The sequence below is a fragment of the Acidovorax sp. Root267 genome, from assembly GCF_001429215.1.
Taxonomy (GTDB): domain Bacteria; phylum Pseudomonadota; class Gammaproteobacteria; order Burkholderiales; family Burkholderiaceae_C; genus Acidovorax; species Acidovorax radicis.
Window position 1 is genome coordinate 236,193 of sequence record NZ_LMJC01000001.1, and the last position, 56,595, is coordinate 292,787.

Annotated in this window: 55 protein-coding genes and 1 tRNA gene (2 of these 56 running past the window's edge); 20 read left to right on the plus strand and 36 right to left on the minus strand. The window is 62.8% G+C overall.

Annotated features, from left to right (window positions below):
- From nuoL to rpsO, 18 genes are all read right to left on the minus strand, one after another.
- A protein-coding gene (gene nuoL, locus ASE39_RS00975) for an NADH-quinone oxidoreductase subunit L (RefSeq protein ID WP_158004230.1) crosses the window boundary here: on the minus strand, positions 1–938 show its 5' end (the start). The gene continues 1,111 nt to the left of window position 1, outside the view; 938 of the gene's 2,049 nt are visible here — the first part of the coding sequence; it begins with the start codon at positions 936–938; its stop codon lies off the left edge, out of view.
- 31 nt (positions 939–969) lie between these two features.
- A complete protein-coding gene (gene nuoK / locus ASE39_RS00980) occupies positions 970–1,278 on the minus strand; it encodes an NADH-quinone oxidoreductase subunit NuoK (RefSeq protein ID WP_005793248.1) in 309 nt (102 codons plus the stop codon).
- The gene (locus tag ASE39_RS00985; protein ID WP_057269917.1) at positions 1,275–1,943 is read right to left on the minus strand and encodes an NADH-quinone oxidoreductase subunit J; all 669 of its coding nucleotides are present in this window, start codon (positions 1,941–1,943) and stop codon (positions 1,275–1,277) included. Before ASE39_RS00985 ends, nuoK begins: the two co-directional genes overlap by 4 nt.
- A gap of 50 nt (positions 1,944–1,993) precedes the next feature.
- Positions 1,994–2,506, minus strand: a complete 513-nt coding sequence (nuoI, locus tag ASE39_RS00990) for an NADH-quinone oxidoreductase subunit NuoI (protein WP_010463942.1) — start codon at positions 2,504–2,506, stop codon at positions 1,994–1,996.
- 12 nt (positions 2,507–2,518) lie between these two features.
- Positions 2,519–3,601, minus strand: coding sequence for an NADH-quinone oxidoreductase subunit NuoH (nuoH, locus tag ASE39_RS00995; RefSeq protein WP_057269918.1), 1,083 nt, complete (start codon positions 3,599–3,601; stop codon positions 2,519–2,521).
- The gene (nuoG, locus tag ASE39_RS01000; protein ID WP_057269919.1) at positions 3,598–5,742 is read right to left on the minus strand and encodes an NADH-quinone oxidoreductase subunit NuoG; all 2,145 of its coding nucleotides are present in this window, start codon (positions 5,740–5,742) and stop codon (positions 3,598–3,600) included. Before nuoG ends, nuoH begins: the two co-directional genes overlap by 4 nt.
- Positions 5,743–5,756: 14 nt before the next feature.
- Entirely contained in the window at positions 5,757–7,112 is a 1,356-nt protein-coding gene (nuoF, locus tag ASE39_RS01005; protein WP_010463939.1) for an NADH-quinone oxidoreductase subunit NuoF, read from the minus strand.
- Entirely contained in the window at positions 7,109–7,618 is a 510-nt protein-coding gene (nuoE, locus tag ASE39_RS01010; RefSeq protein ID WP_010463938.1) for an NADH-quinone oxidoreductase subunit NuoE, read from the minus strand. Before nuoE ends, nuoF begins: the two co-directional genes overlap by 4 nt.
- Positions 7,615–8,868, minus strand: coding sequence for an NADH-quinone oxidoreductase subunit D (locus tag ASE39_RS01015; protein WP_057269920.1), 1,254 nt, complete (start codon positions 8,866–8,868; stop codon positions 7,615–7,617). The genes nuoE and ASE39_RS01015 overlap by 4 nt, the downstream gene beginning before the upstream one ends.
- A 27-nt stretch (positions 8,869–8,895) precedes the next feature.
- A complete protein-coding gene (locus ASE39_RS01020; RefSeq protein ID WP_057270288.1) occupies positions 8,896–9,504 on the minus strand; it encodes an NADH-quinone oxidoreductase subunit C in 609 nt (202 codons plus the stop codon).
- Between the two features lie 10 nt (positions 9,505–9,514).
- A complete protein-coding gene (locus ASE39_RS01025; protein ID WP_007849129.1) occupies positions 9,515–9,994 on the minus strand; it encodes an NADH-quinone oxidoreductase subunit B in 480 nt (159 codons plus the stop codon).
- Between the two features lie 24 nt (positions 9,995–10,018).
- Positions 10,019–10,378 carry an NADH-quinone oxidoreductase subunit A gene (locus ASE39_RS01030; protein ID WP_010463935.1) on the minus strand — a complete coding sequence of 120 codons (360 nt, stop codon included), beginning with the start codon at positions 10,376–10,378 and terminating at the stop codon, positions 10,019–10,021.
- A gap of 73 nt (positions 10,379–10,451) precedes the next feature.
- Positions 10,452–10,536: transfer RNA gene (locus ASE39_RS01035), tRNA-Leu, on the minus strand.
- Between the two features lie 114 nt (positions 10,537–10,650).
- Positions 10,651–11,013 (minus strand): preprotein translocase subunit SecG, encoded by a 363-nt coding sequence (gene secG / locus ASE39_RS01040; RefSeq protein ID WP_010463934.1) that lies wholly within the window; start codon positions 11,011–11,013, stop codon positions 10,651–10,653.
- A gap of 39 nt (positions 11,014–11,052) precedes the next feature.
- Complete coding sequence (tpiA, locus tag ASE39_RS01045; RefSeq protein ID WP_057269921.1) at positions 11,053–11,802, minus strand: triose-phosphate isomerase; 750 nt, start codon at positions 11,800–11,802, stop codon at positions 11,053–11,055.
- Positions 11,803–11,804: 2 nt separating this feature from the next.
- On the minus strand, positions 11,805–12,791 hold the full coding sequence (locus ASE39_RS01050; protein WP_057269922.1) for an NAD(P)H-quinone oxidoreductase: 987 nt from the start codon (positions 12,789–12,791) through the stop codon (positions 11,805–11,807).
- Positions 12,792–12,890: 99 nt separating this feature from the next.
- The gene (gene pnp, locus ASE39_RS01055) at positions 12,891–15,137 is read right to left on the minus strand and encodes a polyribonucleotide nucleotidyltransferase (protein ID WP_057269923.1); all 2,247 of its coding nucleotides are present in this window, start codon (positions 15,135–15,137) and stop codon (positions 12,891–12,893) included.
- Positions 15,138–15,344: 207 nt separating this feature from the next.
- Positions 15,345–15,611 (minus strand): 30S ribosomal protein S15, encoded by a 267-nt coding sequence (gene rpsO, locus ASE39_RS01060; protein WP_005793232.1) that lies wholly within the window; start codon positions 15,609–15,611, stop codon positions 15,345–15,347.
- A gap of 264 nt (positions 15,612–15,875) precedes the next feature.
- Between rpsO and ASE39_RS27000 the strand changes: the two genes are divergently transcribed.
- The 11 genes from ASE39_RS27000 (at position 15,876) to ASE39_RS01105 (ending at position 28,818) form a co-directional block, all read left to right on the plus strand.
- Positions 15,876–16,070, plus strand: a complete 195-nt coding sequence (locus tag ASE39_RS27000; protein ID WP_242421337.1) for a hypothetical protein — start codon at positions 15,876–15,878, stop codon at positions 16,068–16,070.
- 85 nt (positions 16,071–16,155) lie between these two features.
- Positions 16,156–16,692, plus strand: coding sequence for a GspH/FimT family pseudopilin (locus ASE39_RS01065; protein ID WP_082615284.1), 537 nt, complete (start codon positions 16,156–16,158; stop codon positions 16,690–16,692).
- A 6-nt stretch (positions 16,693–16,698) separates the two neighbouring features.
- Positions 16,699–17,274, plus strand: coding sequence for a GspH/FimT family pseudopilin (locus ASE39_RS01070; protein WP_082615285.1), 576 nt, complete (start codon positions 16,699–16,701; stop codon positions 17,272–17,274).
- Positions 17,271–17,900: a type IV pilus modification protein PilV gene (gene pilV, locus ASE39_RS01075; protein ID WP_140426654.1), complete on the plus strand. Its 630-nt coding sequence runs from the start codon at positions 17,271–17,273 to the stop codon at positions 17,898–17,900. Before ASE39_RS01070 ends, pilV begins: the two co-directional genes overlap by 4 nt.
- An 11-nt stretch (positions 17,901–17,911) precedes the next feature.
- Positions 17,912–18,832, plus strand: coding sequence for a prepilin-type N-terminal cleavage/methylation domain-containing protein (locus tag ASE39_RS01080; protein WP_242421338.1), 921 nt, complete (start codon positions 17,912–17,914; stop codon positions 18,830–18,832).
- Between the two features lie 25 nt (positions 18,833–18,857).
- The gene (locus tag ASE39_RS01085) at positions 18,858–19,661 is read left to right on the plus strand and encodes a PilX N-terminal domain-containing pilus assembly protein (RefSeq protein ID WP_242421339.1); all 804 of its coding nucleotides are present in this window, start codon (positions 18,858–18,860) and stop codon (positions 19,659–19,661) included.
- Between the two features lie 72 nt (positions 19,662–19,733).
- Positions 19,734–23,417, plus strand: coding sequence for a PilC/PilY family type IV pilus protein (locus ASE39_RS01090; RefSeq protein WP_057269927.1), 3,684 nt, complete (start codon positions 19,734–19,736; stop codon positions 23,415–23,417).
- Between the two features lie 13 nt (positions 23,418–23,430).
- Positions 23,431–23,865, plus strand: coding sequence for a type IV pilin protein (locus ASE39_RS25575; RefSeq protein ID WP_082615286.1), 435 nt, complete (start codon positions 23,431–23,433; stop codon positions 23,863–23,865).
- A 25-nt stretch (positions 23,866–23,890) separates the two neighbouring features.
- Entirely contained in the window at positions 23,891–25,000 is a 1,110-nt protein-coding gene (ribD, locus tag ASE39_RS01095; RefSeq protein ID WP_057269928.1) for a bifunctional diaminohydroxyphosphoribosylaminopyrimidine deaminase/5-amino-6-(5-phosphoribosylamino)uracil reductase RibD, read from the plus strand.
- 571 nt (positions 25,001–25,571) lie between these two features.
- Positions 25,572–26,774 carry an ammonium transporter gene (locus ASE39_RS01100; protein ID WP_010463902.1) on the plus strand — a complete coding sequence of 401 codons (1,203 nt, stop codon included), beginning with the start codon at positions 25,572–25,574 and terminating at the stop codon, positions 26,772–26,774.
- A gap of 121 nt (positions 26,775–26,895) precedes the next feature.
- Complete coding sequence (locus tag ASE39_RS01105) at positions 26,896–28,818, plus strand: phospholipase D family protein (RefSeq protein ID WP_082615287.1); 1,923 nt, start codon at positions 26,896–26,898, stop codon at positions 28,816–28,818.
- Here ASE39_RS01105 and ASE39_RS01110 read toward each other — a convergent pair.
- A complete protein-coding gene (locus ASE39_RS01110) occupies positions 28,815–29,786 on the minus strand; it encodes a tRNA-dihydrouridine synthase (protein WP_140426655.1) in 972 nt (323 codons plus the stop codon). The two genes, ASE39_RS01105 and ASE39_RS01110, sit on opposite strands and share 4 nt — an antisense overlap.
- 244 nt (positions 29,787–30,030) lie before the next feature.
- On the opposite strand from ASE39_RS01110, the gene ASE39_RS01115 reads away from it, so the two are divergent.
- Entirely contained in the window at positions 30,031–30,567 is a 537-nt protein-coding gene (locus ASE39_RS01115; RefSeq protein ID WP_057270292.1) for a hypothetical protein, read from the plus strand.
- Positions 30,568–30,608: 41 nt separating this feature from the next.
- On the opposite strand, the gene ASE39_RS01120 is transcribed toward ASE39_RS01115, so the two are convergent.
- From ASE39_RS01120 to ASE39_RS01130, 3 genes are all read right to left on the minus strand, one after another.
- On the minus strand, positions 30,609–31,784 hold the full coding sequence (locus ASE39_RS01120) for a class I SAM-dependent methyltransferase (RefSeq protein ID WP_057269929.1): 1,176 nt from the start codon (positions 31,782–31,784) through the stop codon (positions 30,609–30,611).
- An 18-nt stretch (positions 31,785–31,802) separates the two neighbouring features.
- Positions 31,803–32,324 carry a GNAT family N-acetyltransferase gene (locus tag ASE39_RS01125; protein ID WP_029414078.1) on the minus strand — a complete coding sequence of 174 codons (522 nt, stop codon included), beginning with the start codon at positions 32,322–32,324 and terminating at the stop codon, positions 31,803–31,805.
- 210 nt (positions 32,325–32,534) lie between these two features.
- Positions 32,535–33,137: a hypothetical protein gene (locus tag ASE39_RS01130; protein WP_057269930.1), complete on the minus strand. Its 603-nt coding sequence runs from the start codon at positions 33,135–33,137 to the stop codon at positions 32,535–32,537.
- A 164-nt stretch (positions 33,138–33,301) separates the two neighbouring features.
- Between ASE39_RS01130 and ASE39_RS01135 the strand changes: the two genes are divergently transcribed.
- Positions 33,302–33,937: a response regulator transcription factor gene (locus ASE39_RS01135; protein WP_057269931.1), complete on the plus strand. Its 636-nt coding sequence runs from the start codon at positions 33,302–33,304 to the stop codon at positions 33,935–33,937.
- Entirely contained in the window at positions 33,924–35,798 is a 1,875-nt protein-coding gene (locus ASE39_RS01140) for a hybrid sensor histidine kinase/response regulator (protein WP_057269932.1), read from the plus strand. Before ASE39_RS01135 ends, ASE39_RS01140 begins: the two co-directional genes overlap by 14 nt.
- Here the strand turns inward: ASE39_RS01140 and ASE39_RS01145 are convergent.
- The 7 genes from ASE39_RS01145 to ASE39_RS01170 form a co-directional block, all read right to left on the minus strand.
- Positions 35,770–37,209 (minus strand): coniferyl aldehyde dehydrogenase, encoded by a 1,440-nt coding sequence (locus ASE39_RS01145; protein ID WP_057269933.1) that lies wholly within the window; start codon positions 37,207–37,209, stop codon positions 35,770–35,772. The genes ASE39_RS01140 and ASE39_RS01145 overlap by 29 nt on opposite strands.
- Positions 37,210–37,341: 132 nt before the next feature.
- A complete protein-coding gene (locus tag ASE39_RS01150; protein WP_057226882.1) occupies positions 37,342–37,698 on the minus strand; it encodes a hypothetical protein in 357 nt (118 codons plus the stop codon).
- Between the two features lie 75 nt (positions 37,699–37,773).
- Positions 37,774–40,380, minus strand: coding sequence for an ATP-dependent chaperone ClpB (gene clpB / locus ASE39_RS01155; protein ID WP_057270293.1), 2,607 nt, complete (start codon positions 40,378–40,380; stop codon positions 37,774–37,776).
- A 221-nt stretch (positions 40,381–40,601) separates the two neighbouring features.
- On the minus strand, positions 40,602–40,934 hold the full coding sequence (locus ASE39_RS26185; protein WP_121420727.1) for a collagen-like protein: 333 nt from the start codon (positions 40,932–40,934) through the stop codon (positions 40,602–40,604).
- A 300-nt stretch (positions 40,935–41,234) separates the two neighbouring features.
- Positions 41,235–44,501, minus strand: coding sequence for an IPTL-CTERM sorting domain-containing protein (locus ASE39_RS01160; protein WP_158004231.1), 3,267 nt, complete (start codon positions 44,499–44,501; stop codon positions 41,235–41,237).
- Between the two features lie 150 nt (positions 44,502–44,651).
- Positions 44,652–45,128: a molybdenum cofactor biosynthesis protein MoaE gene (locus tag ASE39_RS01165; protein WP_057226876.1), complete on the minus strand. Its 477-nt coding sequence runs from the start codon at positions 45,126–45,128 to the stop codon at positions 44,652–44,654.
- A 47-nt stretch (positions 45,129–45,175) separates the two neighbouring features.
- Positions 45,176–45,406, minus strand: a complete 231-nt coding sequence (locus ASE39_RS01170) for a hypothetical protein (protein WP_055393176.1) — start codon at positions 45,404–45,406, stop codon at positions 45,176–45,178.
- Between the two features lie 76 nt (positions 45,407–45,482).
- Between ASE39_RS01170 and ASE39_RS01175 the strand changes: the two genes are divergently transcribed.
- The 4 genes from ASE39_RS01175 to dapA all read left to right on the plus strand — a co-directional run bounded on the left by ASE39_RS01175 (position 45,483) and on the right by dapA (position 48,304).
- Positions 45,483–45,737 carry a hypothetical protein gene (locus ASE39_RS01175; protein ID WP_057226873.1) on the plus strand — a complete coding sequence of 85 codons (255 nt, stop codon included), beginning with the start codon at positions 45,483–45,485 and terminating at the stop codon, positions 45,735–45,737.
- 31 nt (positions 45,738–45,768) lie between these two features.
- Positions 45,769–46,683, plus strand: a complete 915-nt coding sequence (locus tag ASE39_RS01180; protein WP_057269935.1) for a hypothetical protein — start codon at positions 45,769–45,771, stop codon at positions 46,681–46,683.
- A 58-nt stretch (positions 46,684–46,741) separates the two neighbouring features.
- Complete coding sequence (locus tag ASE39_RS01185) at positions 46,742–47,104, plus strand: hypothetical protein (RefSeq protein ID WP_057270294.1); 363 nt, start codon at positions 46,742–46,744, stop codon at positions 47,102–47,104.
- A 273-nt stretch (positions 47,105–47,377) separates the two neighbouring features.
- Positions 47,378–48,304, plus strand: a complete 927-nt coding sequence (gene dapA, locus ASE39_RS01190) for a 4-hydroxy-tetrahydrodipicolinate synthase (protein ID WP_057269936.1) — start codon at positions 47,378–47,380, stop codon at positions 48,302–48,304.
- Here dapA and moaD read toward each other — a convergent pair.
- The 7 genes from moaD to ASE39_RS01225 all read right to left on the minus strand — a co-directional run bounded on the left by moaD (position 48,291) and on the right by ASE39_RS01225 (position 55,644).
- A complete protein-coding gene (moaD, locus tag ASE39_RS01195) occupies positions 48,291–48,542 on the minus strand; it encodes a molybdopterin converting factor subunit 1 (protein ID WP_057269937.1) in 252 nt (83 codons plus the stop codon). The two genes, dapA and moaD, sit on opposite strands and share 14 nt — an antisense overlap.
- Positions 48,539–49,801 carry a gephyrin-like molybdotransferase Glp gene (glp, locus tag ASE39_RS01200; RefSeq protein ID WP_057269938.1) on the minus strand — a complete coding sequence of 421 codons (1,263 nt, stop codon included), beginning with the start codon at positions 49,799–49,801 and terminating at the stop codon, positions 48,539–48,541. The genes moaD and glp overlap by 4 nt, the downstream gene beginning before the upstream one ends.
- A complete protein-coding gene (gene mobB / locus ASE39_RS01205; protein WP_057269939.1) occupies positions 49,798–50,355 on the minus strand; it encodes a molybdopterin-guanine dinucleotide biosynthesis protein B in 558 nt (185 codons plus the stop codon). The genes glp and mobB overlap by 4 nt, the downstream gene beginning before the upstream one ends.
- Before the next feature lie 148 nt (positions 50,356–50,503).
- On the minus strand, positions 50,504–51,943 hold the full coding sequence (gene thrC / locus ASE39_RS01210; RefSeq protein ID WP_057269940.1) for a threonine synthase: 1,440 nt from the start codon (positions 51,941–51,943) through the stop codon (positions 50,504–50,506).
- Positions 51,943–53,277 (minus strand): homoserine dehydrogenase, encoded by a 1,335-nt coding sequence (locus tag ASE39_RS01215; protein WP_057269941.1) that lies wholly within the window; start codon positions 53,275–53,277, stop codon positions 51,943–51,945. Before ASE39_RS01215 ends, thrC begins: the two co-directional genes overlap by 1 nt.
- A 65-nt stretch (positions 53,278–53,342) precedes the next feature.
- Entirely contained in the window at positions 53,343–54,368 is a 1,026-nt protein-coding gene (locus tag ASE39_RS01220; protein WP_242421340.1) for a DUF1176 domain-containing protein, read from the minus strand.
- A 31-nt stretch (positions 54,369–54,399) separates the two neighbouring features.
- Positions 54,400–55,644, minus strand: coding sequence for a pyridoxal phosphate-dependent aminotransferase (locus tag ASE39_RS01225; RefSeq protein ID WP_010463850.1), 1,245 nt, complete (start codon positions 55,642–55,644; stop codon positions 54,400–54,402).
- A 150-nt stretch (positions 55,645–55,794) separates the two neighbouring features.
- Between ASE39_RS01225 and ASE39_RS01230 the strand changes: the two genes are divergently transcribed.
- Both ASE39_RS01230 and ASE39_RS01235 read left to right on the plus strand, forming a co-directional pair.
- The gene (locus ASE39_RS01230; protein ID WP_057269942.1) at positions 55,795–56,166 is read left to right on the plus strand and encodes an Mth938-like domain-containing protein; all 372 of its coding nucleotides are present in this window, start codon (positions 55,795–55,797) and stop codon (positions 56,164–56,166) included.
- A 225-nt stretch (positions 56,167–56,391) separates the two neighbouring features.
- A protein-coding gene (locus tag ASE39_RS01235) for a peroxiredoxin (RefSeq protein WP_010463846.1) crosses the window boundary here: on the plus strand, positions 56,392–56,595 show its 5' end (the start). It continues 282 nt past the right edge of the window; 204 of the gene's 486 nt are visible here — the first part of the coding sequence; it begins with the start codon at positions 56,392–56,394; the stop codon falls past the right edge of the window.

The window sequence follows — 56,595 nt, forward strand, 5'->3', positions numbered from 1 at the left end:
CCCAGGAAGCCCATGAACAGCGCCGTGATGGAACCGATGATCAGGATGAAATTGAGCGCGGTGTCCGACAGCTCAAACAGCGGCGACATGCGCGACACCATGAAGATGCCGGCAGTCACCATGGTGGCCGCGTGGATCAGTGCCGAGATGGGGGTTGGGCCTTCCATCGAATCGGGCAGCCACACGTGCAACGGGAACTGGGCGGACTTGCCCATCGCGCCGATGAACAGGCAGATGCAGATGACGGTGATCAGCATCCAGTCGGTGCCCGGGAACGGCAGACCGCCCAGTTCGCCAGCCTTGGCGAAGATCTCGCTGTAGTTGAGCGTGCCGGTGTAGGCCGCGATCAGACCGATGCCCAGGATAAAGCCGAAGTCGCCCACGCGGTTGACCAGGAAGGCCTTCATGTTGGCGAAGATCGCCGTGGGCTTGTTGAACCAGAAGCCGATCAGCAGGTAGGAAACCAGGCCCACGGCTTCCCAGCCGAAGAACAGCTGCAGCAGGTTGTTGCTCATGACGAGCATGAGCATGGAGAACGTGAACAGGGAGATGTAGGCAAAGAAACGGTTGTAGCCGTCGTCTTCCTCCATGTAGCCGATGGTGTAGATGTGCACCATCAGCGACACGAAGGTCACGACCACCATCATCATGGCGGTGAGGCTGTCGATCAGGAAACCGACCTCCATATTGAGGCCGCCCACCACCATCCAGGTGTAGAGCGTCTCGTTGAAGCGGGCACCGTCCAGCGCCACGCTCTTGAGCGTCATCGCAGACAGCACGAACGCGACCAGCACGCCCAGGATGGTGAGGGTGTGGGAAAGTCGGCGACCGATCCAGTTACCACCGAAGGTCGTGCCGAAAATACCGGCCAGCAATGCGCCCGCCAGCGGTGCCAGCGGCACGGCCAGGAGCGTTGAAGCAGAGAGGGTTTGACTCATTCTTGAGAACCTTGGGAATGCTGGCGACCCATCAACCCTTGAGGGTGTTGAGGTCTTCCGCGTTGATGCTGGACTTGTTGCGGAACAGGAGCACCAGGATGGCCAGACCGATGGCCGACTCGGCAGCTGCCACTGTCAGGATGAAGAACACGAACACCTGGCCATGCATGTCGCCCAGGTAGTGCGAGAACGCCACGAAGTTCATGTTGACCGCCAGCAGCATCAACTCGATCGCCATCAGCAGCACAATCAGATTCTTGCGGTTCAGAAAGATGCCGATCACGGCCAGCGCGAACAGCATCGCGCCCAGCGAGAGGAAATGGCCCAAAGTCAGCGTCATGCTTTTTTCTCCTCGGCAGCGGTCTCAGCCGGTGTTTCGTCCACCGCCTTCTGGGTCGCGGCAACTTTCACCACTTCCAGACGGTCCGCAGCGCGCACGCGGATCTGCAAGGAAGGATTGATGGCCTTGCTATCCTTGCGCTGGCGCAGAGTCAGAGCGATGGCAGCGATCATGGCCACCAGCAGGATCACGGCTGCGATTTCCACCGGATAGAGGTATTCGGTGTAAAGCAGCTTGCCCAGTGCCTTGGTGTTTGAGTACTGCACCACGTGACCTGCAGCATCCACTGCCGTAGCGACGGCCTTTGGCTCGTCCATGCCACGGAAACCGCCCATCAGCACAGCGGCCATTTCCAGCGCAATCAAGGCACCCACGGTAGCAGCGAGGGGAAAGTGCTTCCAGAAACCCTTGCGCACCGTATCGATGTGGATGTCCAACATCATCACGACGAACAGGAAGAGCACCATCACTGCGCCCAAGTACACCAATACAAGGGCAATGGCCAGAAACTCGGCTTTGAGCAACAACCAAACTGCGGCCGCCTGTGAGAACGCGAGGATGAGATAGAGCACGGCATGCACAGGATTGCGCGCGGTGATGACCCGGAAGGCTGCAAACAGCAGCACCACCGAGAAGAGATAGAAGAAACCAGTCTTGGCGTCCATGAATCGGGTCTTTATAGAAAGTCTGGCAAAGAGGCTGAACCAGGCACCGCTCAGCGGTACTTGGCATCTGCAGCCTTGGCTGCCGCGATTTCACCTTCGTACCGGTCACCCACGGCCAGGAGCATGTCCTTCGTGAAATACAGATCGCCACGCTTCTCGCCGTGGTACTCAAAGATGTGCGTCTCCACGATGGAATCCACCGGGCAGCTTTCCTCGCAGAAACCGCAAAAGATGCACTTGGTCAGATCAATGTCATAGCGCGTGGTGCGGCGGGAGCCATCGGCACGCACGTCCGATTCAATCGTGATCGCCATGGCGGGGCAAACCGCCTCGCACAGCTTGCAGGCGATGCAGCGCTCTTCACCATTGTCGTAACGGCGCAGGGCATGCAGGCCGCGAAAGCGCGGCGACAAGGGTGTCTTCTCTTCGGGGAACTGCACGGTCACCTTGCGGCGAAAGGCGTAGCGGCCCGTCAGGGCCATGCCCTTGAGCAGCTCCACGAGCATGAAGCTCTTGAAGAAATCCTTGAACGAGAAAGGTGCAGCAGCAGCAACAGCAGTCATGTGTGTCCCCGCTTATTTCCAGATGTTCCACGGCGAGAGCAACCACCCGCCGACGATGAGCAGCCACACCAGGGTGACCGGAATGAAGATCTTCCAGCCCAGACGCATGATCTGGTCATAGCGAAAGCGCGGGAAGGTGGCGCGGATCCAGATGAACATGGACACCACGACGAAGGTCTTGATGCCGAGCCAGATCCAGCCTGGAATCCAGTTGAACAGCACGCTGTCGATGGGCGACAGCCAGCCGCCCAGGAACATCAGCGCCGCCAGGATGGACACCAGCCACATGCTGGCGTATTCGGCCAGGAAAAACACGGCGAAACCCATGCCCGAGTACTCGACCATGTGGCCGGCCACGATTTCGGCTTCACCCTCAACCACGTCGAAGGGGTGGCGGTTGGTTTCAGCCACGCCGGAGATCAGGTACACCAGAAAGATGGGCAGCAGCGGCAGCCAGTTCCAGGACAGGAATACCAGGCCCTTGTCTGCGGCCATGCCACGGGACTGGGACATCACGATTTCGGTCAGGTTCATGCTGCCCGAGACCATGATCACCACCAGGAAGCAGAAGCCCATGGCGATTTCGTAGCTCACCATCTGCGCCGAGGCGCGCAGTGCGCCCAAGAAGGCGTACTTGGAGTTCGATGCCCAGCCGGCGATGATCACGCCATAGACTTCGATGGAGGTAATCGCCATCACCAAGAGCAAACCGGCATTGACGTTGGCCAGCGCGACATCGGGACCGAAGGGGATCGCGACCCATGCGGCAAGCGCCGGCATGATCGCCATGATGGGACCCAATACAAACAGACCCTTGCTGGCCGCCGTAGGCTGGATGATTTCCTTGGTCAGCAGCTTCAGAGCGTCTGCAATCGGTTGCAGCAAGCCGAGTGGACCAACCCGGTTGGGACCATGGCGCACCTGCATGAAGCCGAGCAGCTTGCGCTCCCACAGCGTGAGGTAGGCCACTGCGCCCATCAGAGGAGCCAAAATGCAGACGATCTTGATCAAAATCCAGAGCACGGGCCAGACAACGCCGGTCCACCAGCCAAAGGAAAGCAGGTTCAGGCCCGCGTTGTAGATCGCGTCGATCATGCGGCGACTCCTTCACGTGCCGTGCGCGCATCGGCGGTGAGCTGCAGCGACGTGGAACGGCGCACGAGGCCGTCGAGTTGATAGATGGAAGCGACCACAGGCTCGCAGGCGGTTGCCGTGGCTGCTGCGGCCGCAGCAGGCACCGCAGTCACCAGGTTCGACAGCTGTTCAGCAGGCACTTGCGTGACGGTACCGGCCGCGGCGTTGGTGGCGCGTGCCAGCACGTCTTGCGAGGTCTCGAAGTCGAAACCGGACACACCCAGCAGGTTGGCCAGCACGCGCAGGACCTTCCACGCAGGGCGGGTATCGCCCAGGGGGCGCACCACCGCATGGAAGCTCTGCAGGCGGCCTTCGGCGTTGATGAAGCTGCCGGAGGTTTCGGTGAAGGGAGCAATTGGCAACAGAACGTCACTGAACTCCAGGTTGGCCTTGAAGGGGCTCAAGGTCACCACCATCTCTGCACCAGACAGCGCAGCAGCAGCGTTGGCACCTGCCGCCGAGTCATGGACCGGCTCGGTGTTGAGCAGCACAGCCGCCTTCAGTCCACCCGAGAGCATCTGACCCGCATTCAATCCACCGTTCACAGGATGAGCACCCGCAAACTGCGCGCCCACCGTGTTGGCGGCTTCCGTAAGGTAGCCCACCGAGGCACCCGTGTGCTCGCCGATCCAGTTGGCCAACGACAGCAATTGCGTGGCCTGCGCATGGTGCGCTGCGGCGTTGCCCAGCAGCACGGCTTTGCGCTCACCGCCGAGCAGCGCGCGGGCGATGGCCTGGGTGGCGTCGTCGTAGGCTGCAGCGCCCTGAGGAGCGGTCACGCCCTTTTCCTGTGCCACTGCAGAGGCGATGCCGCCGAGTGTCTGCACCCATTCGCTGGCGCTTTGCGCAACGAACGACGACACAGGCATGGCCCAGTCGTGGGCCACAGAGCCCACAGCCGTGACCTGGCAGCCATGGCGGGCAGCCTGTCGGATGCGCTGCGCGAACAGCGGATGGTCCTTGCGCAGGTTGGAGCCCACCACCAGCACGCGTTGCAGCGTGGACAGGGAAGCGATGGACGTACCCAGCCAACGGATGCCTTCGGGTGCAGCGAACTCGGCATTGCGCAGGCGGTAGTCGATGTTGTCGCTGCCAATGCCGCGCACCAGCGCACTGGCCAGGTACAGCTCTTCGACCGTGCTGTGCGGGCTCACCAGAGCGCCGATGCTCTTGGCACCGTGGTCGTTCTTGATGTTCTTGAGGCCATTGGCCACGTACTCGAGCGCAGTCTGCCAGTCGACTTCCTTCCACACCCCGCCCTGCTTGAGCATGGGCTGGGTCAGGCGTTCGTCGCTGTTGAGCGATTCGTAGGAGAAACGGTCACGGTCGGCGATCCAGCATTCGTTGACGGCTTCGTTCTCCAGCGGCACGACACGCATGACCTTGTGGTTCTTGACCTGAACGATCAGGTTGGCGCCGGTGGAGTCGTGCGGGCTGACCGAGCGGCGGCGCGACAGCTCCCAGGTACGGGCGCTGTAGCGGAACGGCTTGCTGGTCAAGGCACCCACGGGGCAGATGTCGATCATGTTGCCCGAAAGCTCTGAATCTACCGTGTCACCAGTCACCGTGGTGATTTCGGAATGCTCGCCGCGATGGATCATGCCCAACTCCATCACCCCAGCCACCTCCTGGCCAAAGCGCACGCAGCGGGTGCAGTGAATGCAGCGACTCATTTCCTGCATGGAAATCAGCGGCCCCACATCCTTGACGGGCACCACGCGCTTTTCTTCCTCATAGCGCGAGGAAGATCCGCCATAGCCGACGGCCAGATCCTGCAGCTGGCACTCGCCACCCTGGTCACAGATGGGGCAGTCCAACGGATGATTGATCAGCAAAAATTCCATGACCGACTGCTGGGCCTTGATGGCCTTGTCGCTCTTGGTGCGCACGATCATGCCCTGCGTCACCGGCGTGGCGCAGGCAGGCATGGGCTTGGGTGCCTTTTCCACATCCACCAGGCACATGCGGCAGTTGGCGGCAATCGAAAGCTTCTTGTGGTAGCAGAAATGTGGAATGTAGGTGCCCGCCTTCTCGGCTGCATGCATCACCATGCAGCCTTCGGCGACTTCCACTTTCTGACCGTCCAGTTCAATTTCAACCATATGTCTTCTCGCGATCAGGCGGAGGTCGCAGCCTGGGAGGCGTTGTTCCGGATCAGTGCTTCAAACTCGGGACGGAAATGCTTGATCATGGCGCGCACCGGCATCGCGGCAGCGTCGCCCAGCGCGCAGATCGTCCGGCCCTGGATGTTGTCTGCCACCGAATTAAGCAGGTCCAGGTCACCCGTGCGGCCCTGGTTGTGCTGGATGCGGTCGATCACGCGCCACATCCAGCCGGTGCCTTCCCGGCAGGGCGTGCACTGGCCACAGGATTCGTGCGAATAGAAGTACGACAGGCGCAGCAGGCTTTCGACCATGCTGCGGGAGTCGTCCATCACGATCACGGCGCCCGAGCCCAGCATGGAGCCGGCCTTGGCGATGGAGTCGTAGTCCAGCGTGCATTCCATGATGATGGAAGCTGGCAGCACCGGAGAGGACGAGCCACCAGGGATCACCGCCTTGAGCTGGCGCCCCTTGCGCACGCCACCGGCCAGTTCGAGCAGCTTGGCGAAGGGCGTGCCCATCGGTACTTCATAGTTGCCAGGCTTTTCCACGTCGCCCGAGACCGAGAAGATCTTGGTGCCGCCGTTGTTGGGCTTGCCACACTCCAGGTACGCCGCACCGCCATTGCGGATGATCCACGGCACGGCCGCGAAGGTCTCGGTGTTGTTGATGGTGGTGGGCTTGCCGTACAAACCGAAGCTTGCGGGGAACGGTGGCTTGAAGCGCGGCTGGCCCTTCTTGCCTTCCAGCGACTCAAGCAGCGCGGTCTCTTCGCCACAGATGTAGGCGCCGAAACCGTGCGCTGCGTGCAGCTGGAAGCTGAAGTTGCTGCCCAGGATCTTGTCGCCCAGGTAGCCCGCTGCGCGTGCTTCTTCGAGCGCTTCTTCGAAGCGGTCGTAGGTCTGGAAGATTTCGCCGTGGATGTAGTTGTAGCCCACGGAGATGCCCATCGCGTAGGCCGCAATGATCATGCCTTCGATGACGATGTGCGGGTTGAACTGCAGGATGTCGCGGTCCTTGCAGGTGCCAGGCTCGCCTTCATCGGAGTTGCACACCAGGTACTTCTGGCCAGGGAACGAGCGGGGCATGAAGCTCCACTTGAGGCCCGTCGGAAAGCCCGCGCCGCCGCGGCCGCGCAGACCCGATTCCTTGACGGTGGCAATGACCTGGTCCTGCGTCAGCGGCTCGCTGCCGTCGGTACCCAGGATCTTGCGCAGCGCGGCGTAGCCGCCGCGCGCTTCGTAGTCCTTGATGCTCCAGTTCGTGCCGTCCAGGCCCGCATAGATCTGCGGGTTGATGTGGCGGTCGTGGAAGCAGGTCTGGACGCCGGTGGCCTGGAACTGCGAGAGGATCTGTGCTGCGGTGGTCATGCTTGCCCTTCCGCAGCCTTGAGGCCATCGACCAGCTGGTCGAGCTTGTCGTTGTCCATGAAGCTGCACATGGTGCGGTCGTTGACCAGCATCACGGGCGCGTCGGCGCAGGCACCCAGGCACTCGCACTGCTGCAGCGTGAACAGGCCGTCCGGCGTGGTCCCGCCCATAGTCACGCCGAGCTTCTTCTCGAGGTGGTGCAACGCCTTCTGGCCGTCGCGCAGCTGGCAAGGCAGGTTCGTACACACGTTGAGCTTGTACTTGCCGGTAGGCTGCTGGTTGTACATGTTGTAGAAAGTGGTGACTTCGTGCACCGCGATCTGGGCCATGCCCAGGTATTCGGCGATCACGGCCTCGCTCTCGACGCTGACCCAGCCCTGCTCCTGCTGCACGATAGACAGGCAGGCCATCACGGCAGACTGCGCTTGCTCGGGCGGGTACTTGGCCACTTCGCGCGCAAAGCGCGCCAGCGTGGCTTCGGTGATCTTGGTATTGCTGCTGCTCATCGGTCGATCTCCCCGAACACGATATCCATGGTGCCGATGATGGCCACGGCGTCGGCGATCATGTGGCCGCGCGCCATTTCATCGAGAGTGGCCAGGTGCGCAAAGCCGGGCGCACGGATCTTCAGGCGGTAGGGCTTGTTGGCGCCGTCGCTGACCAGGTAGATGCCGAACTCGCCCTTGGGATGCTCGACGGCAGCGTAGGCCTCGCCTTCTGGCACGTGGAAACCTTCGGTGAAGAGCTTGAAATGGTGGATAAGCTCCTCCATGTTCGCCTTCATGGATTCACGATCGGGCGCAGCCACCTTGTGGTTGTCGGTAATGACAGGACCCGGATTGGCGCGCAGCCAGTTCACGCACTGCTTGATGATGCGGTTGGACTCGCGCATCTCCTGCACGCGCACGAGGTAGCGGTCATAGCAATCACCCGTCTTGCCGACTGGCACGTCGAAGTCCATGCGATCGTAGACGTCGTAGGGCTGCGTCTTGCGCAGGTCCCATGCAATGCCGGAGCCCCGCAGCATGGGGCCGGTCATGCCCAGATTCAGTGCACGCTCGGGGGGCACCACGCCGATGCCCACGGTGCGCTGCTTCCAGATACGGTTGTCAGTGAGCAGGGTTTCGTACTCGTCCACACAGGCCGGGAAGCGCTGCGTAAAGTCGTCGATAAAGTCGAGCATGGAACCTTGGCGGTTCTGGTTCATGGCCTCGAGGGCCTTGGCGTTCTTGATCTTGCTGACCTTGTACTGCGGCATGGAATCCGGCAGGTCACGGTAGACGCCACCCGGACGGAAGTACGCCGCGTGCATGCGCGCGCCGGAGACGGCTTCGTACATGTCGAACAGGTCTTCACGCTCGCGGAAGGTGTAGATCAGGATGGTGGAGCTACCGCAATCGTTGCCGTGCGAACCAAGCCACATCAGGTGGTTCAGCAGGCGCGTGATTTCGGAGAACATCACACGGATGTACTGGGCGCGGATAGGCACTTCCAGGCCCAGCAGCTTTTCGATGGCCAGGCAGTAGGCGTGCTCGTTGCACATCATGGACACGTAGTCCAGACGGTCCATGTAGGGCAGCGACTGGATGTAGGTCTTGTGCTCGGCCAGCTTCTCCGTGGCACGGTGCAGGAGGCCGATGTGCGGGTCAGCGCGTTGGACGACTTCGCCATCGAGCTCGAGCACCAGACGCAACACGCCGTGCGCGGCAGGGTGCTGCGGCCCGAAGTTGAGGGAATAGTTTTTGATTTCAGCCATGGTGGATCACGTGGGACGCAGGGCGCCTTAGTGCAGGCCTCCGTACTTGTCTTCGCGGATGATGCGCGGCGTGATCTCGCGCGGCTCGATCGACACCGGCTCGTAGACCACCCGGCGCTGCTCTGCGTCGTAGCGCATCTCGACATGGCCGGACAGCGGGAAGTCCTTGCGGAAGGGATGGCCGATGAAGCCGTAGTCGGTCAGGATGCGGCGCAGGTCGTTGTGACCGTCGAACACGATGCCAAACAAGTCAAACGCCTCACGCTCGTACCAGTTGGCCGAGTTCCACAGATCAGCAACCGAAGCCACCACCGGGAAGTCGTCGTCGGCACAGAACACCTTGACGCGCACACGCTGATTCAGACTCACGGACAACAGGTGCGACACCACGCAATAGCGCGCCCCCTCGTTCACCGCATCGGCATATGCAGAATAGTCCACTCCGCACAAATCAATCAGTTGTTCGAAACGACAACCCTCTGCATCGCGCAGCAAGCGCATGGCCTCCAGGTAGTCGGCCGCAGAAACCACCAAGGTGACCTCATCCAAAGCCACCGTGATCTGGCGCACCTTTGCACCCAGCGCCGCAGCAATGTTGTCTTTGAGTTTTTCGGGGCGAATGGCAACAGCAGTCATCATCAACCCTTCAGACGCGCGCAATGGTATTGGTACGACGAATCTTCTGCTGCAGCTGAATGATCCCGTAGATCAGCGCCTCCGCCGTGGGAGGGCAGCCTGGGACATACACATCCACAGGCACGATACGGTCACAGCCGCGCACCACAGAGTAGCTGTAATGGTAATAACCACCACCATTGGCACACGAGCCCATAGACAGAACCCAACGTGGTTCGGACATCTGGTCGTACACCTTGCGCAGCGCGGGTGCCATCTTGTTGCACAGCGTGCCAGCAACAATCATCAGATCCGACTGACGAGGACTGGCACGAAACACCTCCGCACCAAAGCGCCCGATGTCATAGCGCGCTGCAGCAGCATGCATCATTTCAACGGCACAGCACGCTAGGCCAAATGTCATCGGCCACAGGGAACCGGTCTTGGCCCAATTCACCACGGAGTCATAGCTCGTGGTGATGAAGCCTTCCTTCATCACGCCTTCAATCATTGCATCATCCTTGTTGAGGCTCGCTCACTCCCAATCCAGGGCACCCTTTTTCCACTCGTAGGCAAAACCCACAACCAGGATGGCCAGGAAAATCACGACCGCCACAAAACCAGCGATCCCAACCTCATGCAGCGTCACCGCCCACGGGAAAAGAAACGCGATTTCGAGATCGAACAGAATGAAGAGAATGGCCACGAGGTAGTAGCGCACATCAAACTTCATGCGCGCATCCTCGAAGGCTTCAAAGCCACATTCGTAGGGAGAGTTCTTTGCGGCATCCGGGCGGTTGGGACCCAGTATGTAGCCGAGCGCAAGGGGGACAACGCCTACGGCGATGCCGACCAAGATGAACAAAAGGACGGGGAGGTACTGATCGAGGTTCATCTTGAGGATGTGCTCACCGCTGTGGCCTTGCCCGTCAGGACCCAAGCCGGGTCATGCAGGCAGGCCTTTGTTTTGGTGCCGTCGGCGAGACTCGAACTCGCACAGCTTTCGCCACTACCCCCTCAAGATAGCGTGTCTACCAATTTCACCACGACGGCTGATTTTTGCATCTGGATGGCATGAGGAACCTTGCGGTTTTGGCTTTCCAGACAATCCAGAATTCTACTCCGGAAAAACCCTGCTTCGGCTCCCGGAACCCAATTTAGTGCAGATTATTTGGTGGGGATCTGAGCAGCACCCGATGCAGGCACCGCAGGTGCTACTGAGGCGTCCGACGCCGATCCGGCGGGTACGGCTGCGGCCGGAGTTTCCAACACACTGCCCGAACTGGTAGGACGCGCATTGCCAAAGTAAGCCAAGGCCAGCGTTGCCACAAAAAATACCGCAGCCAGTACCGCCGTGGTGCGCGACAGGAAGTTGGCACTACCGCTGGCACCAAACAAACTCCCGGAACTGCCACTGCCAAACGCCGCCCCCATGTCAGCACCCTTGCCGTGCTGAATCAGAATCAAGCCAATCATCCCCAAAGCCGTCAGCATCTGTACAGCCAAAACCACATTCACGATCACGTTCATTCTCTGTTCACTCCTGATTGAATAGTTTGAAGGGCCGCCTCAAGAGGCGGCCGCAATAATTTGCAGGAAATCGGACACCTTCAACGATGCGCCCCCGACAAGGCCGCCATCGATGTCCGGCTGGGCAAGCAGTTGGGCCGCATTGGCCGCATTCATGCTGCCACCGTAAAGCAGGCGGATTCGATCCGCATGCTCGCTGGCCGCTGAAAGTTGCGAGCGCAGCACAGCATGCACTTCCTGCGCCTGCTCGGGCGACGCGGTACGGCCAGTGCCAATGGCCCAGACCGGCTCGTACGCCACCACTACTTCGCTGATGCAGTGCCCATTGAGGTGAATCACCGCTGCCAACTGGCGCTTGACCACAGCCTCGGTCTGGCCTGTTTCACGCTCCTGCAGCGTTTCACCCACACAGACGATGGGCGTGATGCCAGCCGCCAGTGCGCGCTGCGCTTTCTCGGCGACCACCACATCGGTCTCACCATGGTATTGGCGGCGCTCTGAATGCCCCACCAACACGTAGCGCACACCCAAGTCCTTCAACATGGAGGCCGACACCTCACCGGTGTATGCCCCCACCTCGTGCGGCGATACATCCTGGGCAGCCACAGCCACCACAGATCCAACCGTGGAAGCCTGCACCTGCGCTATGTAAGGCGCCGGCACAGCAACGGCCACATCACAAACCGCGTCAGCCAACCCCGCCATGATGCCTTTCAGCAAAGCATCGTTGGCAACCAGGCTGCCGTTCATCTTCCAGTTGCCTGCGATGAGTTTTTTCTTGCTTTTCATGATCACCACGTCAAAACAATTTTGCCAATGTGCTGGTTCGACTCCATCAGCGCATGGGCCTTGGCAGCCTCTGCCACCACAAACGTGCTGTGGATGACTGGCCGCACACGCCCCGCCACCAGCAGAGGCCACACATGCTCTCGCAGTGCACGAGCAATGGCCCCCTTGAATGCCACAGAGCGCGGGCGCAAGGTAGACCCAGTGATGGTCAACCGTCTGCGCAGCACCAGCCCCGCGTTGAAATCGCTCTTGACCCCACCCTGCACCGCAATGATGACAAGGCGGCCATCTTCAGCCAGACACTCCACCTCGCGTGCCACATAGTCCCCGGCAACCATATCCAGCACCACGTCCACGCCTTTGCCTTGTGTGATGCGCTTGGTTTCTGCCACAAAGTCCTGTGACTTGTAATGGATGGCATGGTGGGCACCCAACTGCAGACATGCGGCGCATTTCTCGTCGCTGCCCGCCGTCGCAATGACCGTCGCGCCAAAGGCGTGTGCCAGTTGCACAGCAGTCACACCAATACCGCTGGTGCCACCTTGCACAAGCAGGCTTTCTCCCGCCTGCAGGCGCCCCCGGTCGAACACGTTGCTCCACACGGTGAAGAACGTCTCCGGCAGCGAGGCCGCCTCCACGTCGCTGAAGCCCTCAGGCACCGGCAAACACTGCAAGACCGGTGCCACACACCACTCAGCATAGCCACCACCCGCCACCAGCGCACAAACGCGGTCGCCCACCCGAATGCCCGCCTCGGCCATGGCCAAAGCGTCACCCGACTCCACCACCCCCGCAACCTCCAGACCCGGCAGATCCGAGGTGCCCGGCGGTGGGGCATAGTGCCCCATCCGCTGGAGCACATCGGGGCGGTTGATGCCACTGGCAGCAACGCGAATCAGCAACTCACCAATGCCCGGTTGCGGCACGGGCCGCTCACCCAGGCGCAACACTTCAGGCCCACCAAAGGATGTGATCTCGACTGCGCGCATGTTGCGACTCCTCGGAGAATTAGGTATTTGAGTGATTTTGGCCGGTAGCGCTCAATCTAAAAGCGCAAGCAGCTACAAAATCAATAGCAAATAACCCAATCAACCGACGATCTGCCCGGAACCGTTTTCCGAAGGCTGCGATTGCTGTTGCTGTTGCTGGTCCGCTGGCTGACGACCACCGTCACGGCCGTGGTCGCGGCGTGGCTCACGATCACCGCGCTCGGCAGGCGCAGGGCGATCACTACCGCCGGCGGGGCGCTCGGCCAGCACCTTCATCGACAGCTTGACGCGACCCTTTTCATCAGTCTCCATGACCTTGACCTTCACGATCTGGCCCTCGGTGAGATAGTCACCCACACGCTCGACACGCTCGTGGGCGATCTGGCTGATGTGCAGCAGGCCGTCCTTGCCGGGGAGCAGGTTGATCAATGCACCGAAGTCCAGGATTTTCGTCACAGGGCCTTCGTAGATCTTGCCGATCTCGACTTCAGCCGTGATCTGCTCGATGCGCTTCTTGGCTTCGTCGGCCTTGGCCGCATCGGTCGCGGCGATGGTGATCGTGCCGTCTTCCTCGATGTTGATCTGGCAGCCAGTTTCTTCGGTCAGCGCTCGGATCACGGCGCCGCCCTTGCCGATCACGTCACGGATCTTCTCGGGGTTGATCTTCATCGTGTAGAGCTTGGGCGCGAAGTTCGACACCTCGGTCTTGGCTTCGCCCATGGCCTCTTGCATCTTGCCCAGAATGTGCATGCGCGCCTCCTTGGCCTGGGCCAGTGCAACTTGCATGATTTCCTTGGTGATGCCCTGGATCTTGATGTCCATCTGCAGCGCCGTGATGCCACCCGTGGTACCGGCCACCTTGAAGTCCATGTCACCCAGGTGATCCTCATCGCCCAAGATATCGGTCAGCACGGCAAAGCGGTTGGCATCCTTGATCAGACCCATGGCGATACCCGCCACGTGCGCCTTCATGGGCACGCCAGCATCCATCAGCGACAGGCAGCCGCCGCACACCGAAGCCATCGACGACGAGCCGTTGGATTCGGTGATTTCGGACACCACGCGCATGGTGTAGGGGAATTCTTCCTTCGTCGGCAACACGGCAATCAGAGCGCGCTTGGCCAGACGGCCGTGGCCAATTTCGCGGCGCTTGGTCGAACCCATGCGACCCACTTCGCCGGTGGCAAAGGGAGGCATGTTGTAGTGCATCATGAAGCGGTCTTCGTACTCGCCAGCCAGGGCGTCGATGCGCTGGGCATCGCGCTCCGTGCCCAGCGTGGTCACCACCAGCGCCTGGGTTTCGCCCCGCGTGAACAACGAAGAACCGTGGGCACGGGGCAGCACGCTGCCGCGGATCTCAATGGGGCGCACGGTGCGTGTATCACGGCCATCGATGCGGGGCTCGCCGGCCAGGATCTGGCTGCGCACGATGCCGGCTTCGATGTCGAACAACATGCCTTCAACCTTGACAGCGTCGAATTCGACACCATCGGCCTTCAGCGCAGCCATCACCGCCGCGTAGGCTTCGCGGCAAGCTTGGGTACGGGCTTGCTTGTTACGGATCTGGTAGGCAGCGCGCAGCTTGTCGTCGGCCAGTGCCACCACCTTGGCGATGAGGGCTTCGTCCTTGGCGGGGGCTTCCCACTGCCACACGGGCTTGCCGGCTTCACGCACCAGTTCGTGGATGGCGTTGATGGCCACATTGCCTTGCTCATGGCCAAACACCACGGCGCCGAGCATGATTTCTTCAGACAGCTGCTGGGCTTCGGATTCGACCATCAGTACAGCAGCTTCGGTACCAGCCACCACCAGATCCATCTGCGAGTTCTTGCGCGCAGTCTGGCCGGGGTTCAGCACGTATTCGCCGTTGATGTAGCCCACGCGCGCGGCGCCAATGGGACCGTTGAACGGAATGCCGGAGATGGCCAGGGCTGCACTGGTGGCAATCAAAGCGGCGATGTCAGCGTCCACTTCGGGGTTCAGCGACACCGTGTGAATCACCACGTGCACTTCGTTGAAGAAGCCTTCAGGGAACAGCGGACGGATCGGACGGTCGATCAGGCGGCTGGTCAGGGTTTCGTGCTCGCTGGGCTTGGCTTCGCGCTTGAAGAAGCTGCCGGGGATCTTGCCTGCGGCGTACGTCTTCTCGATGTAGTCCACCGTCAGGGGGAAGAAGTCCTGGCCGGGCTTGGCACCCTTTGAGGCAACCACGGTGGCCAACACCACGGTGTCGTCAATATTCACCAGCACGGCGCCGGAGGCTTGGCGGGCGATTTCGCCCGTTTCCATGATGACGGTCTTGTCACCCCATTGGAAGGTCTTGGTGACTTTGTTGAAAATGCTCATGTTCAGCTCCTGTTTTAATAGCTGGTAGCGCGCTACCAGATTGGTCTGGAGGGCAATTCAGAACACGATGCCATTCCAGTGGAACTGCCTGCCAGCGCGTGGCAACAACCCCATTGGAATGACACAGCTTCGCTCCGTTTTGCGGCTCCGAAGTAAAAAACGCCTGAGCTAGCGGACTAACCCAGGCGTTTTCGCATGCGATTGCAATTACTTGCGCAGACCCAGCTTGGCGATCAGCGCGGTGTAACGGTCAGCGTCCTTGGCCTTCAGGTAGTCCAGCAGCTTGCGACGACGGCTCACCATGCGCAGCAGGCCACGACGACCGTGGTGGTCCTTGGCGTGCGTCTTGAAGTGGGGAGTCAGTTCGTTGATGCGAGCGGTCAGCAGGGCCACTTGCACTTCTGGGCTACCGGTGTCGTTGGCAGCGCGAGCGTTGGCCTTGACGACCTCGGCCTTGATGGAGGATGCGATCATTGGGTTTCCTTGAATGACTTGCCAGATAGAACTCCGGAAAGCCTGGGTTTTACTTGCGCAAGCCGCTGGAACGGCAACTTGCGTGCGTCTTGCACCATGCAAAACCGAGCGATTATAACCCTGGTGGGATTTCCCCCTTGTCCCGAACACCCAACCCGCCGAAAGCCCGCAATGCCACACCCCCAAAGCCAGTCGCCGCGCACATCCATTCGCTATTTGCTCCTGGCTACAGGCGTCGTCCTGAGCCTACTTACCGCCCCTGGCATGGCCCTCGCCAAGCGCCAACCCGGCGACCCATCCGCCGCCACCCACACCCCAGCCAAGAAAAAAGGAGTGAGTAAGGTCACCTACCAGCGTAGCAGCTCCGAAGAATCCACCACCGAGCGCGACCGGCGCATGTACCGGGAATGCAAAGGGATGCACAACGCGGGAGCGTGCCGCGGATATACCCGCAAATAGCGCCCTGACTGCCGCTTGTCCTCATCGCGGCGCCATTGGTCACGCCACCCGCGCACCGCGCAGCCAGTCTCACTAGGATCGCACGATGCTTGCACCGCCCCTTCTTCCGGATTTCACGCGCTCCTCCACGCAACGGGGATTCACAGCTATTGAGTTGATGGTTGTCGTGGCCATCGTGGCTATTCTTGCAGCATTGGCAGCCCCTAGTTTCACCCCCTTGATTGAACGCTGGCGCGTGCGCAGCGCGACAGAAGAATTGACATCCACCATCTACTTCGCGCGCTCTGAAGCCATCAAGCGCGGTGGTGGTGTCATCGTTGACGCGACCGGAGGCTGGGGGAATGGCTGGAAAGTCACCCACACCCTGAATGGCGTTACCACTGATTTGCAAACCAGCCCAGCCCCCAACAAGGTCGTACTTGCCCAAAACAATGGCAAGGAACAGATTTTCATAGACCGCTGGGGCATGCTGTCCGAAACGAATGGCGGCGTGGCCGCCCCCATGAGCTTTCCGATCTATGCCACCGGGAGAACATCCACCGACACCAATGCGATCCGGCTTTGTGTAGCAGGTGCCGGACGCATCGAGCAAGTAAAACAAGGCGGGGCCTGCACGCCATAGCCCATCATGCACACCCGGCATATTCCACCCACCCAGCCCCGACGTCATGTTGTCGGGTTCACCGCCATCGAACTGATGGTGGTGGTGTCCATCGTCGCCGTCCTGGCGGCTTTGGCCGCGCCCAGTTTCACGCCTCTCATCGAAAACTGGCGTGTTCGTGAATCTGCAGAACAGTTGCAATCCACGCTGTTCTACGCGCGCTCCGAAGCCATCAAACGCGGTGGTCACGTGGTCATCCAGAAGATTCCCAACAATACCAACGGCTGCACCACCGCCAGCGGCACTCGCGCCTGGGACTGCGGCTGGATCGTATGCCACGACATCAATGACAACGGCGACTGCAACGCCACCGATCCAGTGTTGCAACGTGTCGAATCCTCGGCCAAAGTGCATATCAATCGCACCGGTGGCGGCGCCAGCATCAAGCTCAACCGCTGGGGCCTGATTGATGGCACTTGGCTAGGCTTTAATCTGATACCCCTGGACAAAACCGTTTCCCATGCGGCCGCACGCGGCGTCTGCATGAGCTCCGGTGGGCGCGTTCGCGTCATTTCCCAAGAAGCCATTCCCTGCACAGCATGACGACCATGACCAAACCACTGCACACGCACCAACGCGGTATCACGCTGATTGAATCCATGGTGGCCCTTGTCATTGCGGCACTGGGCATCCTGGGCATTCTCGGCGTGCAGATGCGCACACTGACAGACACCCAAACCACGGTGCGCCGCGCGCAAGCGATCCGGTTGATTGAAGACCTAAGTGAGCGATTGAAAGTCACTCCCAATGCCATTGTCAGTGCGGACTCCTACAGGATCGATTTCGCCACCGTGCCTACGTACACCCCAACAGCTTGCGACACTGGTTGCGATGCCGCCGCGCTCGCCACGTTTGATTTGGCCAAATGGAAGAAAACCGTGACCGAAACCCTTCCCCTCGGCCAAGCCAGCATTTTTTGGGCCCAAAGTGAAGGCGCGACAGCCAAAGACCCCAACCGCCGCCAACTGGGCGTCATGATCAGCTGGCGCGAGAACGAGCGCAATGGGACCAAAACAGACGACATCGACGCGAGCAAAGGAGCCGCCAGCGGGGGCGCCGACGTCGCATGTCCGGCCGACCGAATCTGCCATTTGCAATATATCCCTGTGTCCGCTCGCTGCGCGCCTTACGACAACGGCAGCGGTACACCCTTGTTTTACTGTTCTTAGTGATAACGCACATGGCTTTCGAATACACCAAAGCGCATCCCATGCTTGGCACATACCAAACATCAAACCGCCCTGTGGCCGCACGATTCAATCGACGAGCACCACGGCGCATTGGCCAACGCGGCGTTACGTTGATCGAACTCATGGTCGGTATCACCATCGGCTTGATGGTGATTGCTGTCTCCATGGGTGCACTCATGGTGTCGCGTGGCGTATCTGGCTCCGTCAGTGATGCCAGCAACATCCAGCAGCAAGCAGCCTACGTTATGCGCTCCATCGGTCAGCAACTGCGCCAGGCCGGCTCGCTATACGTCAATACCACGCCGGTCACAGGTGCAGTGGCCACGGATCCACTAACGGCCGTGGCCTTTGAGACTGACGCCAACAGTCCCACAGGCATCAGTTTCGAGCAAGCCAAAACCATTTTGGGCGACACAACCACGGGCGCCCCTACAGTTACCTACCGGCGCTACAAAGATCCGGTTTTCGCAGCGGCGACACCTCAGTCATCGGCACGTAATTGCTTAGGAGGCCCTTCAGACGACGGTCCCAGCGTAGACGAAGCCATTACAAGCACATTTCAACTCAGCGGCATCCAACTGGAATGTGGTGGTAATGGTGCTGCAGCCCAAGCAATTATTCAAAACGCTGCGGAATTCCAGATCACCTATTTGGAGCAGGTACTGACGCCAACGGGCAGTGCGATCAAACCTGTTAAGGCGGCCACCGTAACCAATTGGCGCGCTGTGCAGGGTGTGGAGGTGTGCTTGGTGTTGTATGGCACCGAAGCCATTGATATGCCCTCACCGAGCAATTACAAAGATTGCAGTAATACAGACGTTGATATGACGGCTCTTGCAGGACCGCGCAGAAACCGGATGCACATGGTCTTCCGCAACGTTTTCCAACTGCGCAGCCAAGGGCTGATCTAACAACGCTCGAACAAACAGGCCTCCCATGCCCAGCACCCATGCTTCCTTTATGAAACCACGCCCGCAACGCCAAAAAGGCGTAGCGCTGTTCGTGGTCATTGTTTTCGTCATGCTCTCCATGCTGCTTGCGTTGTGGGCATCGCGCACTTCGCTGTTCAACGAGATGGTCGTAGGCAACGACGCCGATTACCAGCGTGCCTTTGAGGCTGCCCAAGCTCTATTGCAGGACGCCGAACTCGATATACGCAGCTCCGACTACGACGTAGCCACTGGAAAAACCACAGACGGATTGAATTGCATTGCAGGGGGGAATATTTGCCGCAGCTTTACCGCAGACAAATTCCCCCTGGAATCCAAGGAAATCACCGCCCTGATCAATACGATGGATGGCGAAACCACCAAATGTCGCAGTGGCATATGCACAAGACGCACTGGACGACAGGATTTCTGGAATTACACCAGCACCACCACTCCGGCGCCCGCAGACCTGCAACCTGGCGAAGTTCCGCTGGAACAACTCGCCACAACAGGGGTTGCTGCGCGTTTTGGCGAATATACGGGGGCCAAAATTGGGACTGGCAGCAACGCCAACCCCATTTTGGCAAACCGCAGTGCAGATAACCAAGGCGGATGGTACTGGATTGAAGTCATGCCGTACAGCGACGCAAGCAAAACCCAAAATCTCATTGTAGACACTGTAAGCAACCAGCTAAAACTTAATTTGGATGTGTATGTGGTCTATCGCATCACCGCGCTCGCGTACGGCCGAAAACCAGGCACCATGGTGGTGCTGCAAGAAACGTATGCACGTCAACGCAAAAAAGACTGAATTTTCGAACATTGACGTTTATTGCTTCAACAATAATTTTTTCAGATAAGCACACACTTCGAAGGAGCACCCATGCCCCGCACCAGCGCCCCCCATTTCCGCAAAAATCTTCTCGCCCTTGCAGCATGTGCAGCACTGACTCCTCAAGGCGTTTGGGCCCTTGACTTAGTGCAACAGCCACCATTGCCAACAGCAAAGTCTTCCTTCGTGGCGCCGAATGTCATCATCTCCATTGATGACTCGGGCAGTATGGGATTCCGTCTGGATCAAGAAAGTCTCACTGGCGTGACCAATGAAACGGTACCTAATGGCTCTGGTGTTTGGCCAAACACCAGCCGTCGCATGAATATTCTGAAATATTCCCTGAAACAGGTATTCAACGACACCACCTTGATTCCCGACAACAAAATACGGCTCGCGTGGCAGGTTTTGCATAACAATGGGAACTCGGTAAATAGATATAGCGATTTGTTTTACTGGTACGGCGGCAGCACGGCGAATCCAGGCAAGGGAAAGACGCCCGGTGCAGATGATGTCAACACCACGGCAACTGGTGCCAAGAATAAAATGCGTTCACTGGATGCCACGCACAGGGCTAATTTTTTAAGCTTTGTTGATTATTTGCTACCTAACAATGGAACGCCGTCGCACGACATGTTTGCGCAAGCGGACCAATACATGCGTGGCGCCTTGAATGCTGATGGACCATGGGCTTACAAACCAGGAACACAAGGCGAGCCCTACCTTGGATGCAGGCGCAATTACCATATTCTGATGTCCGATGGACGCTGGAATGGCACACCCATTGCAGTCACGGATTCCACCTATCGGGACAACAGCTCCAATTTATCCCTCAATGACGGTAAAATTTATGGGGGCGACGCTGCCGGAATAGCGCAGACCAACGTTTACCGAGACACAGACACGGCGGGGCAAACTTACAGCAATACTCTGGCCGACTGGGCATTCTTCAGTTGGTCCAAGCCTTTGCAAACCACCGGCTTGACCGACGCAAACAAACTAAAGCCCACCAAAGAATACGAAAATGCGCCAGCCACGGAAACGTTTACAGCGGGCGGAAAGTCCGTAATTCTGCAAAAATATTGGAATCCAAAATATAATCCGGCCACTTGGCCCCACATGGTTACCTATACCATTGGCGTCAGTGATGCAGCGACCACCTGGCCAGGCGCCAACACCATTTTTGCGCCCACTGCCAAAACACCTTTTGGGTACGATGGCAGCTTTCCTGATTTCGTGACGAAAAACAAAAATTGGCCGGCCATGAGTGATGAAAACAGGCGTGCACTGGACCTGTGGCACGCTGCCATCAATGGTCGCGGGCGATTTTATGGCATTACCAAAGCGGAAGACCTGAAAAAAGCCTTTGAAGAAATTATCGGCAAGATTAACGAAGAAGCCGCGCCTTTGCCGGACAAGGTAAGCGGCAGTGGAACAGCATCTGGTACCAATGTCTCTCAACAGAATGTGGGTACTTTTGCTTCTGTTTACAGCCCCAAGCAGTTGTGGAAGGGCTGGGTGCAGGCATCGCCGGTTTCGGCTCCAATCGAAGTTCCCTGCCCAACCGCAGCGGAGCCTACTAAAACCTGCACCAAGTTTGGCGACCCCACTAAAGACTGGGATGGAAAGACCACTGCCGACCGTCTGGACGAAATAACTGCCGCCAATCTCGACAATCGATTGATTTTGAGTTGGAGCGACAAGTGGACCAGCTCCGCGCCCAAAGGAGGGGTGTCATTCAAATGGGCGTCTGACGAAAGCAATCTCAGTACCCCTCAAAAAGCACTGCTGGGCAAAGAGGACAGCGATGGCACCGCTACCATCTATACCAAAGGCAGCAATGTACTCAGCTATATCCGCGGCAACCGCACCTTAGAGGGGACAGCCGACCCAGAGAGCTATCCAGCCACAAAGCCCTTTCGCGAGCGCAAAAGCCGCCAAGGCGACATCGTAAATTCCAAAATTTGGTACACAGGCGCACCTGCCAGCAGTTATTCGATCAGTGGCTACGGTGCTTTTGCCAAAACAAACAAGTCACGCACCCCTATGCTGTATGTGGGTGGCAATGACGGGATGTTGCACGGTTTTTCGGCCCTGGACGGCAGAGAAAAACTTGCCTACGTCCCCCGCGGCGTGATTGGGGATCTGAAAAAACTTGCCGACCCCCAGTACGTACACCAGTATTTTGTGGATGGCTCTCCCATGACGGGGGACGTGCAATTGACCGGTGGTTGGGCCTCCATGCTGGTGAGCAGCTTGGGCGCAGGCGGTAAGGGTTACTTCGTGCTGGATGTAACCGACCCGGCCAGTTTTGCCACGGCCGAAACACCCACATCCGCCGTCACACCAAAAACCTTGGTCAAACGTGACCGCACCCGCGGCAATTTGGAAGTGGCACCCAACTGCAGCATCATTACCGACACCACTGAAAAAGCCGCGTGCACCAAAGTGGTGGATGAGGACAAAGACATTGGCAACATTGTTGCGTCGCCAGTGGTCAACCCCAGCAATCCACAGCAAGCCACGCAAATCACGCGCATGAACAACAACCGTTGGGCTGCGGTGATGGGCAATGGCTACAACAGCCACAACGAGCGCCCGGTGCTGCTGGTACAGTACCTTGACAATGACATGGAGCTCAAGCGCATTCCTGCCACCCCAGATGCTAAAGGGGTAGGCAATGCTAAAGACAATGGACTTGCTGCCCCTGCCTTGGTAGATTTGGACGGAGATGGCCGAGTGGATGTGGTCTATGCTGGTGACAACTTGGGCAACCTCTGGAAGTTTGACTTGACCAGCGACGTTGAAGGCGACTGGAAGATGGCCTTTGGCACCAACAAACCGTTGTTCACAGCTCGGGGACCCAAGGTAGTGGGCGGCACGCGCGACCAGGTGCAGCCCATCACGGCCCCGCCCATCGTGCGTGCCAATGACCGCCTGATGACCATTGGCACCGGAGCTAGCGCCAAAGATGTGGCAGTTGGAGGCCTGATGGTGGCTTTTGGCACGGGCCGCAACCTGACTGCCGACGATCGGGATACCAGTATTCCCCAGAACGTTCAAACGCTGTATTCCGTTTTGGACAACACCCGATATCGTAAGAGCGGTACACACTTGGAAGTACACCCTGGCGGCGGTACTTGCCCGGGCTCCACCTGCATCCCCACGCCCACAGACTTGGGTGTAGGCATTGCCAACGCAAAGTTGCGCAAGCAAAGCGCAACTGTCGTCAGCGGGGGTTATTCCACCATCGATGCCACCGAAGAACTGAAAACCAGCAACTGGAAAGACTACAACGGCTGGTACCTGGACTTCCCAACAACCGGTGAACGCCTGCTTGAACCCATGCAGTTCTTTGACGGTGCCAATATTCTGGCCGTGTATTCCGGCAATCCAGCAGGTACCCAAACCACCAGCGGTGCAGGCGCAGCCAACGAAAGTTGCACCGCCACTGAGATAGGCACAGCGCCAGGTACGCAATTCCGCACCTTGCTCAACATCATGGATGGCAAGCGGCCCCAGGTACAGTTGGTGGACTCAAACAGCGATGGCGTGTACGACGCAACAACTGACAAGAACGTGTCCCGTGCTGCAGTCGGTACAGGCACACCTATGCTGATTACCAAAGGCAAGCGGATTCTGGATCTGACTGGCAACGACGGTAAAACAAAGCCCGAAGAACTGAACCGCATGCCCGAACAATCACTGCGCCCCACATGGCGCCAATTGAAGTGAGAAAGAAGACATCATGACCCGACATCTGCCGAAAAAGCAGTATGGCTTTACGCTGATAGAACTGATGATCGTCGTGGCCATCGTGGGCATTCTGTCTGCTATTGCCTACCCCAGCTACGCCGAATATATAAGGCGGGGGCATCGGGCAGATGCACGTGCAGGGCTATTGCAGGCCCAACAGTGGCTTGAGCGAGCCTCTACAGCCACAGGCGTCTACCCAACGGCCTTGCCCGCCACACTAACCTGGGCGGGGGATGCCACCAAGCGTTACACCATCGGGTTTCAAGGGGTCAACACCAATGCATCTTTTACCCTGGTTGCCACCCGAAAAACGCCTGGGCCCCAAGCGACAGATCGCTGCGGCGACTTCACTGTGACCAATACGGGAACGCGTAGCGCAATCAATCTGGGATCAGGGGCAACAGCCGCAGAGTGCTGGAGCAAGTAGCCGCTGCGCTACCATCCAGGGTGCAATGACGGATACATCGCACACCTCTATTGACCAAGCGCTTGGGCTCGCCACCCAGGCGCTTTTTGTTTCCAACCCCAACCCTCGCGTTGGCTGCGTGCTCGTTACTCCCAGTGGCGAAGTGATTGGCCAAGGTTTCACACAGCGCGCGGGCGGGCCGCATGCTGAAGTCATGGCGCTGCGCGATGCCAAGGACAGGGGAAGGGATACAACGGGCGCAACCGCCTACGTCACGCTGGAACCATGTTCTCACCATGGGCGGACTGGTCCGTGCTGCGATGCGCTCATCCAGGGCGGGGTTGCCCAAGTGGTTGCTTCCATCGCTGACCCAAACCCTCTGGTGGGTGGGCAGGGGTTTGATCGGCTGCGTGCAGCAGGTGTGGAAGTCGTCGTCGGTCCGGGGGCCGCAGAAACGCGAGAACTCAATATCGGCTTCTTCAGCCGCATGATCCGGGGCACACCCTGGGTGCGACTGAAAGTCGCAAGCTCCCTGGATGGCACCACGGCGCTTAACAATGGTGCCAGCCAGTGGATTACGTCTCGTGCGGCGCGGGCGGATGGACATGCGTGGAGGGCCAGGGCGTGCGCTATCTTGACGGGTATCGGCACCGTGTTGGATGACAACCCTCGGCTTGACGTCCGCGAAGTGCCTACTCCACGCCAACCCCATGTGGTGGTGGTGGACAGCCAGCTGCAGCTGCCCACGGATGCCAATCTGTTGATGGATGGGCGTGACTGCTTGGTCTACACGGCCTCCGAAAACGAAGCCAAGAAGGCGGCCTTGCAAGCCCGTGGGGCAACCGTGATCCATTTGCCCAATGCGAACGGCAAAGTCGATCTTTCGGCAATGCTCCGGGACCTTGGCACAAGGGGCATCAACGAGCTGCATGTAGAGGCCGGGCACAAGCTCAATGGCTCTCTGGTCCGAGAAGGTCTGGTTGATGAGCTGTTGCTGTACCTGGCACCACGGCTTTTGGGTACGGGGCGTGGCATTGCAGACTTTGGCCCACTGACAGCCTTGGCCGATGGCCTGGCGCTGGAATTCAAATCCGTAGACACCCTGGGGGCGGATCTGCGCATTGTGGCCCGCGTGCAGGGGCGCGATAGCTTCTAGAGTTCCGATAGAGCCCTACCTACCAATCACCGCCTGTGGATGGACTGGTGAGTCGGGGTTGGCGCTAGTCAAAAGATGGCAATGGTCTGGCGTCACAGCCTCACTGGGCGCGTTCAAAAAGAACCTACGCCCCCTCTTGCACTATCTCCTTCCACCGGTTCAGCATGCGCGGCCATGCAGCGACCGAGCAATTCCACACCACGCAGTTTGGGTTGGTTTCGCACTGGGGGACAGAGATAGAAAGAGAAAAATCCACTCAATAGCTATTATTTTTATAGCAACAAATGCTTACCCACTAAGCGCTAGAGCCCTGTTTATTTCAGAACTGGAGTTTACAGCAAGGCCCCTGCGTCCTTCGTCCCGCCACACGCGGATTGCACGCTCCCACACCAGGCAATTGGCGAGCCTATACCCAGTTCGCGCCAATGCGCCCCACATTTCGTCCCATCACACCAAAACGGTGCAAAACAACGCACCATCGTCTGGCGCGGTTTTTGCTTCAATTTGGTGCAAATCTGGTGAACAGGCTCAAAACGCACCAGAACAGATCAACCAATCGCGCGAGGATGTTATGGAAGCACTCAAACAGGGCACAGATGCCCTGTTCATTCTTCTGGGGGCCATCATGGTGCTGGCCATGCATGCAGGGTTTGCCTTTCTGGAACTGGGCACGGTTCGCAAAAAAAACCAGGTGAATGCGCTGGTCAAGATCCTGGTGGATTTCTCGGTGTCCACCGTGGTGTATTTCGTGGTCGGCTACAGCGTGGCGTACGGAACGCACTTCTTCGTGGGTGCGGAATCGTTGACGCAGCAAAACGGTTATGCGCTGGTCAAGTTTTTCTTCTTGCTCACCTTTGCGGCAGCCATTCCGGCGATTGTGTCGGGCGGGATCGCGGAGCGGGCCAAGTTCTGGCCCCAGTTGATAGCCACAGCGGTCATTGTGGGGTTTGTGTATCCGTTCTTTGAAGGCATTGCCTGGAACCAGCACTTTGGAGTGCAGGCCTGGATCAAGGGACTGACGGGCGAAGAGTTCCACGACTTTGCGGGCTCCATTGTCGTGCATGCCATGGGCGGGTGGATCGCCCTGCCTGCCGTGATCCTGCTGGGCTCGCGCGCCAACCGCTACCGCAAGGACGGTGCGATCTCTGCACACCCGCCGTCCAACATCCCCTTCCTCGCGCTGGGTGCCTGGGTGCTGGTGGTGGGCTGGTTTGGGTTCAATGTGATGAGCGCACAGACCGTGGACAAGCTCTCCGGCCTGGTGGCCGTCAATTCGTTGATGGCCATGGTGGGCGGCACGCTGGCTGCCTTGGTTTTGGGCAAGAACGATCCTGGCTTTGTGCACAACGGCCCGTTGGCCGGGCTGGTGGCCGTGTGCGCGGGCTCTGACCTGATGCACCCGCTGGGCGCCCTGGTGGTAGGCGCCGTGGCGGGGGCCATCTTTGTGGTGATGTTCACGCTCACGCAGAACCGCTGGAAGATCGATGATGTGCTCGGCGTGTGGCCGCTGCATGGCCTTTGTGGCACGTGGGGTGGGCTGGCTGCAGGCATTTTCGGCAGCAAGGCGTTGGGCGGGCTGGGTGGTGTGAGCCTCTCGGCCCAGCTGATCGGCACCACCCTGGGCGTGGCCTGGGCGCTGGTGGGGGGCTTTGTGGTGTACGGCATCCTCAAGAGCACCGTGGGCCTGCGGCTCACGCAGGAAGAGGAATTTGACGGGGCCGACCTGTCGATCCACAAGATCAGCGCCACGCCAGACCGCGAAGTGAGCTGGTAAACGCAGCACCGGGAAGCCGGAGCGCCGAAAGCGCACACCCGGCCTGGCCCGGCCACGATGGCGATGGTGTTGGCGCCGCGTCTGACAAGCGCGGCCACCGCCGCACGGTCACAATCGCGCCATGCTTGCATTGCCCCCTGCCCTCGCCGCTCCTGCATTTCCGGGCACCACCGCGCGCCGCGGCTGGCTGGCAATCCTGGCCCTCTGCCTTGGGGTGACCATCAGCGGCTGCGCAGGCCTGCCCAAGGACGTGGACCGGCCAGTGTCGAATGCATTGGAATCCCCCGCAGGCACGGCCCTGGGCCAACTGGTAGAAGAGCGCCGGGCATCGGTGGGCGGGCGCCACCCCTCGGGGTTCCTGCTGCTCAGCGGACCGCAGGCGGCCTACAGCAGCCGCCTGGCGCTGGTGGATGCCGCGCAGAAAACGCTGGACCTGCAGTACTACGCCATCCACGCCGATGCGAGCAGCGAGCGGCTTTTGCTGAGCGTGGTCGCTGCGGCCCGGCGCGGCGTGCGGGTGCGGGTGTTGCTGGACGATTTTCACAGCGTGGGCCGTGATGCACAGGTAATGCGCCTGGCCTTTGTGCCCAACATCGAGATGCGCATGTTCAACCCGCTCACAGGGGCGCGTGGCTCGCCGCTGGGGCGCATGTTCAGCGCGCTGGGCGACTTTTCGCGCGTGCAGCAGCGCATGCACAACAAACTCTTCGTCGCCGACAACGCCATGGGCGTCACCGGGGGACGCAACCTGGGGGATGCCTACTTCGGCAATGCCGATTCTGGCAACTTTGTGGATCTGGACGTGCTGGCCGCAGGTCCTGTGGTGCAGGATCTTTCCCGCAGTTTCGACAGCTACTGGAACAACGAGCGCGCCTACCCCGTGCAATCGCTGGTCACGCGGGAGGAGCTGGACATCCTGCGCGAGCGCATGCGCAGCGCCGACGCCACACAGCGGGACCGCATCGCGGGCCAGGGGGGAGCCCTGGCCCCCGACAGCCAGCCCGTGGAAGACGGCCGGCGCACCACCGCCGCACAGCGCGCGCGCATCTGGGACTACCAGCCCATGGACCTGGCGCAAGCGCAGTTCACCTGGGCACCAGCAGCGGTGCTGGTGGACAAGCCTGCCAAGATCCCGCCCGATGGCACTTCCTCGGCCACGCTGCCTGAAAAGTCCCCGTCCCGTGCCACTCCCCTGGCCGTCGTGTCGCGCGGCGCGGCACACGCGCCTGCGACGGCGCCAACAAACCCAGCTCCGCCCGCTTCCGTGGGGCCCGTGTCTCCCCAGCCCCCTGCGCCCGCCTCGGCAAACGGCGCCGCACCTGGTGCCACGGCCGCGCCGCCACCCGACAGCAACACCCTCGACGCCCAGACCGATACCGTGGTGGATGGCCTGCTGCACCTCATGGGCCAGGCGCGGCGCGATCTGCTCATCATTTCGCCCTACTTCGTGCCGGGTCCCGACATGAAGCAAGCCTTTGCGGCCGCGCGCGCGCGGGGCGTCCGGGTGCGGGTGCTCACCAACTCACTGGCCTCCAACGATGCGCCCATTGCCCACGCAGGCTATGCGCGCCACCGGCCCGATCTGCTGGCCATGGGCGTCGAGCTGTACGAGATGCGCAGCGAGCTCACGGGTGTTCTGCGCGGGGCACTCGGCTCCACGGGCAGCACGGGGGGGCGTGACAGCAACGGTGCTGCTGGCTCCGTGGGCAGCTCGCGCGCCATGCTGCATTCCAAGCTCCTGATCATGGATGGCCGCCTGCTGGTGGTGGGCTCGATGAACCTGGACATCCGCTCGCAGCGCCAGAACACAGAGATCGCGCTGCTGATCCGCAGCAGCGACCTGTCACGCCGCGCCACCACGCAGATCGAAACCGCGCTGCGCGAAGCCGCCTGGCAGGTGCAGTTGGGCAATGGTGGCCAGCTGGTGTGGCACGCCCCCGCGGGCAGTGGCCTGCCGGATGCCACCACCGAACCCGATGCCAGCGCCCCGCTGCGGCTGATGCTGCAACTGCTGGGCCCGCTGGCGCCCGACCACCTGCTCTAGTCTGCGTTGACAGCAGCGCAGCGCAGCGCCGCCACCCATGCGGTGATCGCCCGCTGGTCCGTCATGGTGCGCACATGCTGATAGGCCACCTCGGCCTCCGGGAAGCGCCTGCGCAGCAGGTTGAGCCATTGTTTGAGCCGCCCCGCGCGCTGGCGCGGCTCCAGGTCGTCACACACCAGTTGCCAGAAGGCCGCCAGGTGCGGCAGCAGGTCGGCCCAGGCCACCGTGTCCGCGCCCGGCTGCCCCACATCCGACGCGCGGATGGCACGGGCCAGGCCGGGGTCGGCCACCATGCCGCGCCCGAGCATCAGCGCATCGCAGCCAGAGACGTCGCGGCAACGCTGCGCGTCGGCCACGGTCCAGATCTCGCCATTGGCCACCACAGGGATGCGGACCGCCGCGCGGATGGCGGGGATGTGCTCCCAATACGCGGGGGGGCGGTAGCCGTCGGCCTTGGTGCGGGCATGCACCACCAGCTCGGCGGCGCCGCCCGCCTGCATCGCCTGCGCGCATTCGCGCATCAGCCCGGTGTCGTTGAAGCCCAGGCGCATCTTGGCGGACACGGGCAGGTGCAGGGGCACCGCGCGGCGCACGGCGGCCACCACGGAGGCGATGCGTTCGGGCTCCTGCAGCAGCGCCGCGCCACCACCGTGGCGGTTGACCACCTTGGCCGGGCAGCCAAAGTTCAGGTCGATCCCCTCGGGCCCCAGGGCTGCCAGGCACGCCGCGTTCTCAGCCATGCAGACGGGATCGGAGCCCAGCAGCTGCGCACGCACCGGCACGCCGGCCAGCGTGCGGCTGCCGTTGTGCAACTCAGGCACATAGCGCAGAAACACCTTGTCGGGCAGCAGCGTGCCGGTGATGCGGATGAACTCCGAGACGCAACGGTCCACCCCACCCACGCGGGTCAGCACATCACGCAGCACAAAATCCAGGAGCCCCTCCATCGGGGCAAGCAACAAGGTCATCGCGAGAAAGGCCGCCGCACCTGCACCCCAGCACGGGGCACGGCCAGCACACAGCCAAAATATGAATCAAACAGGGCTCTAGCGCTTGATAAGCAAGCGCCAATAGCTATCAAATAAGTAGCAAGCACACTTTCCGCAGCAAGGTGCGACCGGGGGCAGCCCGCCATTGTGCGGCAGCGGGGTCATCACAGCGTCATGGCGGCTTGCTGCAATCGCTGCCATTCACCCGTGAATGGAGGCGCCCATGCTGCTACAAAAAACCGAAAAAGCCCGCCTGGAACTCTTGCCCGGCGTCCGCACCCTGAGCCTGCGCGAGCGTTCGCTGTTGCTCCTGGTGGATGGCAAATCGCTGTCCGATTTGCAGGCCATGTACAACGGCATCGGCGCACAGATTGTCGACAACCTCATGCGCCAGGGCTACCTGGCCGGCCCGGCCGAACTGCCGCCGCCCTCCGCTGCGCCCCGCATGCCCCAAGACATGCCGTCGATCCAGCGCCCCGAGCCTGGCGACGCCCTGCGCTCGCTGGCCGGCGCCCGCATGTACCTGTTCGACACCTGCGAACGGCTGTTTGTGCGCCGCGATCCCGTGCTGGCGCAGCAGTTTCGCGAGGCGCTGCGCGCCGCCAAGGACCGCGCAAGCATGCTGGACGTGGGCGAAGCCATGTTTGACGAAGTGGCGCTGGCCGCAGGGGCCGAACGCGCTGCCAGCCTGCGCGAAAGGTTCGAGCAGCTCCTGCCCCCAGAACGGTACGAATCCACGCAGCCTTCAGCCCTGGCTTGAGGGGCAGAGGGGGTTAGGCAGCTACGCCGCCAAGCCAGCCATCAGGCCGCAGCCAGCCGCCACAGCGACGTGACCTCTACCGCGCGGGCTGCGTGCAAGGCATCACCCGCATCGGCCGCCTTGCCGTGGTGCGGTTTCACATCGTGCCGGCCACGCACCACCAGCCCCGCACCGGCGATCCACTCGAGCAACTGCGCGCGTGGGCGCAAGCCCAGGTGTTCGGCCAGGTCCGACAGGATCAGCCAGCCCTCGCCTCCAGGCTCCAGATGGTCCGCCAAACCCGCCAGAAAGCCCTTGAGCATGCGGCTGCCTTCGTCGTACACCGCGTGTTCGATGGGCGAGCTGGCGCGTGCAGGCAGCCAGGGCGGGTTGCACACCACCAGGGGCGCGCGGCCCGGCGGAAACAGGTCGGCCTGCAGCAGCTCGACCTGGGGCATGACCCCCAGTTGTTGCAGGTTCTCGCGGGCGCAGGCCAGGGCGCGCGGGTCCTGGTCGGTGGCCACCACGCGCTGCACACCACGGCGTGCCAGCACGGCAGACAGCACCCCGGTGCCCACGCCAATGTCAAAGGCCAATGTCTTGGTGGGCAGCGCAGTGTCGGCAACCAGGCCCACATATTCGCCGCGCACGGGCGAGAACACGCCGTAGTGCGGGTGGATGCGGTTGAGCGGGGGCGCGCCCAAGGCGGGCACCTCCACACCCTTTTTGCGCCACTCGTGCGCGCCCACCAGGCCCAGCAACTCGCGCAGCGTGGCCACCGAACGTTCACCCGTGGCCGGGCCCCAGGCCTCGGTACAGGCCTGGCGCCAGTCGGGTGCACGGCGCAGGTCAATGGTGTAGTCGCCTTCGAGCGGGATGAGCACCGACGCCAGCACCCGCGCGCGCTGCGCCTGCGCCTGGCGGTGCAAGTGAAAGGCTTCAGCAGGTGTGGCGGCAGCAGCTTTCTCGGCTGCCTTGGCGGCAGACTTGCGCGGCTTGGCCGACTTGCCCCCCTTGCCGGACTTGGCATCGGCCCGGCGCATCAGCGCCTGCAGCAACATGCGGGCGTTCTGAAAGTCGCCCTGCCACAGCAGGCCGGTGCCTTCACAGGCCATGCGGTAGGCCGTGTCGGCGGCCAAGGTATCGTCGGCGGTGACGACCCGGCGCGGGGCCGGGGCTCCGCTCTCGGAGCGCCACTGGGCTTGTTGAATCTGGCCCTGGCGGCTCCATTCGATCATTGAGTGCCTTGTGCGTTCTTATGCATTAATCGGGCGCTTCAGGCGCACTTCTTCAATCTTGACGCCCCCCACCACGGCCGTCTTGGCCGTGGAGAGCTCCTGCTTGAAGCCCGCCAGTTCATGGAACCGGATCGCGCGCTCGTTGCGCAGGGGCACCCACGCCGTAACGTTGGTGCAACCTTCTTCTTGCAGCCCATCGCGGGCGGCATCCCACAGGGCCAGGCCTACGCCCTGGTTCCAGTGGGTGGGCGCGGCATAGATGGCCCAGATTTCACCGGTGGTGGGGCGGGATTTTTCATCGCGCGAGCGGTCGTAGCCGACAAAACCGACGATCTTCTCGCCGTCCACGGCCACCTGGACCTGCGGCTCGCAATATTCAATGGCCTCGCGCCAGTAGGCCTGGCGCTTTTCGACCGACATGGATTTCAACTGCTCGTCTGGCACCAGCCCTTTGTAGACCTCTTGGGCTGAGACGGTATGGATCTGGGCAATGGCTTTGGCATCGCGAAGCGTGGCGGGACGAACCTGGATACTGGACATGAAAAAACCGAACGAAAACGGGGAATGAAAAAACGAAAGGACCGGCATTGTCGCCGCAAACGGTTTTTCCCCCTGTCCGGCCTCCTCTCAAGCCCCCGGTGGAGCCCCCTCAAATGCCTGTGTACATAGCATTTCAGCGCCGGGTATCAGTGGCTGGCGCTGCGGGTTGCGCCGCACTGCAAAACCTGGCTGCGGGCGCCGCGCAGAGCCTCAGGCCAGCGCCATGGAGCCCGAGAGCGAAGCCCCCGCCGCACCGGCTGCCGCTGCCGCACGCTGCACCAGCGCGCGTTTGTTGCGGGGGCGCGGTACATGCACGATCGGCGGCGCACCGTTGATGGCCGAGAGCCCCAGCACCAGCGTGACGGTGCGCGAACACCCCTCCTCGCGCTCGTCGCTGGCATAGGCACGGTAACTTCCATTGCCCTGCCCATGGCGGCGCTCCACGGTATGGAAGGCCACCCGCGCGCCGTTCACGCGGTGGCCCCCAAAAGGCAGAACCCGCAGCCGCGCATCACTGTCCAGCGCCAGTCCCAGATTGCCAGCGCGGTTGATGAGGTCGGTGCGAATGGCACGCCAGGTTTTCCCCTCGTCCGCAGAGAACTGCCAGGTGCCCGCCTGCGCGTCCAGGTGCTCGATCACCACCCCGGCCGATGCCAGCATGCCCGGGCAGTTTTCTTCCACGATCTGGGCCAGCGTGTTGCCCCCCAGCCCCGCGCTGCCCTGCGGCGAAGCGATGCCCCCCGGTCGCCGTTCGCTGTGGTGGCGGGACACATCGGAAGCGGCAGAACCTGGGTGAAGTGCATTGGCAGTCATGAGAAACCCTTTGAAAAACGAAGGTTGCGCATTGATGGATGGCGGGTGTGCACCCCCTCAGGTGCTTTTCAATGCTTGACGGAAAGTCTAGAAAGTGCACAACGGAGCGTCCATCGCACAAATGGACTAGTCCGCAACAGCGCGTTGTGCGCAATACTTGCTGTATGACTGCCCGCCTTTTGCTTGTGGATGACCACAACCTGTTTCGCACCGGGCTGCGCCTGATCGTGCAGGACCACCCCCGCGTGGGCACGATTTCCGAGGCAGGCTCCATTGCCGAAGCCTGCGCGCTGCAGCTGGCGGATGCCGATCTGGTGCTGCTGGACATCCAATTGCCCGGCATGAGCGGCCTGGACGGCCTGCGCCTGCTGCGCCAGGCCTGCCCCAAGGCGCGCATCGTGCTGGTCTCGGCCAGCGTGGCGCCCGATGCGATCCATGAAGCGCGAGCCCGTGGCGCCGATGGTTTTCTGCCCAAATCCGCCAGCGCCGAAGACATCCTGGAAGCCATCTCCTGCGCCCTGTCGGGGCAGCCGTGTTTTCCGATCAACAGCGGCAACAGCGCCACCACGCGCGGCCCCGACACGCCGTCGCTGACCGCGCGCCAGCTCGACGTGTTGTCGCTGCTGTGTACTGGCAAGCCCAACAAGGTCATCGCACGCGACCTCGGCCTGAGCGAAAACACCGTCCGCGTGCATGTGGCAGCCATCTTTGCGCAGTTGGGCGTCAACAGCCGCAGCGCTGCCTTGCTGGCGGCCCAGCGCCTGGGCCTGTCCACTCCCCAGCTGCATGACTCCCTCTGAGGCCCTGCCGGCGCCGTCGGACGCCATCCAGCCCCCCACGCGCTGGGGATGGCCAGTCTGGGAACGCGATGAGGTGCTGCGCGAGCAGGTGGCCCTGCTGCGGCACAACTTCCCGATGACGCTGCTCGCGTCGCTGGCCACCGCGCTCGGCACGCTGTGGGTCATGACGCGTGTGGCCGACACACAGACCATCACGGTGTGGCTGGTGTCGCACACGCTGGTGGTGGCCGGGGTGTATCTCACCCTGCACAGCATTGCGCCTTTCACCGATCCGGCACCACAGGCGGCGCGCAAGCTGATCGCCTGCATGGCAGCCATGGGACTGAGCTGGGGCAGTCTGGGGTATGTGGTGCTCTACTGGGGCACGGCGGAAAGTGTCATCTACGCCATCGGCATCATCAGCACGGTGTCGTCCGGCGCGCTCGGGCTGGGCGCCCCGCTGTATCGCGCCTATGTCACCTACCTCACCTGCGCCATCGGCGGCGTGATGATGGCGGTGGCGCTGGCCGGTGGGCCGGTGATGTGGCCCGCGCTGTTTCTCACCGGTGTCTATTACGCACTTACGGGCATGCAGGCGCGCACCGCCGACCGGGCCACCCGGCGCAGCATTGCGCTCAAGCTGGAGAACGACCGGCTCGTGACCCAGCTGCGCGCCGAATCGCAACGCGCACTGGCGGCCCAGGAGGCCGCCGAGAAGGCCGACCGCGACAAATCCCGTTTCCTGGCTGCCGCCAGCCACGACCTGCGCCAGCCCTTGCATGCCATGGGCCTGTTCCTGGAATCGCTGCAGCGCAGCCCGCTCAACGACCATCAGCTCACCGTGCTGGGGCACGCCCACGCGGCTTCGGGCGCAGCGGCCGAGATGCTGACCACCCTGCTCGACTACTCGCGGCTGGAAGCCGGTGTGGTGAAAGTGCGGCCCGATGCCTTTGCCGTGCAGCCACTGCTGACGGCGCTGGAGCAGGAGTTCGGCGTGCAGGCCGACACGGCGGGCCTCGTGTACCGCACGCGGGAGACGTCGGCTGCCGCCTTTGCCGACCGCTCGCTGGTCGGGCTGGTCATGCACAACTTCATCTCCAACGCGTTGCGCTACACCGCCCGGGGCGGCGTGCTGATTGCCTGCCGCACGCGCGGCAAGCGCCTGGCGCTGGAGGTCTGGGACACGGGGCCAGGCATCCCGCGCAGCCAGTGGGAGAACATCTTCAAGGAGTTCCACCAGCTTGGAAACCCCGAACGCGACCGCCGCAAGGGCCTGGGACTGGGCCTGGCCATCGTGCAGCGGCTGGCGCGCGAGATGGGCACCTCGGTGGAGGTGCTGTCACAGCCGGGTCGGGGTTCGGTGTTCCGGCTGTGGCTTGACCGCTGGCAGGGCGCCCTGGAAGACGACACCGCACCCGCGCCCGATACCGGCAACCTCGTGGGCCTGAAGGTGCTGGCCATCGATGACGACGAAGCCGTGCGCATCGGCATGCAATCGCTGCTGCACAGCTGGGGCTGCCAGTGCATCACCGCAGAGTCGAGCGCCGATGCGCTCGAATGCCTGGAAGACATCACACCCGACCTCATCATCACGGACTTCCGCCTGCGCCACGAAGAGACCGGCAAGCAGGTGCTGCAGGCCCTGCGCGCCTACCTGGGCACGCCGGTTCCAGCGATCATCATGACGGGCGACACATCACCCCAGCGCCTGCGCGACGCGCAATCCACCTCTGCGCTGCTGCTGCACAAGCCCGTGTCCACCGGGCAACTGCGCGACGCCATGGTGCAGCTCATCACACAGCCGCAGCCTGCGCCAGCAAGCGGCCCCCCCCAGGAAGACGACGAACGGACAGCTACAGCCAGCGCCGCAGCAACCCCATGACCTGGTCGAACTTCGCGCCGTACGGCGGGTAGAACAGCGAGCCCATGGCCCAGCGCGACTGCACCAGCACCGACTTCTGGTGGCAAAAGCGCAGGAAGCCCTGCTCACCGTGATAAGCGCCCCAGCCGCTGTCACCTACGCCGCCAAACGGCAGGTTGTCGTGGGCAATGTGCATCAGCGTGTCGTTCACCGTCACGCCGCCGCTCACGGTGCGCCGCAGCACATCGCCCTGCACCGCCTCGCTCTGGCCAAACCAGTACAGCGCCAGCGGGCGTGGCCCGGTGTTGATGTGGGCAATGGCATCGTCGAGCCGTTCGTACGAGATCACCGGCAGGATGGGGCCAAAGATCTCTTCCTGCATGAGCTGCATCTGCGACGTGGCGCCGAACACCAGCGTGGGCGCCATCTGGCGGCTCGCGCCGTCGCCCAGCGTGCCTACGGTGTGGACCACCGGCTTGCCAGCGGTGGGGTCGATGGTCTGCACCTCCGCACCCTGCGTTTGTGCCTGCTGCAGCATGGTGCGCAGGCGCGCATGGTGGCGCGGCGTGATGATGGAGGCGTAGTCGGGGTTGCCCTCGATGGTGGGGAACAGGCGTGCCACCGCAGCCCGGTAGGCCTGTGCAAACTCGCCCTCGCGGCCGCGCGGCAGCAGCACATAGTCGGGGGCAATGCAGGTTTGCCCCGCGTTGAGCAGCTTGCCGTGCGCAATCTTGAGCGCCGCATCCGCCATGTCGCAGTGGCCATCGATGATGCAAGGGGACTTTCCGCCGAGCTCCAGCGTGGTGGGTGTCAGGTTCTGCGCCGCCGCCTGCGCCACCTTGCGGCCCACGGCGGTGGAGCCGGTAAACACCAGATGGTCGAACGGCAACGAGGCAAACAGGGCCGACAGGTTGGCATCGCCCTGCACCACGCAGAACTCGTCGGGGGCAAAGAACTGCGCCACCAGCAACGCCAGTTGGGCCGAAGTGTGGGGCGTCAGCTCGCTGGGCTTGAGCATCACGCGGTTGCCCGCCGCCAATGCCGTGATGGCGGGCGCCAGGGCCAGTTGCACCGGGTAGTTCCACGGGGCAATCACCCCCACCACGCCCAGCGGCTGGCGCTGGACGAAGGCATGGGCCGGCTGCAGGTAGATCGGCGTATGGACCTTGCGGGGCTTCATCCACTTCGCCAGATGGCGCAGCGTGTGCGACAGCAGGGTGCGCAGCACAAAGAAGTCGGCCACCTCGGTCAGGCGTGGCGAACGCATGCCAAAGTCGGCCTGCACGGCCGCTGCCAACACGGGGCCATTCTCGTCGAGCATCTTGCGAAGGCGCAGCAGCCGCTCACGGCGCACGAGCAGCGGCACATCCACATGCGCGCGGCTGGCCTGGCGTTGAAGATCGAAATGGGCGTGGATATCGGCTGGTGTCATGGTCGGATCATAGAAGACACCCCGACAGGCGCGTCACGGAAAAAGCAGGCGAGACCGGTACAAGGGCTCACTGCGCAAGCAGCTCCACGCGGGACCGCCAAAGGCGCGGTGCATCGGTCGGCCAGTGCCCCCTCAGCGCACTTCGCGCGCCTCAACGTCCGTGACCTCGGCGGCGCCAGGCAGGATGCCACCCCGGCGCGACGCTGCGGCCTCGTCGCTGGTGTCATCTGCGGCTGGCGCAGGACCACGGCGACCGGACGACCAGCGCTCCGTGGAGCGAAACACGGTGCTGAAGCCCGTGCGGGGATCCATGCGCATGGCCCAGGGGGTCACCGGCTGGCCTGTGAGGCGTGCCCAGCCTGCGCGCAACGTCCACACCAGCGCCAGCACCATCATGGCGATCAGCAGGCTGGCGAACAGCACCAGGCCCATGGCGATGACCACCACCCGCAGCAACAGGCGCACAACGCCCGCAACAAATTCATTCAAACGACACCTCTCCTTCACATCTTGGGGAAGGGATGGCAGCCCTGACTAGGGCCGCTATCCCTTCCCGGGCCCGCATCACTCCTGCGGGGCCACGCCGAACTGGAACACACCCGGCTCCAGCACCGGGTTCACGGTGACCGGGATCACGCTCTTGGGCGGGAAACGCCCTTCCAGCAACAGCTTGGACAGCGGGTTCTCGATGCGCTGCTGGATCGCCCGCTTGAGCGGCCGCGCACCAAACACCGGGTCGAATCCCACCTTGGCCAATTCTGCCAAGGCCGCGTCCGACACCTGCAATTCCAAATCCATCTTCGCCAGCCGGGTTTGCAACAGTTGCAGCTGGATCTTGGCGATCGAGGCGATGTGCTGCGCATCCAGCGCGTGGAACACCACTGTCTCGTCGATCCGGTTGAGGAACTCGGGACGGAAGTGGTTCTTGAGCTCACCCCACACCGCTTCCTTGATGTCCTCCGAGTCCTGCCCCACCATGGCCTGGATCAGGTGCGAGCCGATGTTGCTCGTCATCACGATCACCGTGTTCTTGAAGTCCACGGTACGGCCCTGGCCGTCCGTCAGGCGGCCATCGTCCAGCACCTGCAGCAGCACGTTGAACACGTCGGGGTGGGCCTTTTCCACCTCGTCGAGCAGCAGCACGCTGTAGGGCTTGCGGCGCACGGCTTCGGTCAGGTAGCCACCCTCCTCGTAGCCCACGTAGCCGGGCGGCGCGCCGATCAGGCGGGCCACCGAGTGCTTCTCCATGAACTCGCTCATGTCGATACGGATCAGGTGGTCTTCGCTGTCGAACAAAAAGCCCGCCAGCGCCTTGCACAGCTCGGTCTTGCCCACGCCCGTGGGGCCGAGGAACAGGAACGAGCCCGTGGGCCGGTTCGGGTCACTCAGTCCCGAGCGCGAGCGGCGGATGGCGTTGGCCACCGCAGCAATGGCTTCCTGCTGACCCACCACGCGCTCGTGCAGCTTGGTCTCCATCTGCAAGAGCTTGTCCTTTTCGCCCTGCATCATCTTGACCACGGGGATGCCCGTGGCGCGGCTCACCACCTCCGCGATTTCTTCGGCACCCACCTGCGTGCGCAACAGGCGGCGCGTGGCGGGGGCGCCGTCCTTGCCATCCTCCTGCGCCTGCGCTTCTTTTAGCTGGCGCTCCAGGTCCGGCAGCTTGCCGTACTGCAGCTCGGCCACCTTGTTGAAGTCGCCCTTGCGGGTGAACTCCTCGATCTGGAACTTGAGCTTGTCGATGGCTTCACGCACATGGGCACTGCCCTGGGCCTGGGCTTTTTCGGACTGCCAGATCTCGTCGTAGTCGGCGATTTCCTTTTGCAGCTTGGTGATCTCTTCCTCGATGAGCGCAAAACGCTTTTGCGAAGACTCGTCCTTCTCGCGGCGCACGGCTTCACGCTCGATCTGCAGCTGGATCAAGCGGCGGTCGAGCTTGTCCATCACCTCGGGCTTGGAGTCCATCTCGATCTTGATCTTGGACGCCGCTTCGTCGATGAGGTCGATCGCCTTGTCAGGCAGAAAGCGGTCGGTGATGTAGCGGTGGCTCAGCTCGGCCGCGGCCACGATGGCGGGGTCGGTGATGTCCACGCCATGGTGCACTTCGTACTTTTCTTGCAGGCCGCGCAGGATGGCGATGGTGGCCTCCACCGTGGGCTCGCCCACCAGGATCTTCTGGAAGCGGCGCTCCAGCGCAGCGTCCTTTTCGATGTATTTGCGGTACTCGTCCAGCGTGGTCGCGCCCACGCAATGCAGCTCGCCGCGCGCCAGGGCGGGCTTGAGCATGTTGCCCGCGTCCATCGCGCCCTCGCCCTTGCCCGCGCCCACCATGGTGTGCAACTCGTCGATGAAGACGATGGTCTGGCCTTCATCCTTGGCCAGCTCGTTCAGCACGCCTTTGAGGCGCTCTTCAAACTCGCCGCGGAACTTGGCGCCCGCGAGCAACGCAGCCATGTCGAGCGACAGCACGCGCTTGCCCTTGAGCGACTCGGGCACCTCGCCCGCCACAATGCGCTGGGCCAGGCCTTCGACGATGGCGGTCTTGCCCACGCCGGGCTCGCCGATGAGCACGGGGTTGTTCTTGGTGCGGCGCTGCAGCACCTGGATGGCGCGGCGGATTTCATCGTCGCGCCCGATCACGGGGTCGAGCTTGCCCATGCGGGCGCGCTCGGTCAGGTCCAAACAGTATTTGGCCAGGGCGCCACGCTGGCCCTCGGCCTCGGCGCTGTCCATCTTCTGGCCGCCGCGCACGGCCTCAATCGCAGCCTCCAGGCTCTTGCGCGTGAGGCCGTTGTCCTTGGCGATCTTGGCGGCTTCGCCTTTGCTGTCGATCACGGCCAGCAAAAACAGCTCGCTGGCAATGAACTGGTCGCCGCGCTTGATGGCCTCTTTCTCCGTGGCTTGCAGCACGCGGCCCAGCTCGGGGCCGCCCTGCACCTGGTCGTTGCCCTGTACCTGGGGCAAACGCTTGACGGCGGCTTCCGCCGCTGCCAGCAGGCCGGGCACGTTGGCGCCCGCACGCTGCAGCAGCGCCTTGGGTCCGTCGTCCTGCTTGAGCATGGCCACGAGCATGTGCACAGGCTCGATGTAGGCGTGGTCGTTGCCCAGCGCAATGCTCTGTGCATCGCTCAGGGCTTCCTGGAACTTGGTGGTGAATTTGTCGAGACGCATGTGGATGTCCTCCGAATTGCGCTGCACTTGGGGCAAATCTTCTGGAATTTCAAGACGACGCCCCAGCGCAGGCCTTGCGCCAGATCAATCTTCGCCCAGGCGCCCTGATGCCTTGAACCGATTCATTTGATCACCGCCGGCTCAGACCGCCTGCGCCGAGCCCGCAAAGCAAAAAAGCGCAGGCGGAATACCGCCTGCGCTTTTTTAGGGTCCGCGAGAAATTACTTGGCGGGAACGACGATCACGGTATCGCCCTTTTTGCCATCGGCTCCCGTATCGCCCGTGGCACCGGTAGCGCCAGTGGAACCCTTGGCACCGTCATAACCGGGAGCACCCGAAGAACCGGTAGCGCCAGTGGCACCCGTTTCGCCCGCAGGACCGGGAACGGCCACCGTGGCACCGGTCGAGCCGGTTGCGCCCGTGGCGCCAGCAGGGCCTGCCGGGCCCGGGACCACGACCACGGGGGCAGTAGCGGGAGGGGTCACAACCGTTTTCTCGCAAGCGGCAAGACCAAAAGTAACGATAAGTGCAGCGAGCAGCAGGGATTTTTTCATGGGAAGCCTTGTAGGAGATGAAGCGCACGCGAAGATGAAACTGTGCGGAGAGTTTCTTTCTGGCTGCAACTGTGGCGTTCAACAGTCACTGCCAGCGGTAGCGCTAATTTATCGATGCCCCCCCTGCCGCCTTGTAGGACGGCCCGACGACTGCTTGTGGTTCCTGGCGATGCCTCACCGCAACCCTGTGAGCCGACGAACTCCTGGTGCAGATGAAACCTTCCATCCGCCCCATTCACAATCACTACAAAATTTATAGCTGCCATCGCTTTACCAATAAGCGCTAGCGGCCAATTTCTTTCAAAATCTTGTTTGAGCCACCGCTCCAACAAACCGCGCAGACGTGCGTCGGCCGCTCCGCAACGCCAGCAACCCCAGCAGCGCGGCCAGCCCACCCAGGCCCCAGGTCGACAGGGTGGGGATGGCCGCCGGGCTGGGCGCCAGCAGCACGGGGACCACCGGGTCGTTGATGGTGCCGTCCTGCGCGCCAAAGCTGTTGTCGCCCCAGCCACCGTCCGTCACGTCGTAGGTCACGGTGTTGCCGCTGATCTGCAGGTTCACGGGGTCGTAGTAGCGGCTGGACAAGGGGCTGTCGGGTGTGGGGCCGTACTTCTTCACCGTGAAGCCCGTGAGGTCCGGAAAGGTCACCGCCACACGCACCGTCTCACCCGGCTGGCAGTTGATGAGCCGCAGGCGGAACGCCCCGTGCGGCAAAGTGGCGCCGGGGTACGGCGCCGGTGCCGCCACCGGGCCGGTGCCCGCCAGGTCCAGCTGGCAACCCGCGCTGCCATCCACCACGCCCACGTTGACCGGCCCCGACCCGGTGTTCGTGGGTGTGGGCAGGGTTTCAAAACGCGCCTGCACAGTGCAAGCGGCCGTCACCGCTGCCGTGGTGTAGGTGCTGCCCGCCAGCGCGCCGCCGCAGCCCGTGACGGCCGCAATGCGGTAGCCCGCAGCGGGCGTGACGGTGAAGGCGCCCGTTTGGCCGTCGGCCACGTTGACCACGCCCGCCGGGCTGATGCTGCCGCCGCCCCCTGCCGTGGCGGTGACAGCGTGCTGGGGAGCTTGCCCGCGTTCGACGGTAACGGTGTAGGTGCGCCGGGCCACGCCATTCTGAGCCAGCACTTCCACCTGAATGACATTGGACCCGACCGCCAGCGGCAGCAGAGCAGTCGCCGCCCCGCTGGCCACCACCACTCCATTGATCGTGATGGACGCTCCAGCGTGGGCCGCGACGGGGGTAAGTGACAGTTGGGCCACACCATGCGGCACCGTGACTGTATAAGCCGTCACGCCGCCCGCAAAGGCCGGGCTGAGCGCTCCCTGAGACAACGCCAGCGACGCGAGCGCGGCATTGGAGGATGGAGAAGCATTCATCAGCACGGCGACGCCCCCGTAGCCGTTGGCCATAGCGATGTCGGCCAGGCCGTCCCCGTTGAAGTCGGCCATCACCATCTGCTCGGGCGTGCCGCCCCCATACCGCAAGAAGGCGCTCCCCAGCCCGCCGGGCGCTCCCTGGCCACGCATGATGGCAAGCTCGCCCGAGGTTGCGTCAGCGGCCACCACATCAGGCGCCCCATCGCCGTCAAAGTCGAAAGAAGCGAGAACGCTGGCCGCGATCCCGGGGCTATAGATCCCGGCAACGCTCAACGGCTGCCACTGCGTCGAGGTCAGCGATGCGATCTGCGTACCTCCAGAGGTGAACACACCCGATTGGCCCGCCTGGCTCCACCCAGCGACGGCCCTGAGGGCCCCAATGCCCACGGGCAGGTAACTGGGATCCTGTGGAACCGGACTGGTTGAGGACCCCGATACAGCAGTCAAACCGGTTCCTACCGTACCCGCTGATGTGGATGCCACCAGGTCGGCAAGGCCATCCTGGTTGACATCCAGGGAAATGAACCCTGTCACGTTGTCCCACGTCGACATATTCAGTTGCTCGACAGTGCGCTGCGGGCTCACGCCCACCCATCGAATGGCTTCGTAAACGCCTGCCGTCTCCGGCGCCCATACGGCTGCGTACGCAGGCTTGCCGGGGCCCTGAAAGGAACCCATCGTCACCGACATCGGTGTCAGGGCAGTGAAGGACTGCCGCCCCGCCGGAGTAAAGCCGCCGACCCCATTTCCGAAGAAAACCATGACCGTCGCATCGCCCTCGTTCACCACGGCCAAGTCCGCATGCCCATCGCCATCAAGGTCGCCCGCGGCCAGGGAGCTTGGGCCCCTCCCGGGCCAGGTATCAAGCCGGGTGCGGTAGTCAAATGCGCCCGTGCCGTCGCCGCGCAGAATCCAGACTGAATCTTCATCGCGGTGGATCACGGCGAGGTCGGCGCGACCGTCCTCATTGAAATCGGCGGTTGCGACCGCCCGGATATAGCGCTCGGGGTCTCCGTAACTGCGCGCTGCGGCGAATTGGCCCGCGCCGTCCCCACGCAGGTAGACCAGATGGCCGCCCTGTCCGTTGTGGTCGTTCGACACGACGATGTCCGGATGCCCATCACCATTGAAATCTGCTGCTACCGGCCTACCCACATCCTTTCCAACGGCGTATTCCTGGGTCTTGAAGCTGAGCCCGCCACCAGCAAGGCCCGGCACTACCAGCACCGTGCCGCTGTAGCGGGACAACACCAAGTCGGGCAAGCCATCGCCCGTGGCATCCACGATCTGCCCGCCGCTGAAGCGCCCATAGGCTCTAGACACGTTTTTGCGCGAGAAGCCCCCTTGTCCGTCTCCGATCAGGAGGACAGGACTGGTGAAGGCGTTCTGCACCAGCGCAAGGATGTCCAGGTGGCCATCGCCATCGGCGTCACCTACCGCCACGAACGGGGCATACTCATCGCCGATCAGGCTCTGCGAGGCCGCAAAACCGCCCGCACCGTTTCCCAGCATCAGAAATACACCGTCGCCGGAGCCCAGGACAACGTCGGCAAATCCGTCCTCGTTCCAGTCGCCAGCGACGATGTGCCGAGCTTGAATACTCAGCCCGATGCTGGTGCCGGGACGCACGTCAAAACACCCGCTTCCATCGCCCCACAGAATAAAAATACCGCGTGTCGACCACCCCCCGGTAACGGCAATGGCCAGGTCGAGCCGCCCATCGCCATCGAAATCCGCCACCGTCAGGCCCGTGGGATTGGGGCCAACGGCAAAGGCGACCGGAGCGGACAAGCCGCCATGGCCATCACCCAGGCGAACCACCACGTTCCCGTTATTGAAACTGGTCACGGCCACATCCAGATGCCCGTCACCATTGAAATCGGCCGCTACCACACCGTAGGGAGCCCCGCCCATGCTGAATGCACCCGCCTCGGAAAAGCCTGCAGCGCCTCCAGTGCTGAGCAGGATTTTGACGCTACCGCCCGAATAATCCACCACCGCAAGGTCGGGTCTGCCATCTTCGTTGAAATCGCCTGTCGCCATGTCTGTGGGCGATCCACCCAGGCGCAAGCTGGTCGCGGCCACAAAAGACAGGTCTGCCCGCGCCTGTCCTGCGACCGCCAGGCACATGCCGAAAACGGCCAGGCAAAACCACCACGCGCGCCACCATGCTTGCGCTACACATGCCATGAAGAACTCCCCCCTGTTCATGCCCTTACCGGGCAGGGAGCGATTCTCGAAATGACCCAGGCTGTGCGCAAGTCCAAACTTTGCATGGAACTGGATTCCCCCGTTGACAGGGGTTCAACGTGCGCCCTGCAGGGGGCTTCCGGCAGTGATTCAGGCGTTGTTCGCCACAATGCCCCAGCGCGCCAGCGCCGCATCGTCGCTCACCCGCGCGTCCACCCAGCGCGCGCCCTGGGCGGTTTCCTCCTTCTTCCAGAACGGGGCCTGGGTCTTGAGGTAGTCCATCAGGAATTCACAGGCCTGAAAGCTCTGGCCCCGGTGGGCACTGGTCACTGCCACCAGCACGATCTGGTCCAGCGGTTGCAGCAGCCCCACGCGGTGGATCACGCGGGCGCCAAAGATGTCGAAACGCCGGAACGCCTCTTCCACCATGGCCTCGATGGATTTTTCGGTCATGCCGGGGTAGTGCTCCAGCTCCATCGAGGACACCTGGTCGCCTTCGTTGCGATCGCGCACCGTGCCCACAAAGCTGCACACCGCGCCCACACCCTTGTTCTCGCGGCGCAGGGCGGCGATTTCAGTGGACAGGTCGAAGTCCTCGGTCTGGATGGAAACGCGGGGCAAGGTCATGGCAAAAAGCTCTTTATGGGCATGTAAAAGTCAGACAGAAAGAGGCGTCAGGGCGAGCGGTGCAACCGCGGCGCGGCCAGCAAGGCGCGCTCTTCTTCCACCACCTTGTTCAGCTGCGCCAGCGCGGGCGAAGGGGGCAGCTGGGCCAGCAGGGTCTGCAGCCGGGTGACGTCGCCAACGGTGGGGGCCACCTTGATCTGCGCGATGGCGGCGGGCAGGTTGCCGCCCCGGACCAGCGCCAGCACCTTGGCGGGCCATTCACTTTTGTTGCGTGCCATAGATTGGTAAATAGGTTTATCTGTACGATTCGCCCGCACTGTACCCGTACTGCAGCCACCCTCGCACCTTAAGCCCATGGCCACACAAACGATTGAGACCGATCTCTACAAGCTCTACCCGTCCCCGCGCAACACGGTCCGCGACGTGTTCGAGCACCAGGTCTTCGTGCCCCACCCCTATGCCATCATCGACCTGGACGTGATGGAGCTGGCCGGAAAAACCACCCTGTTTGGCGCCTGTCGCCTGTCGGACATGAAAATGGGCCAGGTGGTGACCTTTGAGCTTGCCGCCGACCAGGCCAGGTTCGAGCGGCTGTTCACCCCCGACTGATACAACGACCCGCCAGCGCGGCACGCCCCCCATGGACCTGCAAGAATCCTTCGAGGCGCTCGACTCCCAGGCCCCGGACACCTATACCCAAGCCGTGGAGGCCTACTGCGACGGCATCCTGCGCCTGCACTGGAACGAACGGCTCATCAACAAGATCTTCGGCCGGGCGCTGCAGTCGCACGCGGCCGGCCGGTTGGTGGTGCAGCACTACCAATGGCAATTGCGGGGTGCACCGCGCCCCACGCTGACGCTCTTGCAGCAACGCATGCCGGGGGGGGCCCGCACACTGGCCACGTTCTTCGCCGTACTGCGGCTGGCGGGCATGGTGGCGGTGGACACCGATCCCGCCGACCGCCGGCTCCGCTACCTCGCGCCCACCCCCCGGCTGCTGGACGGCCTGCGCACCTGGGTGCGGCACCACCTGCACTGCGCCGAGGCCCTGGGCGCCCTGCCCCCAGGCCATGCACAGCGGCTGGACAGCGATGCAGACTACTTCGCCGCCTTTCTGGCCGGGGCCGACCACATCCTCGATCGCCTGGCCGAAACCCGGGGCCAATTTGGCGGCTGGGACTGGTTCGACCAGCGCGACGGCGGCGGGCGCATTGCCATGCTGCTGTGGCGCGAACACTGCCGGGTGCGCCGCCCCGGGGATGAAGGGTCCACGCCGTTTTCCCTGCGCGCCAGCGAGCTTGCGCAGCGCCTGGGCTTTTCGCACTCGCATGTGCGCAACCTGGTCAATGAGGCAACGGCACAGGGCCACCTGACCCAGGACGCCCCCCGGGGGCTGGTCGCGCTCACGCCCCGCTTTCAGGCCGAACTGCAGACCTGGCTGCGGCACCTGCTGGGCTGGTTTGCAGAAACCGCCACCATGGCACACCACCACCTGACAGCCCACCGGCTGCCCCGTGCGCACGGCATTGCCACAGATGCTGCGGAACACCCCTGAACAGCGCCCGCCACGGGCACCTCCCGGCCCCATGGCCGCTCTCACCACCCACCCAGCCATGTACGACGACAACCAGATCCACGTGCCGCCCTCCTTCATGGCGGTGTACACCGACGCACGGGGGCGTCTGACTGAAAAGGCAGATGGCGTACGGGCCCGCTACGAGCTGTGCGAAGACCTGGCGGGCCACCTGGTGGAGCACGCGCAGACGCTGTACCACGTGCAGGCGCCGTCTGAGACCGAGATCCTGCAGCGCATCCACGCGGGGCTGTGCACGGCCGAATCCGGCGTGTTGGTGGCCGAAGCGACATGGATCGTCACCCGGCTGGCCGAGCTGCTGGTATGGCAATGCCCCGAGCTGGTGGCACCACAGCCCGCGCCGGTGGACGAAGAAGCACCCCCACAACCGCCCACGCCCTGAACGGCCTTCTGCGCGGGCTAAGGCTTGGCTATACTGCGCCCCATGCCCACGCACACCCTCTTTGCCATGACCACCGCTTCTGCGGTGGCATTGCGGTGCGTGGTCAAAGCCAAAAAACCAGAGCTCATCTGACCGGAGCTGTGGTTCCGTCCGGATGAGCGACGGAACCACCTGGTAGAGAAATCCCCCTTCTTTTTTCTTCCCTCCCCGGCATTCCGCGCGTTCTTTTTCGGACGGTTCTTCCCTTGGTCGAACCTTGAAAGGACGCTACGCATGCCCACACTGACGACACCTTCCCCCGCTACACCCCCGGCCACCCTCCCGGCGCCCACCCGCCCCCCCTTCAGCGGGCTGTGGATCGCCCTGGTCACGCCGTTCAAGGACGGCGCCGTGGACCATCCGGCCCTGGCCGCCCTCACCGCCCGGCTGCGTGCCGACGGTGTTTCGGGCTTCGTTGCCTGCGGCTCCACCGGTGAGGCTGCGGCCCTCGACAAGGCCGAGCAACTGCAGGTGCTGGAGACCGTGCTCAGCGCCGCCCAGGGCTTGCCCGTGGTGATGGGCGTGTCGGGCTACCACCAGGGCCAGGTGCTGGAGCAGGTGCGGGCCCTTGCGCACTACCCGGTTGCGGGCCTGCTGGTGTCCGCCCCCCACTACATCCGCCCCTCGCAAGAAGGCCTGCTGCACTGGTTCCGCACCCTGGCCGACGCCAGCGCGGTGCCGCTGCTGATTTATGACATTCCGTACCGCACCGGCGCCACGCTCACCACCGAGACGCTGCTGGCGCTGGCGGCGCATCCGCGCATCCAGGCCATCAAGGACTGCGGCGGCAACCCCGCCAAGACGCAGGCCCTGATTGCCGATGGCCGGTTGCAGGTGCTGACGGGCGAAGACGCGCAGATCTTCCACACGCTGGCCCTTGGCGGTGCAGGAGCCATCTCGGCCAGCGCGCATTGGCAGACGCCGCGTTTTGTGGAGTTGATCGCATTGCTGCGCTCGGGCGATCTGCCCGCAGCCCGCCACTTGTGGCAGGCCCTGCAACCCTGGGTGGAAGCGTGTTTTGCAGAGCCCAACCCTGCCCCGCTCAAGGCCATGCTGGCCCATGTCGGTGAGATGTGCAACAGCCTGCGGGCCCCCATGATGGCGGCCTCTGAGGCATTGGAGCAGCGCCTGCGGGCGCTGCCTGGCGTCAGCCGCCCGTAACCGGGGGGAAAAACGCCACCTCGGCCCCATCGGCCAGGATGGCGGATTCATCGCTCAAGGTCTGGTTGAGCGCCATGCGCACGGCCCGGCCACGTGCAAGGCTGCTGGCGTGGGCGCCGCCACGTGCGATGAGTTCGTCGCGCAGGGCACCCAGCGTGGTGGCAGACGTCTCGACCGCCTCGCTGCCTTGCCCAATGGCCTCACGGATGGAGGCAAAGTAGCGCACGGAGATCTTCATGACAACAACTCCGCAAAGGAGATAAACCGCACCGTATCGCCGGATGCAATCGTCTGGCCCGCCGGGTTGTCCACCACGCCATCGCCCCAGGCGGCAGAAGTGAGCACGCCCGAACTCTGGTTGTTGAACAGGTCCAGCCCGCCCGCCGCGTTGTGCCGCACGCGCAGAAACTCGCGGCGTTTATCGGCCTTGGGCCAGGTGAAATCAGCGCGGGCAGCAATGGATTGAGGAGCAACGTCCTCCACACCCTGCAGGCGCAGCACAAACGGCCGCACCAGGAGCGCAAAGGTCAGAAAGCTCGACACGGGATTGCCCGGCAAGCCCATGAAATGGGCAGTACCAATGCGGCCATAGGCAAACGGCTTGCCGGGCTTCATGGCAATCTGCCACAGGTCCAGTGTGCCCAGCGTTTCCACTGCAGGCTTGATGTGGTCTTCTTCGCCCACGCTCACGCCGCCGCTGGTCAGGATCAGGTCGTGTGCGCTGCTGGCTTGGCGCAGGGCGTCGATGGTGGCGGCGCGCCGGTCGGGCACGATGCCAAAGTCGGTCACCTCGCAGCCCAGGCGCAGCAGCATCGCGCGCAGGAAGAAGCGGTTGCTGTTGTAGATCGCGCCGGGGCGCATCTGCTCGGGCGGCACCTCGCCAGGCATGACGAGTTCATCGCCCGTGGAGAACAGCGCCACGCGCGGGCGGCGCGCCACCTGCAACTGGTGCAAGCCTATGCTGGCGGCCAGGCCCAGCTCGGCCGGGGTAAGGCGTGTGCCTGCCGACAGCACCACGGCACCCCGGGTGATGTCTTCACCTGCACTGCGAATCCATTGGCCCCGCTTGGGCACGGCGTTGAGGCGCACCTGGCCCAGGCCATCACCCTCGGTGGCAGAGGCCAACGCCTCACAGTCCTCCTGCATCAGGACCGCATCGGCACCCGCAGGCACCGGAGCACCCGTGAAGATGCGCGCAGCCGACCCTGGCAGCAGCGGATCACCCGCGCTGCCCGCCGCGATGCGCTGCGAAACAGGCAAGGTGATCGGCAGCGCTACACCCACAGCCGTCACATCCGCGCAGCGCACGGCGTAGCCATCCATGGCGCTGTTGTCCTGCGGGGGTACCTGCAGGGCAGAAATGCAGTTTTGCGCCAGCACGCGGCCGTCCGCATCGAAGGTGGTGACCTTCTCCGTGCCTTGCAGAGGTACGGCCTGCAACAACAGGTCGGCCCATGCTTCATCGAGGGGCTTCAAGGGCGCATTCGGGCGATTCATGCGAGACCCACCCCATAAAGCTCGCAGTCGTAGTCGAAGCGGTGCTGGTTCTGGATCAGCCAGTCCACCACCTGGGCGGGCGCGTTGAGGTCCAGCAAGGGCAATTGGGTGGGCGCAGGCAGGCCCTGCGGGGCATCGGTGGCGACGGCGACCACAAAGTCGTCCTCGGGGTAACGCACGGGCTTGGCCAGCTGCCCGGCTTCGGGCGCGCGCCACACCTCCACCTTGAGCAGGTCGCTGTCCTTGAAACCTTCGACCAGCACCCAGTCCACGCCCTGGTACAGCTCGGCCAGCAGGTGGTGCACACTGAGCGTGGCGGGTTGCTCAAACTCGCGCACCAGCATCAGGCGCTTGTCCGAGGCAGCCACCACCTCGAAGGCCCCTGCCTCGCGGTGGCGGTACGTGTCCTTGCCCGGGTGGTCGATGTCGAAACTATGGTGGGCATGCTTGACCACCGACACGCGCAGCCCCCGCAGCCGCAGCTCGGGGATCAACTGCTCGACCAGCGTGGTCTTGCCACTGCCGGAAAAACCGGCAAAACCGACAACCTTCATCCACTGCTCCTTGGTTAGCTATTGTATTTATAGCTGCTAACGCTTATCAGACAAGCGCCAGGGGCATTTTTTATACCAAATCAAGCCATCCGGAGCCGCCTACCGCCTGCGCAGCAGCAAAACGTCCCTGGATTGTCTGGCCACCCGCCTACAGGGCTGGCGCGCAGTGGCGCTCGATGTACTGCTTCACCAACTGCACGTTGGCAGGCATGACGTGCACCCGCTTGGGCAGGTCTTCGATGCCCGCGAACTTGGCGGGCCGCTCGGGCGCATGGCCCAGGGCTTCGACGATGGTCTCGGCGAACTTGATGGGCAGCGCCGTCTCCAGCACGATCATGGGCACCTTGGCATCCTGGTGGTGCTCGCGCGCCACCTTCACGCCATCGGCCGTGTGGGTGTCGATGGTGACGCCGTGGCGCTCGAAGTTGTCCTTGATGGTGGCCAGGCGGTCGGCGTGCGTGCTTTTGCCGCTTTCAAAACCGTACTTGGTGGCGGCTTCGGCAAACAGCGGTTCGGCGCTCAAGTCGAACCTGCCATAGGCGGGCAGCGCTTTGGCAAACAACGCGTTCGTGCGCTGGCCGTTGCGGCCCAGCAGGTCAAAGATGAACCGTTCGAAGTTGCTGGCCTTGCTGATGTCCATCGACGGGCTTGACGTCTCGTGCGTGTCGGCCGCCGCGCGCACGCGGTATGCGCCGGTGCGGAAGAACTCGTCGAGCACATCGTTCTCGTTGGTGGCCACCACCAGCTTGTCAATCGGCAGGCCCATGCTGCGCGCCACGTGGCCCGCGCAGACGTTGCCGAAGTTGCCGCTCGGCACCGTGAAGCTGACCTTCTGGTCGTTGGTCTCCGTGGCCTGGATGTAGCCCGCAAAGTAATACACCACCTGCGCCAGCAGGCGCGCCCAGTTGATGGAGTTGACGGTGCCGATCTTGTACTTGCGCTTGAAGGCCAAGTCGTTGCTCACGGCCTTGACGATGTCCTGGCAGTCGTCGAACACACCTTCGATGGCGATGTTGTGGATGTTCTCGTCCTGCAGGCTGAACATCTGCGCCTGCTGGAAGGCGCTCATGCGGCCGTGGGGGCTGGTCATGAAGACGCGCACGCCCTCTTTGCCGCGCATCGCGTATTCAGCGGCGCTGCCGGTGTCACCGCTGGTCGCACCCAGGATGTTGAGCTCTTCGCCACGGCGCTTGAGCTCGTACTCGAACAGGTTGCCCAGCAGTTGCATGGCCATGTCCTTGAAGGCCAGCGTGGGGCCGTTGGACAAGGCTTCGAGCCACAGGCCGTCTTCGAGGTGGCGCAGGGGCACGATCTCACCGGTGCCGAAGACTTCAGCGGTGTACGTCTTGGCGCACAGGGCCTTCAGGTCAGCGGCAGGGATGTCGTCGATGTACAGCGACAGGATCTGGAAGGCCAGCTCGGCGTAGCCTTGCTCGTGGTAGGCCTTGCGCAGCTTGGTCAGCGTGGCATCGCTGATCTTCGGGTAGTGCTCGGGCAGGTACAGGCCGCCATCAGGCGCCAGGCCCTCCAGCAGGATGTCGCAAAACCGCTTGTGGTCGGCGTGGCCGCGGGTGGAGATGTACAGCATCAGTTCAGTTCCTCCTTGCGGATGCGCGTGATGGGCGCCAGCACCGTAGGCAGCGCCTGCATCTGGGCGATCACGGCGTCCATGGTGCCTTCGCGGGTGTCGTGGGTCAGGATGATCAGGTCGGTCTGCGTGGAGCCTTCGCCACCGACCTCATCGGCTTCGCGCTGCAGCACCGCATCGATGCTCACGCCCGCCTCGGCCAGCAGGCCGGTGACCTTGGCCAGCACGCCGGCCTGGTCGGCCACGCGAAGGCGCAGGTAGTAGCTGGTGACCACTTCGCTCATGGGCAGCACCGGCAGCGTGCCCATGGCATCGGTCAGCGTGTTGGCCTGGAAGGCCAGGTGCGGCACGCGGTGCTCGGGGTCGGCCGTGTGCAGGCGGGCGATGTCCACCAGGTCGGCAATGACGGCGCTGGCCGTGGGCTCGCTGCCCGCACCCTTGCCGTAGTACAGCGTGGTGCCCACGGCATCGCCCTGTACCACCACGGCGTTCATGGCGCCTTCGACGTTGGCGATCAGGCGCTTGGAGGGCACCAGGCTCGGGTGCACGCGCAGCTCCACGCCCTTGTCGACGCGCTTGGTGATGCCGAGGAGCTTGATGCGGTAGCCCAGTTGCTCGGCGTACTTGATGTCGGCAGCGCCGAGCTTGGTGATGCCCTCGACGTAGGCCTTGTCGAACTGCACCGGGATGCCGAAAGCGATGGCGCTCATCAGCGTGACCTTGTGCGCGGCGTCCACGCCTTCGATGTCGAAGGTGGGGTCGGCCTCGGCGTAGCCCAGGCGCTGCGCTTCTTTCAGCACCACGTCGAAGTCCAGGCCCTTGCTGCGCATCTCGGACAGGATGAAGTTGGTGGTGCCGTTGATGATGCCGGCGATCCACTGGATGCGGTTGGCGGTCAGGCCTTCGCGCAGCGCCTTGATGATCGGGATGCCACCGGCCACGGCGGCCTCGAAGGCCACCATCACGCCCTTGGCCGAAGCGGCCGCGAAGATCTCGGTGCCGTGCACGGCCAGCAGCGCCTTGTTGGCGGTGACCACGTGCTTGCCGGCGGCGATGGCTTCGAGCACCAGCGCGCGGGCGATGCCGTAGCCACCGATGAGCTCGATGACGATGTCGATGTCGGGGTTGGCGATGATGGCGCGGGCATCGTTGACGACCTGGATGTCAGCACCCACTACCGACTTGGCACGCTCCACGTCCAGATCGGCCACCATGGTGATCTCGATGCCACGGCCAGCCCGGCGGCTGATCTCGTCCTGGTTGCGCGCGAGCACGTTGAACACGCCGCTGCCGACGGTGCCGATGCCCAGAAGGCCTACTTGGATGGGTTTCATAGCAATGGTGGGAAGAGTTTTTTTAAGAGGGGATGGAATAGGAGGCGATACGGCGCAGCACACAATCACCGCGTGACATAGCTGGGCAACTGCCAGGCGCCACCGGCAAAGCCACGGCACATGCTGTCGCCGGACTCGCTGGTCAGCACAAAACCCTGGCCGTCAAATTGCCACTGGCGCACCCACCAGCAGTCGCCGATGCCGCGCCCCTTCATGGCCGAATGCACGCTGCCCGTGGCGGGATCGAATTCGCCGTCCACGTCTTGCACGGGCTCAGGCTTGTACGGGGGCCGGTCGTTGGCCATCCACAGCAGGCTGGTGAAGTTGTAGGCCCCCATGCCGCAGGGCACGGACAGCAGCAACTTGCGCTCCGTCAGACGATAGACCTGCACGTTGGCTAGGTTGAAGGGGTCGTCGCCATTGCACTGGCCCTCCGCGCTGGCGCGGTCCAGCGCCGCGATCAGGGGCTTGGCCAGCGTTGCATCGCCCTTGCGCGTGGGCAGGGGGCTCACAGCCTTGACCACCGGTGCCGGCAAGGGCGGCAGCACAGAGGCTTCAGGCCGCGTGCCACGACGCACCAGCGCGCCCGGGGTGCCCACACGGCCCTGGGCCTCGTCCATCTTGAGCAGCACGGCACTGGCCCCGGCGAGCGACAGCACCCACCGGTCCTTGCCGGCGGCGAGGGTGGCTTCTTCGTTCTTGAGCAGCTCTTGCAGCAGGCGAGGCACGTCGCCTGCCGCCACCTGCGGGGCGTCGCCTTTGAGGCCTGGCAATGAAAGCTTGCCGACCTTGAGGTGCAGCGATGCAGGGGTGGTTTTCTCCGTAGAGACCTGAAAACCCACCAGTACCGGCGTGTCAGGCCCGGCGTCGCGGGTCAGGAGGATGGAGACGGGCTCGGAGTCGCCCGACTCGGGCTGGTAGCCCACAGCCCGGCAGGTGCGGGTGTTGTCGCACTGTAGTGCCCAGTCCTTGTGCTGGAAACTGACGGCACCTTTGTTATCTGCAGCCTGTACAGGCACCAATGGAGCGGCGAACGCCAGCGCGCACGCCATGAAGCGCCAGGCCCGGTGAACATCAGAGCGAATGCGCATGGAAGATAGGCTCACTCGGCGCCACGCCACCTCAGGCAGCAGCAACAGCCACTGCCTGCTTGCGCTTGCGGTACTGCTCAAGGAAGCGTGCCACGCGGCCGATGGCGTCACGCAGGTCATCCTCATGGGGCAGAAACACGATACGGAAATGGTCGGGAGCGGCCCAGTTGAAGCCGGTGCCTTGCACCAGCATGACCTTGGTTTCCTGCAGCAGTTCCAGGAAGAACTGCTGGTCGTCCTCAATGGGGTACACGGCAGGGTCCAGGCGCGGGAACATATAGAGAGCCGCCTGCGGCTTGACGCAGGTCACGCCCGGGATGGCAGTGATGAGTTCGTAGGCCAGATCGCGCTGCTTGCGCAGGCGTCCGCCATCGCCCACCAACTCGTTGATGCTCTGGTAACCGCCCAGCGCGGTCTGCACCGCCCACTGGCCGGGCACGTTGGCGCACAGGCGCATGTTCGAGAGCATGTTCAGCCCCTCGATGTAGTCCTTGGCGGGCTTCTTGTCGCCCGATACCACCAGCCAACCGGCCCGATAGCCGCAGGAGCGGTAGCTCTTGGACAGTGAATTGAAGGTGAGTGTGAGCACATCCTCGCTCAGCGAGCCGATGGCCGTGTGCTTGGCGCCGTCGTACAGCACCTTGTCATACACCTCGTCCGCAAAGATGACCAGACCATGCTCGCGCGCAATGGCGACGATGCCCTTGAGCAGCGCGTCCGAATACAGTGCGCCCGTTGGGTTGTTCGGATTGATGACCACGATGCCCTTGGTGCGGGACGTGATCTTGGAGCGGATGTCGGCCAGGTCGGGCATCCAGCCGTTGGCTTCTTCGCACAGGTAATGCACCGGCGTGCCGCCCGACAGGCTGGCCGCCGCTGTCCACAACGGATAGTCGGGCGAGGGCAGCAGCAGCTCGTCGCCATTGTCGAGCAGCGCATTGGTCGCCATGACGATCAACTCGCTGGCGCCATTGCCCAGGTAAATGTCGTCCAGCATCACGCCCTTGATGCCCTGCTTCTGCGTCTCGTGCATCACCGCCTTGCGCGCTGCAAAGATGCCCTTGCTGTCCGAATAACCCGCCGAATTGGGCAGGTTGCGGATCATGTCGAGCTGGATCTCCTCGGGCGCATCAAACCCGAACACAGCCAGGTTGCCGATGTTGAGCTTGATGATCTTGTGGCCGTCCTCCTCCATCTGCTTGGCCGCGTCCATGATGGGCCCCCGGATGTCATAGCAGACGTTGGCGAGCTTGGCGGATTTTTGGACGGTTTTCATGCGCTGACGGTGGTGCAGTGGGGTCAGGTGGCGGCCAGAGCGGCTGGCACCTTGGCGAAACCTATAATTTGACCACAGATCACAAGCGCCCCTGGGCCCTGCGCCCCGGCCCACCCGCAGTGCCACCGCCTGCAACCCACGCCAACATCCATGAAATTCCAGCCCGACCGCTCGAACGCACAAACCATCAGCGGTTACGGCCCAGGCTGGATCGGCGTGGATGCCGAGAGGATCACGCACAGCGTCATCATCGGGTCGAATGGCCTGCGCGAAGCCTGGCCCTGCACACGTTTTGAAGACCTGACACCCGAACACTTCGCGCAATTGGCCGCCCTGGAGACAGAGCTGATCATTTTTGGCAGTGGCACACGCAACCGGTTTCCGCCGCCGGCCTGGCTGGCCCCACTCATCGCCCGCCGACTGGGGCTGGAGACCATGGATACCCCGGCCGCCTGCCGCACCTACAACATTCTCGCCAGCGAAGGGCGAAACGTGGTGGCGGCATTGATCCTGGAAACCTGAATGGCAGGTCTGCAGCCTGCCATTCAGGCCCCAGCTTCGGCACCGACACCTATGCAGCGCTTTGCCTAGATGCCCGGCGCTCCTTGCCGGACACACTGTCTTACATTTGGCCGAGGGGCGATTTCGGGGTAAAATCACCGGTTGCGGTCGGGGGCACCACCAAGAGCAATAACACACTAGCTCCCCCGGCTTATCAACGACTACATCCTGAGAGATTGAAGTGATATGGCGATCGTTGTCAACAAACCCCTCCCTGAATTTGAAGCCAACGCTACTGGTGGACTCAAGGTCTCCAATACCTCCCACCTTGGCCAAATTCTGGTTCTCTACTTCTATCCCAAGGACAACACGCCTGGCTGCACCACGGAGGCCATGCAGTTTCGCGACAAGTACAAGGACTTTGTGAAGGCGGGCGCCGCCGTGTTCGGC

Excerpts from the sequence above, each read along its gene's own strand:
- nuoK (WP_005793248.1), bottom strand. The coding sequence starts at position 1,278 with ATGACGCTGACTTTGGGCCATTTCCTCTCGCTGGGCGCGATGCTGTTC.
- ASE39_RS00985 (WP_057269917.1), bottom strand. The coding sequence starts at position 1,943 with ATGGACGCCAAGACTGGTTTCTTCTATCTCTTCTCGGTGGTGCTGCTG.
- nuoI (WP_010463942.1), bottom strand. The coding sequence starts at position 2,506 with ATGACTGCTGTTGCTGCTGCTGCACCTTTCTCGTTCAAGGATTTCTTC.
- nuoH (WP_057269918.1), bottom strand. The coding sequence starts at position 3,601 with ATGATCGACGCGATCTACAACGCGGGCCTGAACCTGCTTTCCTTTGGC.
- nuoG (WP_057269919.1), bottom strand. The coding sequence starts at position 5,742 with ATGGTTGAAATTGAACTGGACGGTCAGAAAGTGGAAGTCGCCGAAGGC.
- nuoF (WP_010463939.1), bottom strand. The coding sequence starts at position 7,112 with ATGACCACCGCAGCACAGATCCTCTCGCAGTTCCAGGCCACCGGCGTC.
- nuoE (WP_010463938.1), bottom strand. The coding sequence starts at position 7,618 with ATGAGCAGCAGCAATACCAAGATCACCGAAGCCACGCTGGCGCGCTTT.
- ASE39_RS01015 (WP_057269920.1), bottom strand. The coding sequence starts at position 8,868 with ATGGCTGAAATCAAAAACTATTCCCTCAACTTCGGGCCGCAGCACCCT.
- ASE39_RS01020 (WP_057270288.1), bottom strand. The coding sequence starts at position 9,504 with ATGACTGCTGTTGCCATTCGCCCCGAAAAACTCAAAGACAACATTGCT.
- ASE39_RS01025 (WP_007849129.1), bottom strand. The coding sequence starts at position 9,994 with ATGATTGAAGGCGTGATGAAGGAAGGCTTCATCACCACGAGCTATGAC.
- ASE39_RS01030 (WP_010463935.1), bottom strand. The coding sequence starts at position 10,378 with ATGAACCTCGATCAGTACCTCCCCGTCCTTTTGTTCATCTTGGTCGGC.
- secG (WP_010463934.1), bottom strand. The coding sequence starts at position 11,013 with ATGAACGTGATCGTGAATGTGGTTTTGGCTGTACAGATGCTGACGGCT.
- tpiA (WP_057269921.1), bottom strand. The coding sequence starts at position 11,802 with ATGAAAAGCAAGAAAAAACTCATCGCAGGCAACTGGAAGATGAACGGC.
- ASE39_RS01050 (WP_057269922.1), bottom strand. The coding sequence starts at position 12,791 with ATGCGCGCAGTCGAGATCACATCCTTTGGTGGGCCTGAAGTGTTGCGC.
- pnp (WP_057269923.1), bottom strand. The coding sequence starts at position 15,137 with ATGAGCATTTTCAACAAAGTCACCAAGACCTTCCAATGGGGTGACAAG.
- rpsO (WP_005793232.1), bottom strand. The coding sequence starts at position 15,611 with ATGATCGCATCCTCCATCAAGGCCGAGGTCGTCAAGGCCAACGCTCGC.
- ASE39_RS27000 (WP_242421337.1), top strand. The coding sequence starts at position 15,876 with ATGGCCCTCGCCAAGCGCCAACCCGGCGACCCATCCGCCGCCACCCAC.
- ASE39_RS01065 (WP_082615284.1), top strand. The coding sequence starts at position 16,156 with ATGCTTGCACCGCCCCTTCTTCCGGATTTCACGCGCTCCTCCACGCAA.
- ASE39_RS01070 (WP_082615285.1), top strand. The coding sequence starts at position 16,699 with ATGCACACCCGGCATATTCCACCCACCCAGCCCCGACGTCATGTTGTC.
- pilV (WP_140426654.1), top strand. The coding sequence starts at position 17,271 with ATGACGACCATGACCAAACCACTGCACACGCACCAACGCGGTATCACG.
- ASE39_RS01080 (WP_242421338.1), top strand. The coding sequence starts at position 17,912 with ATGGCTTTCGAATACACCAAAGCGCATCCCATGCTTGGCACATACCAA.
- ASE39_RS01085 (WP_242421339.1), top strand. The coding sequence starts at position 18,858 with ATGCCCAGCACCCATGCTTCCTTTATGAAACCACGCCCGCAACGCCAA.
- ASE39_RS01090 (WP_057269927.1), top strand. The coding sequence starts at position 19,734 with ATGCCCCGCACCAGCGCCCCCCATTTCCGCAAAAATCTTCTCGCCCTT.
- ASE39_RS25575 (WP_082615286.1), top strand. The coding sequence starts at position 23,431 with ATGACCCGACATCTGCCGAAAAAGCAGTATGGCTTTACGCTGATAGAA.
- ribD (WP_057269928.1), top strand. The coding sequence starts at position 23,891 with ATGACGGATACATCGCACACCTCTATTGACCAAGCGCTTGGGCTCGCC.
- ASE39_RS01100 (WP_010463902.1), top strand. The coding sequence starts at position 25,572 with ATGGAAGCACTCAAACAGGGCACAGATGCCCTGTTCATTCTTCTGGGG.
- ASE39_RS01105 (WP_082615287.1), top strand. The coding sequence starts at position 26,896 with ATGCTTGCATTGCCCCCTGCCCTCGCCGCTCCTGCATTTCCGGGCACC.
- ASE39_RS01110 (WP_140426655.1), bottom strand. The coding sequence starts at position 29,786 with ATGACCTTGTTGCTTGCCCCGATGGAGGGGCTCCTGGATTTTGTGCTG.
- ASE39_RS01115 (WP_057270292.1), top strand. The coding sequence starts at position 30,031 with ATGCTGCTACAAAAAACCGAAAAAGCCCGCCTGGAACTCTTGCCCGGC.
- ASE39_RS01120 (WP_057269929.1), bottom strand. The coding sequence starts at position 31,784 with ATGATCGAATGGAGCCGCCAGGGCCAGATTCAACAAGCCCAGTGGCGC.
- ASE39_RS01125 (WP_029414078.1), bottom strand. The coding sequence starts at position 32,324 with ATGTCCAGTATCCAGGTTCGTCCCGCCACGCTTCGCGATGCCAAAGCC.
- ASE39_RS01130 (WP_057269930.1), bottom strand. The coding sequence starts at position 33,137 with ATGACTGCCAATGCACTTCACCCAGGTTCTGCCGCTTCCGATGTGTCC.
- ASE39_RS01135 (WP_057269931.1), top strand. The coding sequence starts at position 33,302 with ATGACTGCCCGCCTTTTGCTTGTGGATGACCACAACCTGTTTCGCACC.
- ASE39_RS01140 (WP_057269932.1), top strand. The coding sequence starts at position 33,924 with ATGACTCCCTCTGAGGCCCTGCCGGCGCCGTCGGACGCCATCCAGCCC.
- ASE39_RS01145 (WP_057269933.1), bottom strand. The coding sequence starts at position 37,209 with ATGACACCAGCCGATATCCACGCCCATTTCGATCTTCAACGCCAGGCC.
- clpB (WP_057270293.1), bottom strand. The coding sequence starts at position 40,380 with ATGCGTCTCGACAAATTCACCACCAAGTTCCAGGAAGCCCTGAGCGAT.
- ASE39_RS26185 (WP_121420727.1), bottom strand. The coding sequence starts at position 40,934 with ATGAAAAAATCCCTGCTGCTCGCTGCACTTATCGTTACTTTTGGTCTT.
- ASE39_RS01160 (WP_158004231.1), bottom strand. The coding sequence starts at position 44,501 with ATGGCATGTGTAGCGCAAGCATGGTGGCGCGCGTGGTGGTTTTGCCTG.
- ASE39_RS01165 (WP_057226876.1), bottom strand. The coding sequence starts at position 45,128 with ATGACCTTGCCCCGCGTTTCCATCCAGACCGAGGACTTCGACCTGTCC.
- ASE39_RS01170 (WP_055393176.1), bottom strand. The coding sequence starts at position 45,406 with ATGGCACGCAACAAAAGTGAATGGCCCGCCAAGGTGCTGGCGCTGGTC.
- ASE39_RS01175 (WP_057226873.1), top strand. The coding sequence starts at position 45,483 with ATGGCCACACAAACGATTGAGACCGATCTCTACAAGCTCTACCCGTCC.
- ASE39_RS01180 (WP_057269935.1), top strand. The coding sequence starts at position 45,769 with ATGGACCTGCAAGAATCCTTCGAGGCGCTCGACTCCCAGGCCCCGGAC.
- ASE39_RS01185 (WP_057270294.1), top strand. The coding sequence starts at position 46,742 with ATGTACGACGACAACCAGATCCACGTGCCGCCCTCCTTCATGGCGGTG.
- dapA (WP_057269936.1), top strand. The coding sequence starts at position 47,378 with ATGCCCACACTGACGACACCTTCCCCCGCTACACCCCCGGCCACCCTC.
- moaD (WP_057269937.1), bottom strand. The coding sequence starts at position 48,542 with ATGAAGATCTCCGTGCGCTACTTTGCCTCCATCCGTGAGGCCATTGGG.
- glp (WP_057269938.1), bottom strand. The coding sequence starts at position 49,801 with ATGAATCGCCCGAATGCGCCCTTGAAGCCCCTCGATGAAGCATGGGCC.
- mobB (WP_057269939.1), bottom strand. The coding sequence starts at position 50,355 with ATGAAGGTTGTCGGTTTTGCCGGTTTTTCCGGCAGTGGCAAGACCACG.
- thrC (WP_057269940.1), bottom strand. The coding sequence starts at position 51,943 with ATGCTGTACATCTCCACCCGCGGCCACGCCGACCACAAGCGGTTTTGC.
- ASE39_RS01215 (WP_057269941.1), bottom strand. The coding sequence starts at position 53,277 with ATGAAACCCATCCAAGTAGGCCTTCTGGGCATCGGCACCGTCGGCAGC.
- ASE39_RS01220 (WP_242421340.1), bottom strand. The coding sequence starts at position 54,368 with ATGCGCATTCGCTCTGATGTTCACCGGGCCTGGCGCTTCATGGCGTGC.
- ASE39_RS01225 (WP_010463850.1), bottom strand. The coding sequence starts at position 55,644 with ATGAAAACCGTCCAAAAATCCGCCAAGCTCGCCAACGTCTGCTATGAC.
- ASE39_RS01230 (WP_057269942.1), top strand. The coding sequence starts at position 55,795 with ATGAAATTCCAGCCCGACCGCTCGAACGCACAAACCATCAGCGGTTAC.